Here is a 51097-nt window from a genome sequence, read left to right as displayed (position 1 = left end):
ATATTGAAAGAAGAACTCGATCGGCTGGAAAGGCTTCAGGCGAAGTATTCCGCCATGCTCGAAGCCTTCCCCAAAGGGTCTCTGCGAAAAAAGAAAATCGGACAGAAGATTTACTTCTATCTTGTTTCAAGAAAAGGCGACCAGGTAGTAACGGAATATCTATGCCAAGGCAACAGTCCCGAAGCCAAGTCATTCGAGGAGCAAGACGCCAAGAGAAGGGATATCAAATCCAAGTTCAAAAGCGTAAAAGAGGACATTGCCGAAATAAGGAGGAGTCTTGGAAAACTCGCCCGAAAATAACTTTATAGAAATTCTGACCCAACTTCAAGATGCGGGCGCATTGAGAAGGCTGATTCTTGTTGGAAGCTGGTGTTTGCTCGTTTACAAACACGTCTATGACAACGCTCCCGAAATCCCAGCGCTCCGCACGACCGATTTGGATTTTCTGGTTCGTGAGCCCAATGTGAATATCCCGAAAATCAACATACCCGATGTCCTGGAAAAACTGGGTTTCGAGCCGCTGAACGACCTTGCATCGGGATTGACGAAATACGAACGCGAAGATTTGGAGATTGAATTCCTTGTAACCAAGATGAGAAATGGCGATAGCGTGGTAAAGGTCCCACATCTGACTCTTTCCGCACAAATGCTTGCCTATATGGACATTGCAAGCAAGTATTCGCAACAAGTTTCTTTCAATGAGATTTCTTTGAACGTTCCGGAAATTTCGGCATTCGTCCTACACAAAATTCTTGTCCAACCGTTAAGGAACGATGATGCCAAGAAAGAAAAAGATGCGGCAACAATCCGTTCCCTGAGCGACTTGATTATCGACAGAAACGATTTAACCCTGCGCACCAAGGAGATTTATTTGGAATTTCCGCAGAAATGGAGAAATAAAATCCTTTCAGAAGCAAAGTCAAAATATCCGAACATCGTCAAGATACTTGAAGCGTAGTTTCCACAATTTACCCTACAATTTGCAATTTTTACACATTTGTAGGGTAATTTAAGTAAAAGAGAATGATATTCATAGAGCACTCTGTCGCAAGACAGGGTGCACTGTGTATTAAGCCCGGGCGTTGCGGGTGCGGCGTCTGAGCACCCGCAGTGGGGGTAGCGTAAGACCCGGCCGGGGCGGGTTTTGTTTGGGTTCCCGAAGGGAGCGATTATAGGGGCGGGGGCCGGGGCTAAAGCGAGGGGGACACCTCCCCCTTTATACAACGGCGAATTTTTACACAGGCCATCCAGAGATTCCGGCAGCCGAGGAAAAATACTTCGTCAGAAAAATTCGAGCGAGACCGAGTGCAAGAAGGAACGAGACTTGGTGAATACTGGAGGTCTTTACCAAGTCGAGTGACGAACTTGCACGAAGTGTCGCAGCCGAATTTTTTAGAAGGATTTTTTCGAGGATGCCCCCAGTTCAACCTTGAAAGCTCTCCTTTGATGCAGCGCATCGTGGAGCTCAAGGAAAACGGCTACGCCGACAAGGACAGCTTTGACTACGCGCCGGAAGACTACGCCGACGCGATAGACAGCTACAACCGCGTGCTCGAAGTCGCAGGCGACATCACCGCGAACACCATCTTCCCGAACTCGGAAGACGTGGACGCCGAAGGCCCCCACTGCGAAGACGGCCGCGTGCGCTACGCAAGCAAAACCTACGAGAACCTGGAAGCCACCCGCAAGGCTGGCCTCAACGGTGTGACCATGCCGCGCCGCTTCGGCGGCCTGAACTTCCCGATTACCGCCTACACGGCCATCAACGAAATGATCGCCTCTGCAGACGCCGGTTTCGAGAACATCTGGTCCCTGCAGGACTGCATCGAGACCTTGTATGAATTCGGCGACGAGGACCAGCGTTCCCGCTTTATCCCGCGCGTGTGCGCCGGCGAGACGATGTCCATGGACCTGACCGAACCCGATGCCGGTTCCGACCTGCAGCGCGTGATGCTCAAGGCCACCTACAGCGAAGAAGACAAGTGCTGGTACCTGAACGGCGTGAAGCGCTTCATCACGAACGGTGACTCCGACATTCACCTGGTGCTCGCCCGCTCCGAAGAAGGCACCCACGACGGCCGCGGCCTTTCGATGTTCATCTACGACAAGCGCGACGGTGGCGTGAACGTGCGCCGCATCGAAAACAAGCTCGGTATTCACGGAAGCCCGACTTGCGAACTTGTCTACAAGAACGCTGTGAGCCTAAAGCGGCTCATCTTAATGAGCCGTGTAGGCGAGAGTGAGGCGTAAGCCGAACGGTCGTGTAAGAGCTGAACTCTGTGGCCGCCGCAAGTTCGGTCTTATCAAGTACGTGATGGCCCTCATGAACGGCGCCCGCCTCGGCATTGCAGCACAGTCCGTGGGCATCAGCCAGATGGCCTACAACGAAGCTCTCGCCTACGCTGTGAGCCAAAAGCGACTCGTATCAACGAGTCGTGTTGGCGAGAGTGAAGCGCAAGCGAAACGGTCTCATAACACCGTAAGCAGTTCGGCCAGGCCATCATCAACTTCCCGGCTATCTACGAGATGCTTTCCAACATCAAGGCCCGCCTTGATGCCGGCCGCGCCCTCCTTTACCAGACATCCCGCTACGTGGATATCTACAAGGGACTGGAAGACATCGAACGTGACCGCAAGCTCACCGACGAAGAAAAGGCCGAACTCAAGCTTTACACGAAGCTCGCCTCTGCATGCACTCCGCTTGCCCGTGAGCCTCAAAGCCCCATGCGTTAAGCTGGGGCGGAGGCGAGAGTGAGGCGCAAGCCGAACGGTCGTGCGACTGCATGAACTCCGAATACGCCAACCTGAACGCCTACGACAGCATCCAGGTTCACGGCGGTTCCGGCTACATGCTCGAATACGCCTGCCAGCGCCTCTACCGCGATGCACGCATCACCTCCATTTACGAAGGCACGACGCAGTTGCAGACGGTTGCCGCCCTCCCGCACATCACCACCGGAACCTACAGCCAGATGCTCGAGGAACTGGAAGCGGGCGAAGTGGCCGCCGAATACGAGAGCCTCAAGGCCCGCGCGAAGGCCATGGACGCGAAGTTCAACGAAGCCATCGAAGTTGTGAAGGCCGCGAACAACAACGAGTTCACCGACCTCTGCAGCCGTCACTTGTATGAACTCGCCGCCAACTGCGTGATGAGCCAGCTCATGCTCCGCGACGCCACCAAGGCACCGGAACTGTTCGAAAAGAGCATGAAGGTGTACCTGAACCTTGCTGAAGCTGAAGTCGCCAAGCACTACAACTTCGTGAAGAGCCTCAGCGTGGAAGCGATGGAGAGCTACAGGAAGGCGTAAACCTCGCTAACGCGAAAGCGCATAAAGCTTAAAGACCTCGATGCAAAAGCATCGGGGTCTTTATTTATACCCTGCAAATTTTATCTACATTTACCCCATATTCGCAGGACTCCCCATGACGGCGTTTCAGACAACAATCAGGCGATTCGCCCAGCATTTCCTTGTATGCACGTTCACCGTGTTCGTGACATGCGGATTTACCGCCTGCAGCAACAGCGCAAACTGTTTCGATGATTCCTGCGACGACGTCAAGAACTACCTTCCTCTTGACGACACGGAATTTCCTTATGTAGGCATCCCGAGAATCGTCATCGAGACGGAGGATCGCCAGGAAATCAAGGACCGCGAAACGGAGGTTCCTGCCAAGCTGCAAGTATGGGGCGAGCGAGCGCCCGAAAGCGAAATCATGGAACTCACGATCAGCGGCAGGGGAAATTCAACGTGGCTTAAGCCCAAGAAGCCGTACACCATAAAATTCGAGCAAAAGCAGAATTTCATGGGAATGAAAGAGGCAAAAAAATGGATTCTGCTCGCAAACTATTTTGACCGAACGCTTATCCGTAACGCGGTCGCCTTCGAAATCGCCAAAAAAACAAGACTCGATTGGGTTCCAAGCGGAAAATTCGCGGAAGTCTTTTTAAACGGCAAATTCCTGGGCAACTACTTTGTCTGCGAAAAAGTCCAGATAAACAAGAACCGTCTCAACATCAGCGATGACGCCTACCTTTTGGAATTCGACAAGTACTACGACGAAGAATTCAAGTTCAGGTCCCCTGTCAACGACCTCCCCATCAACATCAAGAGTCCAAGCCAACCAACCGAGGAACAGGTATCGCACATCGCAAGCTATATCGACACCATTGAATGCATTCTCTATGGAGATTGCGATACTCTTTCCATCGAAGACTATCTTGATTTTCCGTCTTTTGCCGACTACCTGATTGTCAACGAACTTGCCGAAAACTGCGAACCCATGCACCCCAAAAGCGTCTTTATGTACAAGGACCATGGTCCCCTGAAAGCAGGACCCGTATGGGATTTCGACTGGGGAACCTTCTTGGCAAAAAACGTGAAAGGGTGGAAAATTACAAGCGGCATATGGTTTGCCGCACTGATGTCAAATGACGTCTTCAAAAAAACGATTCAGGAGCGGTGGGCACAATACAAGACGAACTTCGAACAAATCCCATTTTTCATCGACTCCCTGGTCGAATATACGAAAGAATCAAACGAGCGAAACTACGCCAAGTGGCCCATAAGCAATAAGTCGAGCGAATTTCCCGACAGGGACAAACCCTTCGACGAAGCGATTTCGATGCTTAAAAGCACCTACATCTCAAGAATCAGCGAGATGAACACCCTCATCAACGGACTGTAGCGGGGCTGCAGCCGCAACGGAAATTTTGCAGAGCTTTTCGCGGTCATAATTTCGCCGTGCCACGCTGGCACGTTTTTTTCACTTTTTTATTTACACCAGGCATTTTTTGCATTGTTGGCATCCCCTAAAAAGCCCCCATAATGTCCAACTTGGGTTATCACCCAAGAAGGGAGAGGGATAGGAGAAGGAATCCCCCCCTATATTAAGGGAAGTCACAAGGCATTGATGCCTTAGACATATATTATTTGTAGCAAAGTAGATCTCTTGTAGATCGCTAGACATATAAATAGCCTTTTGATTTAAATCAAAGGGCTCTTTTTTATTGTCAAAAATTTCCAACCCGCCCCGACAGGGGCACACACCCAAGGAGTAGCTTATGGCGCTCAACAACCAAGCAACCACCACCAAAAAAATCCAGGCAACCACCGAAATCAACAAACTCATCACGCGCGCCCAGACCGCCCCGACCCCAGAAGCCTACGAAAGGGAAATTCAGGCCCTTTGGACCATTTTCGGGGAGAACTTTACCGCTCTCGTGGCAAAGAATTCCTACCTGATCGACTCCGACTTCAGTCTCCGGGGTTACAGCCCTGCCGAACGCCAGTCCTACCAGGCGGGCACCGCCTATATGCTTTTCTGTAAGGCGGTTTCGGATTTCGAGCCGAGCCGAAAGGTTCCCTTTGCCGCCTACATCGCCAAAATCGGAGAATGGCGCATGCGCGACGAAAAGCGCAAAAACGCCAAGCGCAGCAAGCGCGAGGAACTCGACCGCTGCACAAGCAACAGCGATTCCGACGAGGAATCGTATTCCCGCATCGACAATTGCGACGTAAACCCCTTTACCGGGGAACGCAACGAACTGGACTGCGATTTTGACAAAAAGGATTTGCTAGTCCGATTCAAAAAGCGCCTTGCCGCACGCGACCCCAAGGCACTCAACAGGTTCAACATCATGTACGAGCTCTGCCGCGAAGGCAATTACTCCGACGCCGAAGCCGCCAGACGCATCGGCTGCGAACGCGCCAACATGAAAAACGTGAAAAGCAACCTCCTTCAAATCATGACCGAATGCGGACTCAAAGAAGAATTCCGCCTACTGATGGCGGCGTAGCCTGCAAGGAAAAAAAATCCTTAGTCAACTCCCTATGTATCTTCGAGTTCCCCATCCAGATTTTCGATGGTCTCATGAATCAGACGGTCATAAAACATCTCGTACATAGGAGCCAGTGCACCGACAACTTCATTAAAGGCATCGTCGTCACTACAGGAGGAATCTCGAACACGGGTAAGCAAATTTCCAGCTTGATTATGCGCCATAATAATAATGGCGGCCTTGCCGATATCAGGATGCTCCTGTACGATTTCACGAAACACGCCATAAGTTCCCTCAGAAAACGTCTTGAAGGTCTTCAGCCAGCCTTCTATGTAGCCGGGCCAATTCTTGATTTGCCGGTAAGATTCATCAATATCATCTGTCAGTTTAGACATCGGAGCTCTCCTTTTCTCTTGTACATTCTCTTATCGTTTTGCAATACTCGATAGTCAATCACCAACACAAAAAAAGCTTGCAGACTGACACGAACTCTGCGGGACTGCCCCAAGAAATTATAAATAGGGCTGAAAATCGCTTTTTTTTGAAAAAAAATGCGATTTCGTTTTACATTTTGAAAATTGAAAACGATATATAAGCACGATTATGAATTGGTTTGCGGGTATGCTGTTAAGTAAAATTTACAAAACTTTTTAAGGTCTAAAATCCGAGTGTCATCTTTTGACAGCTGGTTCTAGCTATATTTGTAAACATGAGAGTTTTTGATATTTTCTCTGTTTGGTCCTCCTGCGCCCCGATGAGCGCTCCCCTGCATTATATATATAATGGTCTCGCCCTCGGCTTGACCAAATAAATCCACATTTTTTTGCATTTACGGTACAGCACCGTCTTTTGATAAAAAACTTATCAAGGGGCTTTTGTCGTCTTTTCTCGCCGTCCGCCAGCCGACGGACACCTTCAAACACCCAAAGGAGTACGCCCATGCGTCACAACAACACCCCGGCCACCGCCACCCCGATCAACAACCTCATCGCGCTCGCCCAGACCGCCCCGACCGAGGAAGCCCGCGCAAGCGCCATCGGGCAGATATGGGAGCAATACGGCGACAAAATCGTAGGAATCGCCGCCAAGCAGTCCTACAACATGGACTCCGATTTTGGCTACCACGGCTACAGCGTCGCTGACCGCCGCGCCGCCGTCATGGGAGAGACCTTCGAAGTATTCCTGAAGACAGCCCAGGAATTCGACGCCACCCTCGGCGTACCCTTCATGGCCCACGCAGCCAACAAGGTCAAATGGCAGCTCCAGACCAACAAGCGCGAGAACGCCAAAAGAGACGACCGCGAAGAGCCTCTCGACTACATAGAGAACTGCAGCGCCCCCAACGACATGGAAAACAACGTCTACCTCAAGGACGCCATCGATGCCATCAAGCGCAGCCTCAAGGGCAATCCGACGCTCCTCCGCTACTTCGACACCCTCATGGACATCTGCTACGACGGCCTGAACCCCACCGACGCCGAGGCCGCCCGCCGCATGGGCTGCACCCGTGCCTCCACAAACAACTACCGCAAGCAGCTTCTCCAGCACCTGAACGACTACAACCTGGTCGAAGACTGCCGCATGGCCCTGGCAGCATAGCCGTGGCCGCCCCTTTTGCGGCCAAATTTTGCCGTGTTACGGTTGCACGGAGAAACTCGGGAATCTCTTTACTTGAGCGCAAGCATCGCAGAAATCACGGACTCCGGAACCTTCTGCGAACGTAGAAACCTGACCCGTTTAGCATCGCGAGCAGCGTTTTGTGCATCATTCTTCTCACGTTCCTGCTTGGCCCCCTGTTCAATGCCTTCCTTTCGGCCTTCTTTTCGGCCTTCTTCCAAGCCGCGTTTCCGACCGCGGCGAACTGCGGCGCGTTCTGCGGCACGGAGACGGTCGCCAGCCGTCTTGATGCCCAGGGCCTGTCCGATACTCATACGCATACGCAATTCCTCAACGACTTCTTCATCTAGGTACTCTCCTAAATATACTACAATTTTCTCCGCAAGGGTAGCCCTTGCGCCATTATCCAGCCGGGAAAGCATTTTTGCCAACTTGTCCACGATTCCTTTCAGTCCATCGGCATCGAAGGCATGCTTCATCACCAAAGCCCCGATTGAAGCCTCGACATTCGGCTCCCTAAGGCAGGCCCCGTCGGGAATGTCGGCGAGATTCACGAGGACGCACTCGAACGGCAATTCGCGACCATTGAACTGCCCCCTGTACTTGGTGCGGAATTCCGCCAGCGGGTTCCAGCCGACACATCCATTGTAGATGATAATCGCCTTGGTCGGGAGCCAGCCGAAATCGGTTGCACCCTTGTTATGCATGACCTCGAAGGTGTAACGGTAAATCTGTGAAAGTACGTCGCTTTCATGGTAGGACTTGTGCTCCAACAAGATGCCCACGAAAATTTCGGGACCGCCCTTGATGCGCGCCTTGAACGCGAGATCAGAGTGCCCCCATTCCTTGACAGAGCTAAAACTGCCCGGAATCAATTCCAGGGAATCCATGTCTACAGAGGCGAGCATCTTGCGGAGTTCGGGGTTCCTGCGCCGCGCAAGCCGAAGGAGAGTGCGCGTGTTGGCGGGAATCGCGTAAATATAGCGGAAGAATGGATCATGCTTGCGGTGTTTTACATTTACAGTCGCTGATTCGGTTCCGGAAACAACCATCCGTTTCTTTTTTTTCTTGTTCATGCACAAGTTCGTCCTTTCCGCAAGCAGTCGCCTGCGGAATCAGGGTTATTCGGCGTGCCGCCCACGCCGGGCGAATAGGAAGGGACCCTATCTTTATATATATACGCTGGTTTTAGAAAAATTAGGAATTTCTCCACCTTTTTGCGTTTTTTTTGCACGGTCCTAATTTTTTTTTCATTTTCACTTTACATTAGAGAAATTCCTTACGATATATATAGTGAACACTTTTTAGGGAGGCCCTTATGGGACACGCAGTTACCAAGAACACGAAATACCAGATCATTAACGCCCGCGTAGAAGTGTACAGCGGCGGCCCGGATCCGGCAATTATCGTTGCCGAAGTGGAACTCATGCCCCAGACCGCAAAAGGCAAGCCTGTTTTCTACACCCTTTCAGAAGTTGATGGCATGCCCGCATTTTACAAGACGAAGGAGTCCGTTTTCGACAAGCTCGTGAACCCGGCCGAATACGAAGACGTCATTTCCGACATTGTAAATAAGCACACCCTGTACGAAGGCGAAAGCTACGCCGATTTCTTCGAAAATCACAAGGGAATCGAATGTTACGAGGGGCTGCGCTACCTGATTTACATCATGCGCGCCGACTGGGACACCACCAAAGCCTTCATCAAGAAGACCAAGGGCAAGCTCCTGAGCGAAATCGAAATCCCGAAATCCGACGCCGAAGAGGAATGGGAAAACGGTGAAGACGAGGATTAGTAAAAGAAAAGTTTACAAAACATCGCCAAAAAAAATGACAAACTGTCAGCTTTTGACATCCGGTTTAAACTATATTTAGAGACATGAGAATGAATGAGATTTTTTCACCACCTTAGCTGACAGCATCACCTAGCAGCCATATATTATTTGTAGTAAAGTAGATCTCTTGTAGATCGTTTGACATAGAAAGACTTTAAAAAGAGCCTTTTGATTTAAATGAATTTTAAATCAAGGGGCTCTTTTTTTGTCTAAAAAAATCCACCCCGCCCCGATAGGGGCACACACCCAAGGAGTAGCTTATGGCGCTCAACAACCAGGCAACCACCACAAAAAAAATCCAGGCAACCACCGCCGAAATCAACAAACTCATCGCGCGCGTCCAGACCGCCCCGAGCGCAGAAGACTACGAAAGGGCTATTCAAACCATTTGGGCCATTTTCGGGGACGACTTTACCACACTCGTGGCAAAGAAGTCGTTCCTGCTCGACTCCGACTTCAGCCTCAGAGGTTGCAGCCCTGCCGAACGCCAATCCTACCAGGCGGGCACCACCTATATGCTTTTCTGCAAGGCAGTCTCGGATTTCGAGCCAAGCCGAAAGGTTCCCTTTGCCGCCTACATCGCCAAAATCGGGGAATGGCGCATGCGCGACGAAAAGCGCAAAAACGCCAAGCGCAGCAAGCGCGAGGAACTCGACCGCTGCACAAGCAACAGCGATTCCGACGAGGAATCGTATTCCCGCATCGACAATTGCGACGTAAACCCCTTTACCGGGGAACGCAACGAACAGGACTGTGAATTCGACAAAAAGGATTTTGTCGCCCGCATCAAAAAATGCCTTGCCGCCAACGACCCCAAGGCACTCAACAGGTTCAACATCATGTACGAACTCTGCCGCGAAGGCAATTACTCCGACGCCGAAGCAGCCAGACGCATCGGCTGCGAACGCGCCAACATGAAAAACGTGAAGAACAACCTCATCCAAATCATGGCCGAATGCGGACTCAAAGAAGAATTCCGCCTGCTGATGGCGGCATAGCCCCGCAATCAACCACCGAATCGCCAGTCTCTGGCTGGCGATTTTTTCTTTTTTCACTTTACATTCGCCAAAATCCTTACGATATATATAATGAAGACTTAAAAAGGAGGCCCTTATGGCACAACCGAAAATCTATATCGCCAAGAACGGCACAAAGTTTGTCCACTACACCAAAGAAAAGATTGTAATCCAGGACAAAAACAACCGAACCTGGGCAACAAAGGGTTGCAAGTAAAAGAATTTCCTTAAGTATCCGTTGTTGGTGAAAGAAAGCCCGGTGACTTCATTGTCATCGGGCAATTTCTATCAATCTTAATATATATTTTCTCAATCAGTTCTTCTATCCAATCAAAAAATTGATTATTTGCCTTTTTTTCAATTTTCAATTGACTTTTTTATATAAAAAAAGATATATATACACAGTAAACCCACAAGGAGCCTTTATGACCGCATACCCCGAGTTCGAAGCCATTATCAAAAATTGCGATATAATCCGCATTGACAATTTTTTGAAGACCCTTTTTAGAGGAGATTCAAAAGGAACCGGAAAATTCGGCGGTACAGAACAACAGGCAACCGATGGTGTTACCATTTTGGGCTCCACAACTCTTTTTACTCAGGACGGACGCCCCAAGCCTATTCTTTGCTGTGCAAAGCAGATGGACGGCATACTTACGGAACGCAGTTCCAGGCGCAAACAGTTCGATATTGCCGTAAAAGTTTTGAAGGACAATTTCGTCAACCCCTACATGGGGAATGGCCCTATACAGGGGTCTTTCACACAAGGGCTCTTTTTCTTCTTCGATGAACCGGGGAACTTTAGACTCTCGTTGGTGACGGCAGAAATTTCTGCCGGTAAGATGGAACTGAACAATTATCGTCGTCAAAGTTTCTTTGTCGAAGCGGGCAAGAACAACAAAACTTTCCGCACTCGCCTTTGCAAAACTATCGCAAATTACGATGAGTTCAAGTCCGCGTTTGATGTGGAAAAATTAAGCGACGAATTCTTCCGCGAATACAAGGTGTTCTATGAAGACATCGTGCAGTACATTACCGGTGCCCGCTACATAGAAGTCAAGAAGAATAAGTACGAACGTAAGGACATGAGTGGCGTAAACCACGAAATCTACGACCAATTTGTTGAGATCTATGGTGATGATGCGGAACGGGCGGTACGCAATTACGTGAAAAAACTCATGGGCCGTCTAGTCTTCATCCAGTTCTTGCAAAAGAAGGGCTGGCTCGGCAATCTTGCGGATTCCGACAATTGGAATACGGGCGATCGAGACTTTATGCAGAGTTTGTTCCTTGAAGTTTCTCCGGAAGACCGAGAAAACTTTATTGACAGTGTTCTTGAAGAAATTTTCTTCGGTGAATTCAATACCAAGGAGAATGAACGGCATATCAAGAATGCAACCTTGAGAAAATACAGATTCCCGTTCTTGAATTGTGGTCTATTTGACCGCGATGCTGATGACAAGCTTGATTTCAAGTTGCCCGCGGCAGTTTTCTGCAATTTGAAATTTTCGGATACCGAGCGCAAGGCCCCAAATATCAAGGATTGGACCCAAAAGCGTAATCCCTATTTTGACGACAGAGCGTGTGGTCTTTTTGACTTTTTCGATCGATTCAATTTCACCATTGACGAGAATGACCCCACCGATGCCGAAGTGAGCGTGGACCCAGAAATGCTCGGCAAGATTTTTGAGAACTTGCTCGAAGACAACAAGGACAAGGGCGCGTTCTATACGCCCAAGGAAATCGTGAACTACATGGTGAACGAGTCCCTAATTGCCTACCTCGAAACAGAATGTTCTAAGGTCATTGAGCCTGCCGAAATGACCGAATCCAGAATTCGAAACTTTGTCTTGACGCTAGACACCTCCGCATTCACGGACAGCGAAAAAACGCAACTGGATGCAAAACTTGCCGAAGTGAAGATTTGTGACCCGGCTATTGGTTCGGGCGCGTTTCCCATGGGACTTTTGAACTTGCTTTGCAAATGCCGCCAGAGCCTGCAACCTGCAGAAAGACAGCATGACAAGAAGATGATAGCCGCGTTGAAGCGCGACATTATCCAGCAGAATATTTACGGTGTGGATATCGAAAAGGGTGCCGTGGATATTGCCCGACTCCGTTTTTGGCTTAGCCTGATTGTCGATGAAGAAACGCCCGAAGTGCTCCCCAATTTGGAATTCAAGATTATGCAGGGGAACAGCCTGCTAGAAAGCTATGAAGGGATTGACTTAAGTGGTCTTGCCGGTGAAAAGGGGTCGCGTACAAGGGCTCAATCTAAGGGCCAATTGTCGCTAGTATTTGATGAAAAGCAGGCGATGGAACAAATTCAAAAAGACTTGAACACGTTCTACAAGACGGATAGCCACGCCAAAAAGGAGTCGCTCACACTTTCTATCAATAACAATGTTAAGGAATACCTCAAGTACATTGCGCCCCAAAAGAGCAAGGAAATCGATGCGATGCCAGTACCTAACGACACGTTCTTCTTGTGGCACACCTATTTTAGGGATGTGTTCAGCCGGAAAGGGAAAGAGGGCTTTGATATTGTTATCGGGAATCCGCCGTATATTCAACTGCAAACGATGGGAGCGATAAGCGATACCTACAAAAATGAGGCGTTTGAAACTTTTAATAAAACAGGTGATATATATTGCCTTTTTGTTGAACAGGGTATGGATCTGCTATGTAAAGATGGTGTTTTAACATACATCATGCCGAATAAGTGGATGCAAGCAGGTTATGGTAAAGAATTACGATTGTATTTGACAAAAAAAAGAATCTTGAATTTTGTTGATTTTGGCGACTACCAAATTTTTGCTAATGCGACGACTTATGTTTGTATTCCACTACTTCAAAATACAAAACCGTTAGCGAAATTTAAGGCGTCTTATATGAAAGATGCTGATATGTCTAAAATTCCTGAACGATCAGATGTTTTTGATACAGCCGATTTTGGAGCGGAATCCTGGGTGTTGTCTTCAAGTGCTGAAAAGAAATTACGAGATCGCGTAGAGAAATCGTTTCCTCGTTTAAAAAACTTTGTCGGTGGCGAAGCTTATCGAGGCGTACTGACAGGATTGACTAAGGCTTTTTTGATTGATGAAGCTACAAAGAATAGTATTATTTCAAAAGATAATAGTGCGAAAAAAATCATTCATTCGGTAATTAGAGGACGTGATGTTCAACCTTATCAAAATGCAGAAATTGGAGCATATCTAATAGGTTCTTTCCCTGCGCGAAATTTGAATATAGACGATTATCCTAGCGTAAAAAGTTGGCTATTGTCTTTTGGAAAAGAAAGGTTGGAACAAACCGGAAAGAAGTATATCATAAATGGTGAGGCCATAAAGGCTAGAAAGAAAACTGGTAACAAATGGTTTGAAACTCAAGATCAAATCGGTTATTTTTCGCAATTTGCAAAACCGAAAATAATGTATCAAGCATTCCAGGTAAAACCGTGCTTCATATATGATGAAAGTGGTCTTTATTGCAACAATTCTATGTGGATTCTGCCTACAGAGAATAAAGCTTTGTTGGGTCTATTGAACTCCAAGATGGGCTGGTGGCTTATTTCTAAATATTGTACACAAATTCAGAATGGTTATCAGCTGATTTGGAAATATTTCGGTGAAGTTCCGATCGCTCTAGCCGAAAACGAAAATACAAAAAAGATTGCGGAAATTGTCGACTCCATCCTGGCCGAAAAAAAGAAAAACCCTTCTGCAAATACATCGAAACTAGAAGAGGAAATCGACAACCTTGTCTATGAACTCTATGATTTAAAGCCAGAAGAAATTGCAATAGTGAAGGCCGGCTCCTCGGCTCAGAATGATGATGGGAGAAATGCTCGCAACGACAAACCGCATGAAACTCACGGCTCTGTAGCCGACGACGACTTCTTACAAGGGGAAGACTTGTAGGACTTGCACGCCTATAGTGAAAAAAAACATTAAGCGCGCCATAAGTACGCTTAAGGAAAAAGGCTTTATTGTTCGCGTCGGCAGCAACAAAACCGGCTTCTGGAGCGTAAAGAAAAACTAGAGGAAATTATGCCACAATTTTTGCTCACCACACAAAAAGACTCTGACCAAAAAACCTCCTTCAAAGAAAGATTGCAATCGCTCATTTCCAAATCCAAGGAATTGCGGGCGCTTGTCGGTTACTTCTATTTTTCGGGTATAGGCCCTCTTCACGATGCGATAAAAGAGAATCCCGATATCAAGCTCAAGGTGCTTGTGGGGATGGAAGCCGAAGAGCACATGGGTAAAATTATCGAAATTGCAAAGACCCATAGCGGCATGGTCTCGCAGGAATACAAGGACGCATTCCTCGATTCACTGCACAATGTATTTGCTAGCAAAGGTGTCGATGACGAAACATTTTTTGAACGCAACAAGTTGTTTGTTGATTTGCTCCGCGAAGGTCGCCTCGAAATCCGCAAGACCCGCGAACCCAACCACGCCAAAATGTACCTGTTCACCATGAAAAATGACGAGGTGGATTGGCTCACCGGTTCTGCAAACCTCACCTGGAGCGCCCTTGAAAAGCAAAATGAAGTCAATGTAGATATCAACAGCTTTGATTACGACCGTGCAAGCATCCTTTTTGACAAGTGGTGGGATGACGCCATTCCTTTGACGGACGACGATACCAAGGAACGCATTATCAAGATTCTGGTAAACGAGTCGGTCATTGCTCTAGTAACACCATTTGAGGCCTACGCCAAAGTGGTCAAAACCATTGCCGAAAAAGAAAACATTACCGACAAGAATCTCGAAGAACGCATTGACCGCATACTGAAGGATGCGGGATTTAATAATTTTAAATACCAGAGCGACGCCGTACTTGCCGCATTAAACATTCTTAACAGGAATGAAAATAAGCAGAATGGCGTTATCATCGCCGATGTGGTTGGCCTTGGCAAGTCCATTATTGCAAGCCTGTTAGGCAATTTACTTACAGGGAACGGCCTTGTCATTTGTCCTCCGAACTTAAGAGGAGATTCTAAATCCGGTTGGGAGATGTATCTCAACAAATTCAAACTTTCACAACGCGGATGGTACACAGAATCATTAGGAAGAATTGAATCCGACTTTGAAGGATTCTGGGACGAGGTCAAAGAACGCGATTACGGAACCATCATTATTGACGAAGCTCACCGTTTTCGCAACCAAGAAACCGACAGTTACTCCAAGCTCTGGCGTATTTGCAACGGTCGAAATGTTATCCTACTAACAGCAACTCCGTTTAACAATAGTCCTGCAGATTTTGCCGCTCTGTTGCAGTTGTTTACCGACTTAAGGAATTCAGACTTAATTGCAGGCGGAGATTTACAACAAAAATTCCAGGATCTTACAGTCGCATTCGTAGCGGCAAGCTACCTTCTCGCCCATCTTTTTGATAAAGAAGGAAAATACTTTGACGAATGCATGCGAAAATGGAAAATTCTTTTTGGCGATGAACCTTTAGACATTGTTGATATTAAAGATCCCAATAAAGTTGCAAAAATCCGTAGAAGACTATTATACATCATTCAAAAAATTTCTAACGAGGTCCGCGAGATTATCGCTCCCGTCACGATCCGCCGTAACAGACTCGATATCAAAGCGAACCCGGATTACGCAAAAGATGTAAAGGAGATGTCAAAGGTCGTTCCACCCAAGGAGCAATTCTTTGAACTCACCCCAGAACAAAACAACTTCTATGACCGTGTCATTAATGAATACTTAAGCGACACAACATTTACGGGTGCCGCCTACAGGCCATACGCATACAATACAGCAAGTTCCAACGACGAACAAAGCGATAACGTACAGCAGGAAGGCATGTACAAGTTTATGCGGCGTTTGTTAGTTCGCCGTTTTGAAAGTTCTTTCGGAGCATTCGCAAAAACTGTCGCCAACGCCATCCAGTATTATCGACATGTAAAACAAATTGCCATCACCAAGGGAATTGTTTTTCAAAGCCGCAAATTCTTAGATCGTTTCACGACTCTTTGCGAAAATGATGCTACCCCTGCGGAATTTGACAATTTCTTTGAAGAAATTGCCCGTACCGAACAAGCCCGCACTAGCCGCGACAAAGATGAAATTTACGATGTCGCGAACAAGTGTTTCGACAAGAAAAAGTTCTTTGCCGATCTCGACAAGGATATCGGAACATTCGAAAACATCCTTAAGGAAATCGATTACCTGAACCTATTGAAGGAAGACCCAAAGGCGTTACAGCTCATAAATATCGTCAGGAGCGTCCTCAATTGCAAACACAAGGACTTGGACAATGTAACCGGTCGTAAAGTCATCATATTCTCGGAATACCGCGACACCATAGACCACGTCAAGAGATACTTCGACAAATCAGATTACGCCGAACGAGTTTTAGCACCAGAATCCGCAAGCGATGAAGTTCTTGACAACTTTGACGCATCGCGAGAAAAGCAAAAAAATAATTTTGATGTTTTGCTAGTTTCGGACCGTTTTAGCGAAGGATTGAACCTTAGCCGTGCAGGACTCGTCATTAACTACGACATTCCCTGGAATCCGACGAGAGTTATCCAGCGAATTGGACGAATTAATCGTATCGGTCAAAAAGTATTTGACAAACTGTACATCTTCAACTATTTCCCGACAGAGCAAGGTAGTGATGTTATTCATTCTAGGGAAATCGCTGCAAACAAGATGGCCATGATTCACAAGATTCTTGGAGAAGACGCCCAGGTACTAGCCGCTGACGAAGACAATCCTAAGCCATCTCGCCTATACGAAATGGTGAACGCCGACCCTGAAGACGCTGATGAAATGTCCCCGCTCACCCAAATTAAACTTGAATGGGCAAACATTCAAAAAGACCACCCAGAAATCGCCGAAAGGGTGAATTCTCTCCCTAACCGAATCAAGAGTGCTTCGGCAGCAAAAGAAGATGCTGACGTCGGCTTTTATGTTCTCAAGAAAAAGGGATCTCTCCTTTGGAGTGTTTTCCAGAACGAAGCTGGCGAGCGCAAGTTAATTCACGCAATCGATTTGGCGATGCGCCTAAAATGCAAAGTCAACGAGGATGCTCTACCAATCAACCAGGATTTCTGGGACGCCTATAAAGAACTTTCTGAACTTGACCCCAAGAGCATTGAGCAAGGGAACACCAGTACCATGCCCAAAAACGACGCCTACGCCAAGGCAAAGAAAGTCATTGTAGAAGCACTGAGCGTCGCATCTCCTGGATCCGACATTTACGAATTCCTACAGATTATCCAAGACGATTTGGATAATTGGCGCACTATACCGCGCTATGACCTCAAGATTATAGCCAACTGCGAAGGAAGAGACCTTGACGGATTGTACGAGAGATTAGGCTACTTACGTGAAATGCTACAAAAATCTAAAGACAATCGCAGAGCCCAACGTGAAGAATCCAAAAAAGAAGACGAAGTTGTGATTGGCGTGCAGAAGGTCTAGGCCCTGGGGGAAAATCAAATTTCCCCGGCCAATTCCTTCGCCAAGGTCACATTTTCGGGATGTCTATCAGCATTACCAATCCATGCGGCCTTTGCCTTAGACCAACCGAATTTATGTTCTTTTAAACGATTTCGAACGGCAACAGAGGGGATCCGTTCAAATCGTATTTCAACTTTTCCATCAATCAGTTTATACGAGCAACCTTCAACCTTGTTATCTGATGTTTTCGGAGTCACAACAGCCGGTTTGGTGACTACAGAAGATGGTGCTTGCACCTTTCCTATTTCACTCATTTTTTGATCTATTTTTTCAAGAGCGGCCTTGCATTTTTCATCCACCAGTTCTTCGCGTTCATCCAGCTTCTTGAATACCTCTTCCGCATTCGCTCCAATTGCGTTCAGCAATTGCTGTGATTTTGAATGGACATTCTTGATTTCTGGAGAAATCTGGTCTTGGATTTCGTCCATCTGCGCTTTGACCTGCTGAACCAGCTTTACCGATTCAGAAAAGGACTTAATCAAATTTTCAATTTCAATATTAGGCATAACAGCTTTCCTTTTTGTTAAACGTTAATCAATGAACCCATATACGAATTCATTTTTCTGACAAACTCATTTAGAGCCGTCATAAATTCCTGAGAATCAGAATCTCCGTAAACACTCTTCAGAGCAACATTCAAGTCCAATCCTGATTTGTAGAAGATTCCCGGTTGCAAATAGACTTCCCCAATTTTTCTCAATTCAGAGGATTCTTCTACTTCTTCCATATACTTCTTAAGATTATCAATCTGATTAACTTTCTTATCATCTGGATCCAAAATCAACAAGTACTTTACGCACTTGTCATAATCTCTTTCCTGTTCCGCCAACTTGGCCATACAACGCCATATATCCTCATTATCCGCATTCGCTTTCCGATAGCTTTCCAATGCACGGAGATAGTTCCCTGCATCTTCATTATCCTCAGCATCAGCATACCAGTCCGTATCTTCATTCCTCAACTGATCTAGGAATAGTTTACGGACATCAAAGGACTGTTCGCAACATAATAAACCTTCAGTCGATTTCAAATCCGAGTAAAGCAGGCTCTTTTCATTCTGTTCCATGACACACAGAAATTCCTGAGCCCTTGTTACCGAGACATAGAACAAATTGAAATAATAACGATACCTTGTCTTTTTCGCTGTTCTTTGGCCCATAATTTCGTTCCACATGGAATCATAAGCACTCAAGACATTACAGCAGACAACATACCTATACTCCATACCCTTGATTTCTGCAATTGTATAAATCAACGAGTTCTGAGCATTGCGATATTTTTCTTCACCATAAAGATTTATTATCTGATTTCTAACATTGTCGTTCGGAACAAGCAAAGCGACACTGGGGTATTTAAGCAACTCCCCAAGCATTTTTTTTACATTATTTTCATTCCACGCCAAGCACAAAGGCTTTTCGCCATCTCGACAGCCATCTTCATCCACATCATGTTTTTGCGCACCAATTTTTTCTCTACGCTTGGTCACAATCCTATTAGCAACAGCAACAACTTCTTTCTGACACCTAAAATTCTGTGTCAGGAATTCAGTTTTCAATTCAATTCTTTGATTTTCATCATGGAACAATCGGCACAACTTGCGCTCATTAAACACGGTCGGATTAACGATTTGCTTACTATCGCCCGCCAAAATAAGGCGCCTACTGTCGACAAGCCGACTAATCAAATAAATCTGCAACTCCGTATAATCCTGAATTTCATCTACCACGACAAAATCAAACATCTTTTCCACAGGTTCGTTTTGCGGGCCTGTAAAATCCTCATGCAGCTTTGCAATAGCATTTAAAGCCAAATCATTATCATCATAAAACCCACGAACTCTCAGCCATTGTTTGTATTTTTCGTAGCACTTGCAATAAATATCTTTACGAGCATACTGCTCAACCATGGAGACTTCTTCATTCAATGTCTCGTAGTCATCAAAGGACATTTCCGTTTTGCTTGTGTCAAAACTAGCGAAGTATTCAATCAAATAGTTTAAAAATTCTGTAGCTTCATCAGGCAAATCATATTGTTCATAATCAATAGATTTCCACTTCGGATCTAGCTCAAACAATCTTTTGTCAGCATCGTTCCTTTTAATCAAGCCTTTGCTATTCAGCACTCTAAAAGGCTCTATGTATTCAGGGGCTAATTTCGTGGAATCCAGTAATTTCGTTCTAGTCCAATCGGACTTTGTACCACCCTTTATGACCCCTCGAATTTCAGTCCACAAGTCAATCGGAGTAAGGCTATACTTTTCCAATACGTGCTGAACATTTTTATCGTTTGCAACGAAGTCATTTAAAAATTGCGAGGTTTCAACAAAATTCTTACGGCTCCATTTTCCTTCATCTAAAACTGAGCGACAAAATTCGTTGATGTCCCAAAATTCTGGATCTGCACCTTCCGGATGAGCACAAATAGACTTGTATTTATTTTCTACAGAATTCAGCAATTCCTTCGACTGTGTAAAATAAGCGCATTTCTTTTCTGAGGCGAAATCATTCAATAAATGCACAGCAAGAACGGTCTTACCCGTTCCCGCACCGCCCAAAATCAAAGTAGGCTGCTGTTTTTTCTGATAATTTTCAATTATTTCGCTCTGTTTCTTCGACAACTTAAAATCAAGGTTTCTCAAATCAAGCGTTGCAAGATTTTCGTCACTCACAACATAAATTACATGATTAGCCTGATACGGAACATCAAATACAATATCGCAGAAAGCATTATAATCTTCCTGAGACTTGATGTCAGCCTCTGTAAATTCAGAACGTTTTTTCAATATTTCGCGAGCATCTTCATAATGTTGCTCTGCCGGGAGCTTTTGTCCAGCCAATCCTTGCTTATCATGAACCGCATAAGCAAGTAATACAAGAGAATCTTTATCTTCATCTTGTAAATATGACAGGTATTTCCCCCAAGTATAAAGAATCCTATCCCCATCATTAAGCTGATATTTCCAAACGTGTTCTCCGCCGCCCTTCATCGATTTACCATTATTCATATTGAGGTAATCTTTCAAGCTTTGGATGCCGCCATTTCGTTCTAAGTTCACAAGATTTTGAAGTTCCGCAAATATTTGTGCCAAAACTTCCTTAGATACGGCATGCTTACCATACTCACCAAAAAGATTCGTACAGCGAATAACGTTTTCAAGTACAAGGATTTTCATAATTTATGATTTCCAGACACCCTTTATGAGTTAATCATTTCCTAGCCCGCAAATTCAAAGCTACATATTAAATATATAACATTTTCTCAAACAACGCACTCTAATTTGGAAAAAAAATAAAAAACGGACTTTGAAGTCCGCTTTTTTAAGTTTTAACGAGGGCAATACATAATACTGTCCATGGATTGCGGCAAACACAGCACCGGCCAATAGAACGGCTCTCCCAACCAACCTTGCACCTTTTTGCCTTCATTCAATTGCATCGCCAGAACGGGTACATTTGTTGCTTGCGCTTTCAAATAAGGGCTTTCCTTTTGACCATCTAACGGAGCATCAATAAAGCCATTGCCATCGGATCTCACACGACTAGTATTGCAACCAGTTCTTGTATAAACAAGAATCTTTCCATTGGAATCTTTAAGGCGGTCAATTAACGTAATCATATCCAAGCCGTCCCACTCACAATCCTTATTTTCATATTTTGAACTATAAACAAACTGTTCTTTAGCCAAATTTACCATAGCTATAGCATCCTTCGCATCAATTTCAAAGCACACGCGCTCAGTCTTCCCCGCAAAATAGTGTCCAATTTGTCTAACAAGTTCTCTCAACCTCGCCACTGAATTGATCGTCTGTTGCCCAGAGGGTAATACAAATTTTCCAGCCTTCCAAACAACCCCCTTCGAAAGAGCAACACTATTCATATTACAGGGAATAATTCCATTACTCTTATCGCAAATAACAAATTCAATACTCGGATCAGCTTTGGGATCGTTTATTGTCGCCGCAAAGCGTTCCCTCATCATATCGTCCATTTCATTGACTTTTTTTAGGACATTGTACAGAGTTCTTTGCGAATACAAACGGGTGACTGCCATGTCATTCAGAGAACGATTTCCGTACATTCGGCAATGTTGCAAAACAGTAGCCTGTTGTTTGGTTTGAGGTTCTCTTCCATAAAAAAAAACCAATAAATGGTTAATGGTAATGCCACGATCAAGAACAAAGGCTCCAATAAACAAGTTTAGTTTATGAGTTAATTCAAGTTGTCCATTATCATCTAGCAAACTTTGTACATTCTGGTCAGAATTGACTAATTGGACATTGTATTCTTCGTTTTGAATCAACTCCAGGACTCTTGTATACACGACATCTTTGTCAGGAATGGTTAAAATTTTTTCGTCAGAAGCAGTCGATGCATGTGCACGTCCCAAAGAAATAGATTTTTCAAGGTTCTCATATATTTCATCAAACAATGTATTAAATCCAGCTATGTCAGCACCGGGTGTTGCCAAGGAATCAGCCCAAGAATTCAGCAACGTTTCTATCAGATCAGCTTCCCAAGCATGGTCCAGCTTATCTGTACCAACATGCATGACATAGCTTGTATGATAAGAATCATGCCCAAGATTTTCTTCCTGTATTTCACGTATGGCCGATGCAACAAAGTAATGCATAACAGACCAGCGCAAATCCTTTATTTTGGGAGAATTCTCTACATTTTTGACCAATATGCCTCTTTTAATGAAATGTCCGTGAACTTTCTTATCAGTAGTTAGGCAAGCAATGCAGTCAGGTGCAACCTCATGGTACAGGCTACTATACATTGATTGGTCGTCTTGGGATTCAACAAAATACTGCTTTGATCCAACATATTTGTCATGTATCGGCACAAGGGCAGTAAATCTCGGGCGAAACGGAACGACCCTACCATTGGAAACATCTACGTAATTATCCGGCTGCAGATATAATGAATACGGCGTTGCCGTTACCTGCAAATAACGACAATTCGGAAGTCCTTCTATCAGTTTGTCAATCTGTGAAGCGATAACCCCTTCTTTGACATCGCTTTTCTTCTTCATAAAAGCTCTTGACACAAAGTCGGCTTCATCGTCAATAATAAGGATATTCTTTTCTCTAAGTTCGGAGTTTAAGAAAACATCCAAAAGAATCTGCATGTTTTCATCTTGCTTCTTTGCAATATAAACATTCTTTTCGCCATTGATCAGGGACTTCCTTAACGGGACACGTTTTTTCATTATATCATAGATTGATACCGTCGGGAAAATTTTAGGAAGGGCATCCCTTTTACACTCTCTGAAATCGTATTTCATACGTTTCACGGTCTGATCAACAAGAGCGTTTGTTCCTTTTGTCAATATAATACAGGCATCCACTCCATTGTCAAAAGCACGCGCCATACATCCGACAAACGCACGAGTCTTTCCCGACTGGATTTTTCCTAGCAGCAATCCAGGTTTCTTTGCTTCGGAAGGGGACAATCCTGATTCATAAAGTTTTGCAATTGTACCTTCAATACATTCTTGTAATTCTTTGCTATACGGAATGGTTTCGCAAAAATGGGGGTATATTTTTGCGAAACCATCCGAATCTTTAACAGGTGGCGGAACAATTTTCCGAATTTCAACACAGTAATTGGACCCAACAAGTTGCTTTAGCTTTTCGTTGAATTCCGCTTTAAGTATTTCAGCTTTCTCTTTTTGTTCGTCAGATGTAAAGATGGACTTCATTTTTTCTCCAATATTATTTCACACAAACAGATATCTTGGTAAAGCCTATAGCAATATCAACGACTGGGGTAGGTTCCTGTTGTAAGCAAATACTCATTTTTTCAAAGTTATCGAAAGAAACCAAAGAGCCCTTGTCAGGTAATTCTTCAATTACCAACTTGGGATGTTTCCCAAAAACGACGCCGAAAGAATTGACATTGGCAATAAAAACACCACCAGACGAAATTCGTATTTCGTAACCGCCGTCTCTAACCTTTTCGCCCTTGACGTCATAGCCGCTACAAGACAAGGACAAAGCGTCAGGATATGCGATTCTCGGTTGTGGCAAGACAACATTTTGTACTGAATCTTCGGGAGTTTTTTCCGGTGGTATATCCTTGGGCAGGTCGTCTCCCTTCGGTTTTTCAACCACACTGGGCTTTTGATCCGGTTCTGACTCACCATGTTCATCAGAATCTGGTGCGGGAGGTATGGGGGCGGGCTCCGGAGCAGGTTGAGCAACATCAACAGTGGGTTCAGGACCCAAATCTACCATTACAGGAGCTTCATAAAGTCCATGACAAACATCCCAATCAACGCCACATCGTACTCGATTTGCCTCATCTGCCGCATAAGGGCATCTACAAACCAATTTTCGATTTTTACCTACAAGTCCATATGTAGTAATCCCCTGGGCAAAAGCACATGTTACAGGAGAATGCATTATTGAAATTTGGCTTTCAGAAAAAAAAGCCTTTATATTTTCGCCTGATTTATCCTTTTTAAAGACATCTTCAATTTTTTGCAACAATCTGGCATCATTTATCTTGCTCAAAAAAAGCTGATCACGCCAAATACTTTTCTGTTCTCGAGGGAACACATTGCTTCTACGACAAACATTTGACATATTACCCTCCCTTAGTCATTCGGAAGTTCGTAACAGCAAGACAAATTTGCATAAGACCAACACCGAGCGCCATCGGGCAAGCCTTGACATGAAGCAACAATATTTACAATCATATTTTCATCTATCGAAACTTCAAGCTGAATCAACTCATCCCATATATTCGCAGTCTGAATTCCAAGATACTTCTCCGGACTTTTGTCAATATCTTCTGATCCGGTAAATGTAAAAACAGCCTTTGCGGAATCATCTACTTTTCCAAAGTAAAAAGGCTGAGGATTTTTTTGATATTTTGAAATTCGTTCTTCCTTCTTTATAAGCGGGTAAACATCGCCATCGTTTAGGCGAAGCGAAACATCCTGATTCACAATAAAATCGCCAGGTGCAGAAGAAAGCAAGGCGGCGCCAATAGAAACACCCCAATCGGAATCGCCTGATGATATCAGCAGTTTGTCGCCAAACTCAGCCTTCATTTTTTTCTGCAGAAGGAGGAGTTTACTACTCCCCCCCACTAGGAGAATCTTATCAATGCCACCAATACCCAATTTTGATTCATTAATAGTTTTTCTTAATGTTTCTATAGCGGCATCGATAATGTATTCTATACATTTATTGAATGATTCTTTTGTGATTTCCTGCTCAACTTCACCATAATCATCGTAATCACCATGAGAGACCATCACTGATTCAACATTCTGTTGACCGTTGAGCTTAATTTTAGCTCCTTCTACAAATATTTTCATTCGGTTCTGAGTCTTTAAGGTCATATCTTCAAACGATTTATTTTTCCCTGTTTTCTCAGAAATCCATTGATGAACACACCGAGCAACACGCTCATCAATTGCATTACCGGCACAATCCATGCGTTTTTTAGCCAGTTCTTTCACAATTCTACCTGAACGTTGCATCACGGTCACATCCAGGGTACCACCACCCCAGTCAAAAATCGCGACATTTTCATAATTTCTTAAAATTGCAGACTCGTTATAACCTGTCAAATGCGAATAGCTCGCAAAGAATGCCGCAATTGGCTCAGTTATAAAAGTTTTTATTTTAAATCCAGCAGCCTCTGCCGCAGAACGCAAGATACACCTGCGAACCATCGGGAAATCATTGGGAACCGCCATGACTATTTCTAACTCGCCAGGTCGCTCAACGATAGTTTTTATGTGTTCAAAATAGCCTTTGAGAATCGAATCCCTAGTAACAGCAACGCCGCCATAATTACGGTCATACTTGTACTTGTCGGACAATAAATCTTTTAGGGAGGGTATATAGTCATATTCCTCACTAATTTTACTTTTGGCATCTATTCCATAATAGCACTTGCCATTAGTCTTATTTACGGCGGCAATAGAAAGAATGGGATTTCCCAATTGTGTTATTCCGTCTCTAATGCCCCTAGTATCTTGGGAGTCCTTGTAAATGACGATCGTGCTTCGGGTTGTCCCAAAATCAATTCCTATGTATTCAGACATTTTTTCTCCTTATTGTTGATTCAAATCCATTTTATTGTCCATAATTATTTCAAAAACATTTTCCAAATAGTTACGCATTACACGCCCCAAGACATCACTCATTTGTTTATCACGACAATCTTGGAATGCGCTATAATACACAGCAAGCCTATCTTGAATAGACTTCATTTTTTTTTCATACCTATCATCCCGTGAGTCCTTAAGGATCCGGATACTCTCATTCTTATCCTGAATGACGGCTTCCTTTTGTTCAAGTTCCGCAGACATTTGCTCTGTTTGAATTCTTAAAGCCTGGATTTCAGCTTTCTTTTCTTCCACCTCTAGCCTACGATTATTTAGAGAATTCTGAAGAGCTACTTTTTGTTTTTCATAATCCTCTCTTTCTTTTTTCCATTCAGCTCTACTTTGCTGAAAGAAATCACGACAACCAGCCAATTCCCTTTCTAGCCGCTTTTTTGCATCGATTAAAAGACTATATTTATTTTTAATTTCTTGAAGTTCTTTAGTTAGATCCTGATCTTTCGCACTAGCATCAGGATTATTTTTTTCCACAGTTTTTTCTTCCTGTAAGGATTCTTTTTTCTTTTTTTCCTTCGATCCAGACATCAGCGAAATCACGAAATCAAGCTTTGCTCGATTTACCACCGCATCTCCTTTCAAATTTTCATCTGAATAGCGTTTCCTTACTTCTTTGAAAAAAGCCAGCACTTTTTTATTTTTAGCCTTGACCTTTAAATTCAGTTCATCAACAGGCCGTACTTCGACTCTTTTTAAAAATCGTTCTTCAAATTCATCCAAATTTAATTCAGACCTTTCAGGAAGAACGTTGCTCAATAGTTGCAAAACCTGACTAATAAATTTACCCGCCGTATCAATTTCGTTAATACAAATAGAAAGTGTTCCCAGCAGAACAACCAAAGTCCCATGTTCTTTACTTTGTATTCTTTTACCAGACAGAAGTTTCTCGAAAAAAATATCTCCCTGTTTCTGCTTCTTCCAGACATCTTTCCAGTAATTAATGCTATTGCATAAATACCCGTCAATCAAAGTTTTTTCAGCAAATTCATCATACCCAACTTCAAAGACATATTTTTTCCAGAGACTCGAAAAAGGCCTCTGTTTATCTACGGCATTTGCCGATGTAATTTCGGTGCAAATTTTCTCTAGATCAGACTTCAAATCAATATTATCGGACATTGCCAAAATCCTCGCATGAATAATCAATCATTTATAGACTAAATATAGCCACAAAATGTCACAAAGCTTCAAAAAATAACAAAAAAGGCGTGCCGACTCACCTTTTTCTAAAACAGCACATATATTTCCTCCCCCTTTCACCCCTCATCCCCCCCCCTCAAATACCCCTTCCATTCCCTCAATCGTCTCTCAAGTCAGGCGGTCATAAAACATTTCATACATCGGGGCAATGACTTCCGCGATTTCATGAATTCGACGGTCTTTGGGGATTCTCTCGTCATTAGCAAGCTTCAGCATATGCGAGGCCTGGTTCCTTGCCATAATCACAATGGACGCCTTACCGATATCAGAGTGATCCTCAATAATTTCACGGAACGCCGCGTATCTTTTCTCGGTTATCCTGTTGAAATTGCCGAGGGCACATTTCATGGAGCCCGGCTTTTTCTCAAAAGCTTTGTAGCGTTCGTTGATGTTATCGTTAGGATTCATACTCTTCCTCCTCCCCTTCTTCCCCACATTCCGCCACTTTCCCTGCATCGTACAGGGCGAGTTGATCGAGCGTGGTGCATATCTGTTCGGCGTTCATGTTGTCGAGAACAAAATTCAGCTGCACATACACGGCGTCGCTGTCCAGGTTGCAGATGACATCGCAAACGCATCGTTTTTCTTCGGGCGAGAGCTCCGAGAATGCAAACGTGATCGAGGGCGAATTGTCGTATTTATTGCGAAGTATATTCAGGTTCATGCTATTGCAGATGGCCAAGCGCAATTCTTCGCGCATGGCATCTAGCTGTTTCAGGCTCGTATTCCAGTTGGTCTTTAGAAATCGAGACACATACTGGTCGAGGCGTTCCCGAATATAGGGGACGCGCCAACGGTCAAGTCCATCCTTGCCGACATAGAATGTTTCTACCGAAAAGCCTTGGCGCATGTAGTCCACATCCAGACCAACGACCCCCCGTTCGTAAGGGTCCACAATCATGTTGCCATGTTCATCGCGGAACGAGAAAAACACGGGATTCCCGCTCACCATCACTTTTACGCTTATGTGGAAAACAGGGTGGAGCGCAAGCAGCATGTCCTCCACCTCCTTGCAAAGCCAGCGTTTCTTGCGGAAAAACATTTCAACCTCCTCACCTGTACAGATACGGCAGTTGCCGCATATTGTTGTAGTACAAAATCAAGTCTGATTCAGGATTATCCATAATATGTTTCGGGTCATCTATGCGGATGCAGCGCACGGGGTAAAGGTACTCGGGTTTCAGCCTTTCCTCTTCCACGATAGACTTCAGGAGTTCCCAATGCCGCAAGGCCGTGTCATTCGGCACAATCACCGAGGCAATGGCATCACTCGTCCATACGATACTCAGGGTATCCACATATTCAAAGACGCCTTTCTCGCCATTGTAATAACCGGACAGGTTCAGGTCCACGGTATCGACTAGACCCCAGGTGTCATGCGAACGGGAGCGCAGACGTTTAAGACCGCTCGGGTCCTCCGGGTCAATCACCTTGATCGGAGAAAATGTCGGCCAGTATTGGATTCGAGCATTCCCGGCAAAGAACAGCGCCGCGTTCTGATGAGCACTTGCGATATTCCAGCCTGCAGGGCAAACTCGGCCGCGTTCGTATAACGGGTAGTAGCGCCCGCGTTCGCAAGTAGAATCTAGGCATTTGCTGCACCTGGTCTTGTAGCGCAGATTTTCGAGCATCAGGTGGAAGGTCACGGTGTCGCCCGCCAAAAAGCCGGAGTCATGTTCCGACATGGTGCACCCCTTGTAATCGGCGAATTTGAGCACCGTATATTCGTTGCTGTCGCGCGGATCCACGAAAGTCTCGAGCTTCTGGAAATAATAGTTGTCAACCTGATTGGCAGGGCAATTCGTATAGTAAAAGCTCAACGAAGGCTTCCACTTGATTTCTACACTGTCAAGTAGTAGCCTGATTGCACACGCGCCTACGGTACCTATGACAGCGCCTACGACAAATGCCAAAAGAGTCAGGACACATTCCTTGAGGAACGCTTTTGTCAGAAACTTTTTCATTTGAGCCTCCCCGCTCCCCTAACCAAAATACCCAAAACAAAAGAACAGCAGGAACAGCGGCAGAATAAAGATCCACACGCCCTGAAAATAGTGTTCTAGGTCGGAGTCGCTCATGGTCGAATGGTCTATCAACGAAATTACCAAGTACCAGAGCCCAATGTATTCCAACACGGAATGGCCCCCTTCAAAGATATACTGGAGCAAGAAGTAGCCGAGCGTAAAGCCCACCACCGTGGGCGCCACCGCCGAAAGCGTATGCTGCACCGCCACCATGAACCACGGGCCGCGCGTACAGTAGCTGATGTGTCCTATGCGCCCTCCGTCATCTTCGAACATGCAGATTTCGTCGACCTCGGCCCCCGTAATCACGGCAAAGCACAGGTGCGACATTTCATGCACGAACGTACCGGGGAATGTCAAAAAATTCACGAAGAAATAGGCAAAGTCGCGGTTCACCGACCCGATTGTCTCTATTTGCGCGCGCTCCAGCCCATACAAGAGAAGCCCCGCAATCACAGGTGCCACGATTACGACCAAAGTCAGAATAATGCTGATGACCGCAACGGCACCAATACCGTCACCCCAGCCGAACCATGCGATTACCTGGGACATCGAGGGGAGTGAGAACATGGCGAACCTCCTTGTTTGCGCGCCGGACATTCATATATCGCATTTTATTCTTCACAAGTAAAACGATTAATGAAAAAAAATTATTTTTCTAAATTTGTACGCATGGCAGATAAAAAGAAAATCCTCATCATGGTCGCAAGCCCCAAGAACGAACGCAGCGGAACGCTGATTCCAACCAAGGCCTTCGTGGAAGGGCTTGAAGAAAACGGAGACTTCGAGAGCGAATACCTTTTTATCGACCGTCTGAACATTAAGCCCTGCCGCGGCTGCCTCAGTTGCTGGGGACGCGAAGACGGCAGCTGCTTCATGAAGGATGACGACGTGCCCTGGGTGCGCGAAAAGCTCACGAACGCCGACATTGTCATCTGGAGCTTTCCCCTGTACCTGTTCGGTGTGCCGGGACAGATGAAGGTCCTGATGGACCGCATCGTGGGAATGGTGCACCCCTACATGGGCCAGAAGCTGAAAGACGGCGTGAACGCGCTGAATTCGAACCTGCACGGGCTCCAGTTCCAGAAAGAAGGGCAGAAAATCATCCTGCTTTCGAGCTGCGCCTGGATGGACATCGACGTAGTCTACGAACCGATCCGCAAGCAGTTCGACATTATTCTCGGGCACGAGGGCTACACGCTCATCGCCTGCCCGCAGATGCGCGCCCTCGACCACCGCGGAGGCCCGCGCCGCCTGAAAATGCTCCGCAACAAGTACAAGGCCGGCGGCGCGGAACTTGCAAGGACAGGCTCCCTCACCCAAGAAACCATCGACCTGCTGCAAAAGCCGCTTTTCAGCGACGATGCCTACGTGACGCTCGTGACCGAGTTCGTGACGCACATGTTCGACCGTCCGGACAATTTCTAACGACTTCGGCGAATTTCTAGTTCATCATTACTAGAGATTCGAAGACAAGCATATAAATTTCGACACAAAAAGCCCGGATTCTAAACGAATCCGGGCTTTTCATATCACATTCCAGGAATCAAGCGACGTTTTCAGCTACTTCTTCATTTTCTTGCGACGAACGCCCCACTTGTCCTTGATTTCCTCTTCAATCTTCTTGTTCTTGTAGCGGACAATCATCTTGAACTGAACGCTATAGATACCCGTTCCCACAAAACGACCCTTGTGATCCTTGAAGTTCCAGTTCACAAAGACCTTCTTGTCGGTTTCAAGGCAGTTTTCGCCAAATTTCGGGCTATTACACGGCACCGTAATGGTCGTGTCGTTCACGTACTGTCCCAGGTGATCGAAGTAGTTCACGATAAACGAGATGTACACATCTTCGGGCTTCAGGGAATCGAGCACCGACGGGTCGAAAGAACCGTCCGCAGAAACCTGGGCGCCATCCAGGAGCTGCGGGACAAAGCGTTCGCCCAGCTGCACCAGTTGCCCGAGCTTACCGTCTCGTTCCAGGTCTTCCTTCGTCGTAGAACTCTTGACGTAGCGCAAATTCACCGAGCTTACCGTCTGGAGCGTATAGCCTTCTTCGTCCTTTGTGCCGTCATCGATATCGAAACTACCCATATTGGTCGATTCCACCAGATGGTTCAGGAGGCCGCCAATAATGACCGCCTGCGGATTTTCGCCGGCGACATTGCCGTAGTTATCCTTGATGGCATCGACCGCGCCGCGATGGATCAACAGGGAATCTCCCGGCATGATCGTTCCCTTGCTTCCGTCGAACACCAGCTTTGCAGTAAGACCGTCATTCGACCAGTCGATACGGGTCGGTTTTAGCTCGATGGTATCCTTTCCGTGGATATAGGAGAAATAGTCAGACCCGTTGAGATCCTTGGTGAGAATCGGTTCGGAGAAGGTCACCAGCAACGTGTCGGCCTTCTTGCCGTAATCGAGCGTCGCACTCGTCACAATCGGCGGCATACGGTCAACCAGCGGAACGGGCTCTTCGCTCACGAAGGTTTCGTTAAAGATCGAATAATACGTGTAAACGGTCGCCTGCGGCAACTTTTCGCTGATGCTCGTAACTCCCGTGGCCAAACGTGTCGGGTAAGTCACATTCCAGATGACTCGGGTCGAATCCGCCGGATCAATCGTCAAGCTAGAAGGTTGAGCCTGCAACTGAACCATCATACCGCGGAAACTGTACCACGGATAAGACATGTACAGGGTTTCATCGATATCGGCACTGGTGAGTTTTCGATCGAATACCGTCACGATCCTATCCAGAACACCGTCGCCGTCGTCATCCCAGTATTCCACGTTCTTGGCCGAAGGCAGACGATCCATCACCTTGACCCTGATTTCGCGGTCGTATTCGTCGGAGGTAATATACTGGAGGTTTTCGAAAGAGACGTTCGGATAAAGCGAAACGCTATCCCTGTCGTTTCCCCTGAGCTTGAAATCCTTACCCACCAGAATCACGATGTCCTTTGCCGGCATATAGACCTTGGAAACATCGTTGATACCGTAGCGTTTGGCTTCTTGCTTGAGCATCACCAACATGTCGGGAGAGGTCACATCCACCGGCATCAGGTCGATATTAAACAGCAGGAACAGGGAATCCAGGCCCTTCGTGTTACGAATGGCAAAGGCATCCTTGATAACGTTGCTCCCCATTTCAATCAGCGAGGATTCGCGGACGTAAGAGGCTCCCGAGCCGGTCTTGTCGCTATAGTAGATGAGCGCCTTGGCGTCTTTCGGGAACTCGCCCACACCGGGGAGTACAAGGTCACGTACATCGACCAAGATTCGGTCACGGGCCGTGTTGAGCTTGGGGTTCACGCAGGTGAGCGTCTTTTCACCCACCACCAGCTTAACATCATCGAGATAGTAGTTGCTCGACAAGGTATCGGTCAAGAGGATTTCCACGTAGTCGAATTCCATGTCACCGTCGGTATCCTTGATGTAGCCGACGCGGCTATTGGGAATCGGGTCGTAGAAGTTGATATTGTCGATAACCACCATCTGGTTTCCGCCGTAGACCTTGATAGAGCCGCCGTCCACCACGCGGTCAGACGTCACAAAGATCGTCACGCTACCATCGGGGTTGATGACAAGCTGATCCGTCTTTTCACCGGTCGACGGGTCTACCAGCTGCACCGCCGTTTTCGAAACAACCGTCAGGGAATCCGGCGAACCGAAATATTCCTTCACCTTTTTCTTGTTGAGGGTGATCGCGACAACATCGCCCACCTTTGCAGAATCCAGTCCGGAGTTGAAACGCAAATCCATCGGGATTCCACTCGGATCATTGACCAACAGGTACTTGTTGCCGTTGATAACTACCACATTCGGGTTGCTCGAATCAAGATCCGTCGGTTCCAGGACCACCGTCTTTGCAACAATGGAGTCACCCTTTTCAAAGCTTTCTACCGTCGGGTAATCGTCATAACCGGAGCCGTCGTCTATGTCAAAGTCGTCGGCACCATAGTAACGCCTCGAAGAACTGGACTTATCCTCGATATCTTCACCGGAACCGCCGTACCTGCTCGAAGAGGAATTGTCTTCGATATCCTCGCCGCTGCCGCTACCCCTCGACGAGCTGGAGCCGGAATCGTCACCTTCGCCGCTGGAGCTAGAACCAGGATTGTCACCGCCCTCGCCACTGGAGCTGGAGCCAGGATTGTCACCGCCCTCGCCACTGGAGCTGGAGCCAGGATTGTCGCCACCCTCGCCGCTAGAGCTGGAACCGGGATTGTCGCCACCCTCGCCGCTAGAGCTGGAACCTGGATTGTCGCCATTGCCACTGGAGCTAGAACCGGGATTGTCGCCATTGCCACTGGAGCTGGAACCTGGATTATCGCCGTTACCACTGGAGCTAGAGCCTGGATTATCGCCGTTACCACTGGAGCTAGAGCCGAGTTCAGTATTGCCGCTGGAACTGCTCTTTCCATTGCCACTGCTACTAGATGTCAAGCTGCTGCTCGACTTCGCACTGCTCGAAGACTCGACATATTCGACCATCGACGAGCTGTAAGAGTCACTCGAAATTTCGGTATCGTGTCCCGTATGTCCGCCTTCGCGAATTACGCCCACGCCCGAAAGCGGAGCCAAGTCATCTAGATACTTGTCGATATACTGGACATGAACCAATACGTTATCGTTAATCAACTTGTCCGGGTTTGCCGCAAAGTCCACAAACACCATGTGTCCCGTATTGGCCGCAACAAAGATATGACCGTACCCATCGGTCGTTCCCTGGTCAAGGCGCCAGCCCACCTGCGGGGTTCTGGGTTCAGGCATATTCTCGACCGTTTCCAAGAAGAAATACTTACGAAGGTCTATCGAGGCGACTTCCTCGGCCGTCACCTCGCCTCCCTTGATGCGGGGCTTAATCTGGACAATGCGGGCGCCACCGAAAACAAAGATGGACTTGGAATACGGGTCATACGCACCACCATGCGCACCTTCCAGGGAGTCGATCAGGATTTTCATTTTTAGAGTGTCAATCACGCGGTCGCCAATGGAACCGCCAAGTCTACCGATGTTGCTGCTATTCACGGTTGCCCACGACGTATCGGTAAATACGCCAAAATAAGCCTTTGACCTAGCCTTATCCTTTTCGGCCTGATTACAGGACTCATAGTTTCTGGTGTTGTAGTTATACTTTTCGCAACCACCACCAGCCGCTTCGGAATACGTGAAAAACGCCCTGCCTTCACCATCCCAAATAATGGTCGAAAGCTTATTGGTCTTGTCGCGATCTGAGTTATCATGTCTCAGGTGAACCACGTAGCCCGTATCCGCGAAGTTACTCTTTTTCGGATCATCCTTCGTCGAAAAACGGTACAATGCACCGGGAATGTCGGCACCCCACAGCCAGTCGCCCGTCGGGTCCATCATCAAATGCCATATACCACGAGCATTGGGCTTAATGCCTGCTGTCTTTTCCATACAGCCCTTACCGGTTTCCTTACCGTCTTTCCTCACCTTATGAACATACGGGCCCTGCCCTGCCACCAAGAGGCTTCCATCGGGGTGATGCACAATGCCATCGGCACCCTTGAGGTAATACCTTTGGCCATCGGCCTCATAGAAATCCTCCTTGGTGCAAAGCGTCTTACGGTCCGAGGGTTTCATGAGCAGGTAGCCCGCCCCGTTGTACTGGTAGCTAATGCTCTTGACACGGTCGTTCTGTTCGTACTTGGTATAGTACAAGGTCGCCTTGGTCGAGGCGTGGGGTACGATATCGCCCACCTGCTGGATCCAGATACCCGTCGCCGGGTTTTCCGGCGTGGGCATAGTCGTCTGTGCCATGGCAAGGGAGGCCATAGCCAAAAGCATTGTCGATATGTATTTTACAGTCTTCATCATAATCGTATCCTCGGAAAGTCTCTTCAGCTAGCGCTTCTTTGCTGTGATGCCCCATCTAAAGATTCTTTCAACCGTAAAGTCTTCCTTGGCTCCATACACCTTAATCTTGAACTTCGCCAAATAAATTCCCACACCCACGCGGCGGCCATTGTCGGCGCGCATTTTCCAGCGGACATAAAGCTTGTCGGGATTTTCGAGGCAGTTCCCGTCGAAGAAGGAATCGTCACAGGCGATAGACTCCGAGGCGCCACCCACATAGCCACCCAGGTTCGTGTACACATAAAGTTCCCAGTGCAGCCCGATATCTTTCATATCCGGCACAGAGGCACCGAGAGAATCTTCTTTCATAATCGTCGAAAAACCGATATCCATCAACACGCCAAGCGAAGACTGGTCCGTAGCGGCTTCGGCATCCTTGACTCGCATAATTCCAAAGCTCTTGCTACTGCACTTTCCGTCCATCTTGCATCTTTCTTCGTCCCTTTCCCAGAATTCCTCGGCCTTGTTCAAGTCGGCAAACGACGTCGTCTTCATAATCACGCGCGGGTCGCCTTCGACCATGACCGCCGGGGAAATTTCAGAAACGTTGTTCCCTTCAAGATCCACCAAGCCATTGGTAAAGTTATCGAAGCGAACGGAATCCGCCGGGTTCATGCGGTTCGAAAGGTCTTCGCCCGCTTCCATATACAACGTAACCGACTTGCCGTCATCTTCCCATTCCGCCGAGGAAAGGCTGAAATGCACCCACGCCCCGTCGACATAGAACGCGAGGCAGTCATCGGACAAATTCACCTTCGTGTAGTCGATCGCCTCGGAGAAGGTCACCTTGAACTTATCCGGCTCCATCATCTGGAACGATTCCGGATTCAGGAAAGTCGAAGAAATGACCGGCGGCATGTAGTCGTGCATTCCGTACTTCGTCTCTTCTACGGTATCCTTTCCGTCGACCGTTACCTTGTTTCCAATCGTGGCATACCCGTACTCTACACTTCCATCCTTGGAATACGACGAATCGATCGCCGTGAGCATTTTCTTGATATCGTACTTTTCAGGGTCAAGGGCAAAGCCGAGCAAATGTCCGTTGTCCGAAATCGTAAGGTCCTTCAGGTTCGGCTTGATCGCCACCAGTTCACCATCGCTATCGAGCCAGTAGAAGGTCAGATCCATTTCTTTGAGATCGCTTTCGGTAATGGGAGTTTCAAAGCCCACCGAGGCGCTATCCATGCGGCCGTCGCCATTGCGATCGTAGAAACCGTTCTTGTCGCTGTCCACGTAGACGCGTCCGGCATTCTGCACCGGGACTTCCTGGTTGTTCCTACTCGTCGGAACACCGTCGGCTGCGGTCAGGATTCCGCTAGGACAATCCTTGTCGCTGCAGACAGTCTCGATTTTCAGCATGTCGCCCACCTGGACCACACCCTTCTCGACCGTAAACGTCCACTGAGTCCCGTCCTTGGAAATTGCGGAAACATCGATCGACTTTCCGTTCAGCTTGAGTCCCCGACCACTCTTCCAAGTCGGATCCATCACCTTGTTGAAACGAACGATCAAGGTATCGGTCGCACCGCTCCCCTTCAGGAGTGTTGCCGACTGAATCGCAGCCCCGATGCTATCGACCAGGGCAGTCTTCAGGGTATCGCAGCGGTCGCCCACCGAGGAACAGACGTATGCCTTCAGGCCACCTTCCGCCGATTCCGTCTGGAGTTTCACGTCCACGTCGGGAAGTCCATAAACATTCTTTTTCTGCTTGACCTTTCCGCTGTATTCCTTGTAGGATTTTTCACTCGGCCAGCTGTACAGGAAATCCTTCACGTCCACCGAGTCGAGATTTCCGCCGAACCACGCCGCGATGCTATCGCCAATGCCATCACCGTCGGTGTCGTAGATTGCCGCAAGGTCGAGCGTCGGCATATCGGGATTGGTAAACTGGTATTCGCCGGGGAACTCTTCGTTCAAGATAAACTGCTTCGGTTGGAGCGGATCATCGAAGGAACTCAAGCTAAACTTCGAACCATCGTCAATCGCCTTAGTGGCCACCACCAAAAATTCGCCCTTGCCCCCCTTGAGTCGAATCACCACCGAACCGTTCGCCTGTTTCAGATTTTCTCCGCCCGCGCTCAAGAAAACAAGATCCTTGCTTGCACCTTCGGTAGAAAAGTAGAAGTCCCTATCGAGCGCAGAATCAAGCCGATCTTTGTTCGGGCCAAAGGGAATCAGCGCCTCGACATTGACGTGCATCGTATCGCCCACTTCGTAAGAGAGGATAGACTTTTTGGTAACTTCCTTGCCTTCCACATAGTACTTGAGGTACGGCACATAAAAATTGTAGACAATGCTTACGACCGGGTCGCTTGCAACAGCATCGTCAGAAGTTCCGAGCACAAAGTTTTGCAATTCATAGTCGCTACCGATACGGATGGTCACAAACCCCACCGAGTCTGCCTGCACGGCACTCAGGTTATGAATTTCCGTGGAATTCGACATCAGCTCAAACCTAAAAGCCTCGCGATTCAACTGTTCTTCTTGCGGGGCGTACACATAAAATTTGGCGTACGGAACCGCAATGCTCCTGTCACGGGGATCTTCTCCCGGCGGAACAACCCACAGTCGAGCACCGCGATTGTCCATAATGCGGTAATACTGGCAACGTCCATCGGGTTCGCCACTATAGTCGATGCAGTCGATATTTTCCAAAGCGCTGACAGCTGTCGAAAGACCTAGCACCGACAGCACCAAAGCTGAAAGAAAATGTTTCTTGATACACTGCATTACGACCTCGATAAATGAAAAAACACGCAAAAAAAATTTGCATACCACACATTCCAAAGATATGATTTTTTTTTAGAAAACGGACAATAAAAATTTCTGCTGTGACACGTATCTCACCCGCATTCCAACACGGATTATTCCAAGTTGGAATATACGTTCGAAAGGTCTGTCACGATGTCGTCCATAAATATCCAGCCACGTCCCGAAAGCCGTATGGAACCGTCCGATTTTACTACAAAATTCTTACCAAGCCATTTATCGATACAGTGCCCCGCAAGTTTTTCCGCATCACGGACGCCCATGGCCTCTAAATCAGCGAACGAAAGCCCCCTCGACTGCCGAAGCGAAAGCCAAAGAAGTTCCATGATTTTACTTTCGCGGTTCAGGACATCGACCTCCAGCATTTCGGAAGGACACCCCGCCGAAACGTAATCGCGCCAGCGCGGATAAATTTCGGGCGCATAGTAGCGAACTCCACCGACAAAGCTGTGCGCCCCCGGCCCAAACCCCGCATACTCACCGCAATTCCAGTAATTCTGGTTATGGACGCTTTCGAACCCTTCGCGTGCAAAATTCGAGACTTCGTAACGCTTAAGGCCTTTCCGCTCCAAAATTTCTACGCCGCCCAGGTACATCGGTTCGTAGATATCCTCGTCTATGGCAAGCTCGCCCCGCGAAACCCTATGTCCAAGCCGCGAGCGGGGCGACACGTTCAACCCGTAAAAGCTCACATGATTCAACGGAAAATCCGAAAGGCGGTCCACATCGTCCAGGAAACCCTGCACCTTCTGAGTCGGCAAGTCAAACATCAGGTCCGCATTCACCTGTAACCCGCGCCTAGATGTCAAAAGGTTCAACGCCCGGATTCCCGCCTCGACCGAATGGGAACGCCCCACCAACTTGAGCAGCTCCGCATCGAACGTCTGCAAGCCGAGACTGATACGGTTTACGCCAAGTTCTAGCGCCGCCTCCACCGAAGCCTCGTTTGTCGATTCCGGATTGAACTCCATCGAAATTTCGGTTAGTTTATGCACATTCACACCAACTGAGGCGAGGCATCCAAAAATTTCGCGCAAGTATTCCGCAGGCAAAACGGAAGGGGTGCCGCCCCCCAGGTAAAGTGTCTGAGCAGTCGCCAGGAGTCCGGGATTTTTCCGTTCTAAACATACAATTTGCTTACATAAAAAACTTACAAATTCCTTATAAATACGGGGCTGCACGGGCATTACCCGAAAATCGCAATAATCGCAAATTTTTTGACAGAACGGAATGTGAAGATAGACACAAAACATTTTTTTAACAACAAAAAATTTTAGGTTCCTTGAAACATTTTGCAAAATTTAGATTATATAGAGAATATGAACAACGAAGAAAAATTAAACTGGAAGCAAAAACTGAAGAAGCGGCTCCCGCTCCTGATTTTTCTTACGTTATCCACCTCGATTTTCTTTCTTGCCTCGGCCCTGCTTCTTGACGAATCGTACAAGGACATCATCATCATCGCCATGATCTGGGCACTCCCCCTGTTTATCCACTGATACGCGCTATGGCCATTACACGACTGACGCAACGCAAATGCAAGGCAATCTGCTTTTATATCAGTAGCTGGGTTCTGGTAACCCTGTGCACGACCCTTTTGTTCATGTACGGCTCCGGCAACGGCATCAATCCGGGCAGGATCCTGTTCATGCTGCAACTATCCCTTTTCACCGGGCTTTCGCATTCCATTTACGACGTCATGATCTTGCAAGACGAAATGGACCAGAGGCCGGTCGTTACGGCCCTGCTCATCCGCTCCTGTTTTTTCCTCGCAAGCATCTGCGCAAACCTCACCTTATGCATTCTCATTTGGGAAATCGACAAGAGCGAAGGACTCATTAACGAAAACTCGCTAAAACAGGTGCTCCACTTTTTCAAGCAGCCGAGCAACCACATCCTGATATTTGCGCTATTCCTTCTCGGGCACCTGATTACCTTCGTGCGCTCCGTCCACAAGAAATTCGGCACGCGAGTTTTTATCAACACGCTACTCGGCAAGTACCAGGACCCCAAGGAAGAAGACCTGATTTTCATGTTTATCGACATGAAACATTCTACGGCCATCGCCGAAGAACTGGGCCACGTGAAATACAGCAACTTTATCCGCGACTACTACAGGCTCCTTTCCAACTGCTGCGAAGAAAACCACGGCGAGATTTACCAGATTGCAGGCGACGGAGTGTTCCTGACCTGGAAAACGAAGGACTGCCGTCGCAGGGCACGCCCCCTGGAATGTTTCCACGACTTCGCCGAATGCATGCAGCGCACCAGGAGCAAGTTCCTGAAACGCTACGGGGTAAGCCCCTCGTTCAAGGCGGCCGCCCACTGCGGCAAGGTAATTTCGACCGAGGTCGGCAACTTCGGGAGCGAAATGGCTTACCACGGCGATGTCCTGAACACGACCTCCCGCATTCAGACGCTCTGCTCCAAGCTCGGGCAGGATTTCCTTATCTCGGAAGACCTTTTCGCAAAACTTCCGCTGCCGCTCCCACACGGATTCCTGTGCATTAAAGCCGGGTTTTTCGAGCTGAGAGGAAAAAAGAACGGAATTTTGATTTTTTCTTTGCACCAACCCTTGACATAGTCAAAATATTATTCTATAATTGGGTCACCTCGCGGGAATAGCTCAGTTGGTAGAGCACGACCTTGCCAAGGTCGGGGTCGAGGGTCCGAGTCCCTTTTCCCGCTCGAATACAAAAGAAGCCTAGCATAAAGCTAGGCCTTTTTTGTATTCGAATGATTATGGGTCGGACCCGAGACCCCTTGGGGGAGAGGGTGCGGCATAATTTGGCTCATGCACGAAGTGCGAAGAGGCAAATTATGAGCTTGAGGCAAGCGCAGCTTGCATCGAGCCCATAGGGTTAGACCGCAACCTTGCGCAAGCAAGGAATATTGCGGGCTAACAATCCCTTTTCCCGCCAATCCCTTTTCCAGCCCAATACCCCTGCCTTGTACAGGCTAAAACAAAAAAAAGTCCTCGGTTAACCTGTACCGAGGACACGATTTCAACAATTTCAGGACTGCGGTACAGGCCACACGGCCCCGAACCACCACTCCAGCCTGTACCAGACTATCGATTATTCAGACTATCGATTGTTCAGGTAATCCAGGACCTTCTGGGTGAGGTCATTTTCCTTTTTCCAAAACACGACGGCACCGGTTGCACGGTCCACCACCATGTCGTAGCCTTCCTGCAGGGCGATTTCGTTGATCGCCTTTCGAATCAGCTGGATAATCGGGGCGCTCACCTTCTCGTTTTCAGAAATCAGCTCACCCTTACGGCCATACACACGGTCGATAAAATTCTTGAGTTCAATATCCTTCTTGTTGTACTCCGCCTCAAGTTCGCGTTTCTTTTCGTCGGAAAGCATCAGCACCTGCTTGTCGAGCTTTTCCTTGATCGCAGAAAGTTCCTTCTGCAGCAAGTTGCCCTGCTGTTCCCACTTGGCCACCTGGCGGTCGTATTCTTCCTGCGCCTTTTTGGTCCCCTTGTAGCCGTCAAAGATCAGCTTGGAATCCACATGCGCAATGCGCAGGCCGTCTTCGGCAAACGACACGGTCGCAAAAACCAGAGAAAGGAGTATAATCAGTTTTCGAAACATCATAAATACAATTTACAAAAATATAGGGCGCCCTTGATAAGGAATCATCGCAAAACGCCCTAAAATCATTTTAATCACTGACGCAAATCGTAAATAAATGATCGCCCTTCCTGCATGTATCAAAGGAATACGACGATTCCTTCACTTTAACACACCTTGCATTACTTGCGTCCACCTCGTCAGACGCCCAATACGCATCGACCCGATAAAGTTCAAGGCCGAAATTTCTAGGAATACCCGGCTTATTCGCAAAGTACCAAAGAGCATCGCCTCCAGGGACATTTGCATTCATCGTGTTGAAAAGTTTTTTCCAGTCCGCAACCGAGGGTATATGGAATCCTTCTGCGCACGTAGGTTCTACAGGGGGTACATAATGCGAGACATCCGTCCCCGTTGCAATATACCAAGTGAACTTATCCCTCGTATAGCAGTACCAGGTTTGCGTCCCTAAAGTAATTGTTTCCACCCAATAGCCCTTTTGGTTCAGGACAGAATCTTCCGAATATAGTCTCCAGTAGTAATTTTCATTACTGACCATGCATTTATACTCCGTCAGTCCGGTGAAGAAAACGGAATCACGCGTATAGTAATTACACTCCGGTATATCAGCTATCGGATACTTACGAACCGTATCCTTTTTCACGGTATCCTTCACAACCGTGTCCTTGGAGACCGTATCCCTAGGAACATATTTCCCGTAGTACTTCCAGTTTCCGTTGTAACAGTAATACACGGAATCGCCGCTTACGACATGAGAGGTGTCCGCCTGCGGGCAATAGCCGAATTTTAATTCCAGGCTCGTGGCATAGTCAAATACGTACTCGTTGCTGCTATTCTTTTTGCAAATAAAGTTGTCGCCTTCTATATCCTTTATCTTGCCCAGATTTTTCGAGGTACACAGGTAATACTTTCCGTTCTTCGCAGAAGTCTTCTGCCAGCGGTTATAGTCGTTGCACAGGTAAATGACATCTCCGACCACGACCGTATCGAAATAGCGGGTACTGTCGCATTTTCCTATATGCAAAAGTGCGTCATCGATTCGCCAGGCAAGCCTAGACGTATCACACACATAAAAGTTGCCTTCGTATATGAAAGCCTCACCGGCATGTTCAGCAGTGCATATACCGAGTTTTTCCTCGACATCCGAGAACCGGTCCCAAGAACCGAAACGGCATACAAACTTTTCTCCTCGACTGCTCTTGCTACGACCATACCTCGTAGAATCGCACGTTCCCAGAATTTCATTGAGACTCGCTATACGCCAACCCGTGGAATCGCAATGGTAATAAATACTGTCGTGCAGGGCCATGGCGGTCTTTCCCAAAGTCGACTCCGAACAGTAGCCCAATTCCGAGCCAGGGAATTTCAGGAGCATCCAGCCGGTATCGGTACAGGCATACCGCTTGCCATTCAGCAGGATTTCACGTTCCAAGTTTTTCGAAGTGCATTTTTCATCCACGTCCTGAATCGAGGCCAAGGTCCAGTCACCATCAATACAGGCATACAGCAACGAGTCGTGAATGGCTACCAGGGTTTTAGCCTCTTCGGGAAGGCAAGACCTGGAAAGCGACTGTTTCCATTCCCCGTCACGACATGCATAACCAACGTCCTCGGCACCCACAAACAACGTACCATAATCGCTATTCTTATCGCATTTCGGAAGGTCCGATAAATCGGACACAATCGACTTGCGCTTTACGCAACGGATATGGTAAAATTCCCTGGGAGAGGCCGCCGAATAGCTCACCGAGCCATCCGCCTCAATGGTAACGGCAGAATCGTAGCGGGCTAGGTATCTCGCCGAGGAATCGAGGCCGAAACATTCCAAAGTATCCCTCTTGGTGCATTGTCCGCCAAGGACCTTGATTTTCTTTTCGGCAAGGAACTGTTTCCATTCGTATATGGACGGCAAGCGGAACCCCTCGGGGCACACGCTCTCCGCGTTTTCTGCCATATAAAATCTCTTGTACTTGGGGCACAGACTTTCATCGTATTCGTAACAGGTGTTCTTTACGTCGGTCGTCACCTTGTTAACATCCTCGCCAAGCCACATGTATATTCCAAGCTTAACGATGGAGTATTTCGTGTCGGATGTGGGATCCGTCACCGAAGTCTCATCGCTGTTGTCATAATCGTTCACATCCAGGACATCGGCATCCGTAACGGGGCCTTCCGCCAATCGTGAACTAGAAGACTTCCCAGATTCCGAAGATGATTCCGACGAGGTTTCGTCATACACATCGGAAGACGAACTGGAACCGGAACTACAGGAGACAAGGAGTGCCGCCAAGAGAGAGAGGCCGCCCAGTAAGGCTCTGTTCTTCAAATTTAATTTATCAAAAATTTTCATACCTTACCCCACTAGTCTTTCTTGCAACGGACGGAAAGTCCAAGAATTTTAAAACTCGTTTCCTGGGGAACATAGTTGCCTATCGGTTCTTCCTCGAACGTATAATACAGCCTATCCGTAAACGAGTAATATTCCATCGTGTCCGCAGACGTCCAATAAGATTTTACCTTGTGGTCAATATACCTAGCTCTCGGTTCTATCCCATTCATCCGATAGAACTGTATAAAAGCGTTAGAGAGCATCGACAATCCATAAACGTAACTATAGTCACCATTGTTATAGACAGAACTTACATCCCTCATAATCTGATGCAGGTACATAAATTCGTCTTTCGACGGAATATGCCAACCCGCAGGGCACGCCTTTCTCGATGCCGCATAGGTATAGTGCATTCCGCTTTCACACGGAACATTCAGTTCGCCCATGCACCAGGCAGAATCCACGCCATTGTAGCGCATATCCTCGCTCATCCAAACTTCACCGCTTTTCAATTCGACATACTTGTACACCTGACCGTCGCGGGAATCCGTCATCATTTTCTGATCGAGACACTGAATTTCACCATTGACACACTTGGATTTGTTGAACCCGTTAAAGAAGGTCTCCCCGTCACGATTTTCGTCGCAGACGGTCAAGAATTCCTTTTCGGTTGCCGGAGTCCACGACTTAGGATTCCATTTTCCCGTACAGATAAACAGGGAATCCTTGTAGGTCATGCTTTTGCCTAGGAGCGATGTCCTGCAATACCCCTGTACGCTATCCTTCGCCGTCAACTTGAACCAGTTCGCAGAAGCCGTCGTATCGCAATAATATACGATGCTTCCATAAAGTTTCTGTTGCGGCGTAGCACTATTGCATTCACCCAGATAGTTTGCCGGGGAAAGATAGATCCAGTTACCCTTGCTACAGAAATAAACCGAATCCGGCCTGATGTAGGTAGACGTATCCGTCAGCGAACAACTTCCCATTTTTCCGAACGCGGTACTCACCTGTTTCCACTTGGCACCATAGCAATAGTAATAGCGGCTATCCTCCTGTATGATGGTTCCGTAAACGGATGGAGCGCACACCCCGTTTCTCGATTCAAATTCATTCAGCTCACGCCAAGTACGCGTATCGGAGCAAACAAAATCCTTCTTAGCGTAGGACTTGACCTCGCCCTCATTGCTGCTGGTACAAGCCCCCAGGTATTCCGACACGCTCACCATAGACCAGTACCCATTCTTGCAAACAAAGGCGGAGTCGTTTTTCACCTTCACGGAGTCCTGGTTTTTCGCGGTGCAGGTTCCTATGACCGTTTCGCGGGACCGAGGCGAACGCCAGCCCGAACTGTCACACACATAGCTTATTCCATCCAGTTTCTTTAAAGTTCCCATCCGGGAAATCAGGCACTGCCCCAGTTCCGTAAGGCCACCTTCGAGCAACCACTTCGCGCCATTGCAGTAGTACTTGATTCCGCCGTAAGTACCGAGTTTACCCTCGTTCTTGGCATTGCACTCGCCCATGACTTCGGAGAGGCTCGCAGTTTTCCAGCCGCTTTCCGTGCAGATGTAATCGATTCCCGTATCCGTCAGTTTCAACTTTCCGAGGTTACTCGATTCGCAAAGTCCAAGTTCCGACTCCAGCTTGGAAAGCTGTCTCCAAACAGAATCCCTGCAGATGTAGCCGTAACCATCATAGCGACGCATTTCGCCGTCACGCTTTGCGGTACATGTCCCGAGGTAATCGTCCTTTTTCGTCCTGCGCCAATTTTCCAGGTCGCAAATGTAGTCGTATCCGTCAGGAACCGTATCAATTACGCCCTGCCGTTTGGGAGTGCATATTCCAAGAGCGTTTTCAAGGGAAGTAAAATCATCCCAGTCGCTGTCGCGGCAAACATAGTTCCTTCCCCCGAAAGAGGCTATCTTGTAAGTCCCCGCACTATCGCATACGCCATAAACATCTTCGATGACGGCATAGCGCCAGCCACTAGAATCGCAGGCGTATACCAGGGTGTCATTTTCAAGTTTCAACGACGCGACCTTTCCATAGTTTTTCGCATTGCATTCTCTCAGATAATCCGTATTTTCAGCAAGGCGCCATCCCGTACTGTCGCAGAAATAGACCGACGTATCTTTTTCCATCTTGAGCGTGTCGATTTTTCGGTACTGTTCCTCGCCACAATAGCCCAGGTAATCGAACTTCTTGGCACTGCGCCAGCCCAAGGCATCGCAGACATACACCGCGTAGGAATCCCCCTTGACAAGGGAATCCAACTTGAAGAAACGCTTTCCACTGCAATACCCCAGGGAATCTTCGACCTCGCTGAACTTACGCCAAAGGCGGTCTTCACAGGCGTAATGGATTCCGTTAAATACAATCAAGCTGCTGTCGATATCTTCGGTGCAGGGGGTTCTGGAATCGTTGATACTCGCCAGTTGCCAGTAACCATTCTTGCAAACGTATGCGGAGTCGTTGAACGTCACGTAGACATTCTTCTGCGACTTGTCGCAATCATCCGTAAAATCGTCAACCCACCGGCTCCCCGTGCAATAGTAGTTGCTTTTCTTCTTTACCACATAGAACCTGTCCAGCCATTGAGCGCTACTCTCATTACACGTCGGCAGATCCTTGAGATTTTCGACGATATCCACATAGCCAACACAGCGAAGACTGTAGTAATCGTTCATGCTGAATTTAGAGAACGAAACGCCCTTGCTTCCCTTCTTAACGTGCGCCACCAGGCTATCCGCCGTCAGGTAGTAGGCGTCGGTATCTATCCCGGAACAGGTGGTAGATCCAAAAACGTTCGAACAGAAACCACCGTAAGAAAGATTGAGCATGGTATCCAGATCGGGATACTTCAAGCGCAAGCTCATCAGATTAAACCAGTCTTCCTTAGTGGGAACATGGTAGGAATTGGGGCAAGCATCCCCGGCATAAACATACTTGAACAGGCGACCATACAAATCGCAATTGGAGGCGCTATCCCCATAGCACATATTGGTCGTCACCATTTCATTCTTGGAAACGTTCGATGTCATCCAGCGGTACCTGCCCACCTGAACGGCTTCAAAATTATCCCTGAAGGAGCTACCCTCTTCCTGGATCAGTTCAAAATCCACAGCCACATCCTTGATATAGCTATCAGGAATCGAATCTACCGGATCGTCGTCTTCAACATTCTGGAGGCTGTCGAGAGAATCGGAAGAGCTTTCGGGAATTTCCTCTTGATTGACATTGTCACTTCCCGACCCCGAACTTCCACAAGCCCCCAAAAAAAGACACAGAACCGCACCATAAAAGTACTTCATCATATCGTACTCCGAAAAGAGTTTGTTCTTAGTCAGGCATAATATAAAAAAATAGGAACGGGCCTCGAAAAGCCCGTTCATACGTACAACTGAATTCCGGTAAGGTTTAGAAGCCCTGGCCTATGACAAAGTTGAACTGCATGTCGCCCACTTCGGTACGCTGCGTTCCACTATAGGTTTCACCCACATCCAAAGGCCATGCAAAGTCGAAGCCGATAATACCGAGCATCGGCACAATCACGCGGAAACCGAAACCGATATCCTTCTTGAGGCTCGTCGGATCCCATTCGCTGAGCGGGCTACGGCTCGGCTTCGGGACCTTGGTGCGCGGATTGTAGCGTTCACCGAACACGTTACCAGCATCAAAGAAGAACGGCAACAGGTAGAAGGTCTGCGGCACAAGGCCGAGCTGGAGTTCGGCACCCGTGTACTGGTAGCTACGACCCAGGCGACGATATCCGATAGAGCCCGAGCTATATCCACGCATCATGCCTTCGTAACCCATCACGCCACCCATGTTGTAGAGCGTACGGTACTGCAGCTGATCGCCGAAGATAACGCCGTACTGGTTGGTGAGCGCAATTGTCAGGCGGTCGCGGAACAGCGGGAACCACCACTTGATCGTCAGTTCGGTCTTCACGAAACTAAAGTCGCTGAACAGCACATCGTCGGCCCACTGCACGTCAAGCACATAGCGAGAACCTTCGGTCGGGAACTGCGGCAGGTTCTTGTCGTCGCGGAGCAAGCGGAAGTTCAAGGCAGATTCCACACCGGTATAGACAACGTAGCTGTCGTCAATGTTGGGGCCCTGCTTGTTCATGAGCCAGCTGTAACCGATCTGTCCGTAGAAGTAGTCATCGGGCCACTTGAGGCGCTTACCCAGGTAGACCGAGCCACCGTAACGGGTAATGTCGGGGTCGTCGTACTTGGACATGTTCCACCAGGAATAACTGAGGCTTGTACCCAAGGTAATCGGCTTGTCGAGGAACCAGGGTTCCTGGAAGCTCACCGAGGCGCTCTTCTTGTCCATACCGTATTCCACGCTGAACGAGGCGGCCTGGCCGTTACCCATACAGCAGTTCGGAATCGACACGCTTGCCGTACCCACGACACCATCGCTTTCACTATAGGAAACACCCAGGCTAAACTGACCTGTTCCCGCTTCCTTTTCCTGCACGGTAAAGTCGAGGTCCACGTCCTGCTCGCCCACCACCTTGATGTCGGGCACGACCATGTCGAAGTAGTTGAGCTGCATGATTTCGCGGAAGCTACGTTCCAACAGGGACTGGCGATACGTGTCGCCCGGATACAGGCGGACTTCGCGGCGGATCACCTTTTCGTTCGTCTTGGTATTGCCGTGGATATGCACCTTGTGAATCTGAGCCGGGAGACCTTCGGTCATCTTGTAGGACAGGTTCACAATCGAGTCATTTTCGAAAGTACGGGTTTCTTCGTACTGCGCGAACAGGTAGCCATCTTCGCGATAGGCATCCAGAAGCGCCTTGCGGGAAGCGTCGTACTTGTACTGGTCAAAGACTTCGCCACTGTCGAGGCGGAAGGCATAGGCAAGCATCTTGTCGTTCAGCACTTCGTTCCCCGAGAAATGGAGACCTCCCATATAGTACTTGCGGCCTTCGATCATGTGGATATGAACCAGGATAGCGCTCGAAGTCTTGATGTTGTCATACTTGTTCAGCGCCGGGAACATATCTTCGATCATGTAGCGCACCAGAAGCTTTTCCTGGTAAGTCGAGCGTTTCTTGATCTTGCGGAGAGAATCGATTTTCGCGTTTTTCCACTTGCGACCATCTACGATTTCGAGCAATTCCTTGCGGGCACTTTCGTAGCGGATAATGTCGTTCAACATTTTCCAGGCATCCTCTTCGGTCTTGACCGTGACCTTCGGTCTAGTCACCCAGGGCATTTCGCCCACCTCGCGGTGCTTGCGGAAAATATGCGTCACCTGCATTGTCGGCTTGCCCGCCATCTTGTAAAGCGGCGTCGCGGAATCGCCCAAAGCAAGGTTCAGCTGCTTGTAGAGGGCATCCAGGTTTTCACCCATCGGGACCATTCGGCCCATATAGAACAGGCACGTGGAGTCCGGCAGGTATTCGGCACTGTATTCGGTAAGTTCGGCGTCCAGGTAGCCAAAATGGCGTATAGCGTTCAACACGGTGTCGCGGTCCGCCTCGAAGATATTTTCCTTGAATTCGCCGCCGCCCCACCACTGGTCGAGCTTTGTCACCATGTGTTCCATGATGTCTTCGGCAGGCACGTGATCGTTGCCCTGAATATCGAACTGACGAACCTTGACCTTTTCACCCTCGCGGACAATGAAGGTCACCATGTTCTTGTTTTCGTCGACCGGCGTTTCGCGATAGCCCACCTCGGCAAGCAGATAGCCTTCGGTACGGTAATAATCCAGGATAGCCTGACGGTCGCGTTCCAACTGGCTCCTGCTGTAGACCTGGCCCGGAATCAGGCGAACCTTCAGTTTCAGGTCTTCTTCGGAAATTTCGTCGGGGCCTTCGAATACGGCGGTATCCAAGGCGGGAAGCTCCTTGATCTTGAAAATGAGGTCCACATCGGTGCCATCGCCCACATAGTCAATCCAGGCTGTCACATCGTCAAAAAGACCGGACTTGTAGAGGGAAGTCACCGAAGACTGCACCTTTTCGGTGAGGGCCGTCGGGGAATAGCTCTGTCCATCGCGAATACCGATTCGGCTAAGGACAGCACGGTCGTCCATGTGGACAGTTCCTTCGACCTTGACCTTATGGATCTTATTTTCGACCATGTAGCTTTCGGACATTTCGGACATATCCAAAAGCTGGGCCTCGGCAAGCCCAACGAATACAACAAGTAAAAACAGCCAACGAAAGCGCAGAATAAACCTACCTATAAACAAAATTCGGCACAAAAATACAAAAGTTGAAGCTCATAGACCTCACCCATATTCTAAAACCGCACAAAACTAGCAACTCCCCTAACGGGAAATTCGGTAAATTTTTACAAACAAATCGACAGGAATACGAATTAGCGAGATTCGCCTACTTATCCCACCGACGGTAAACGTTTGCGAGAATCGCTCCGGAAATGTTGTGCCACACCGAGAAGATGGCGCCGGGAACAGTCGCCATGGCAAGTGACGCAAATGCAGTCGCCGCAAGGCTTGTCGCAAGCCCCGAATTCTGCATACCGATTTCAACGGAAAGAGCCTTCGTCTTGGGCGTCGAGAACTTCAGCAACTTTCCAAGGCCAAAACCGCAGCCGTAACCGAGCAAGTTATGGAGAATCACCACGGCGAATACGATTGCGCCCGTAGAAAGAATCTTTGCCGCATTGTGCGAGACGACAGCCCCCACAATCATCGCGATGGCAATCACGGAAACGAGCGGAAGGACTTTCACGGCGCGGGTCGTAAACTTACCCAGAAACTTGTTGATAACAAACCCGAGTGCAATCGGCACGATGACGACCTTCACGATGGAAAGGAACATCGCCATCACATCCACGTTTACGGTGGTGCGCAAAAGCAAGTAGGTAATCGCCGGCGTTAAAATCGGAGCGAGTAAAGTGTTCACGCTCGTCATGCCCACAGAAAGCGCCACGTCACCCTTCGAGAGGTAGGTAATGACGTTGCTCGCGGTTCCACCCGGGCAGGTACCCACGAGAACCACACCCGCCATCAGGGCCGCATCAAGCCCGAAAGCCTTGGAAAGCAGGAATGCAAGCGCGGGCATCACGATGAACTGCGCCGCACACCCGATAATAATTTCCTTCGGGCGCGTAAACACGAGCTTAAAATCGCCCAGCCGAAGCGTAAGCCCCATGCCGAACATCACAATCATCAACAGATAATTCACCCACGAAAGTTCAATCCACAAGGTCGACTTGGGAAGAAACAACGAGAACGCCGCCGTGGCCAAAATGACAAGCGCCATCCACTTGCCCACAAATTCACTAATTTTTTCTAGGATATGCATAGTCTTGAGCGAGAGTTTTACAAATTTTCAAAAAAATAACATTTTCACGCAAAAAAGCACCTCTCCCCCATACAAAAAAGGCCGCAGCATTTTATTGCTACGGTCTTTAATGTTT

32 protein-coding genes, 1 tRNA gene and 1 pseudogene are annotated in these 51097 nt (G+C 47.7%); 14 read left to right on the top strand and 20 right to left on the bottom strand.

Features of this window, described 5'->3' with window-relative positions; genetic code table 11:
• From Q0W37_RS10830 to Q0W37_RS10800, 5 genes and pseudogenes are all read left to right on the top strand, one after another.
• Window positions 1-300: hypothetical protein (locus Q0W37_RS10830; protein ID WP_297701492.1), on the top strand; the 300-nt coding region annotated here is incomplete at its 5' end.
• The gene (locus Q0W37_RS10825) at window positions 278-958 is read left to right on the top strand and encodes a GSU2403 family nucleotidyltransferase fold protein (RefSeq protein WP_297701490.1); all 681 of its coding nucleotides are present in this window, start codon (window positions 278-280) and stop codon (window positions 956-958) included. The genes Q0W37_RS10830 and Q0W37_RS10825, both read left to right, overlap by 23 nt.
• A gap of 488 nt (window positions 959-1446) precedes the next feature.
• A pseudogene (locus Q0W37_RS15430) lies at window positions 1447-3308 on the top strand (acyl-CoA dehydrogenase family protein).
• A gap of 115 nt (window positions 3309-3423) precedes the next feature.
• A complete protein-coding gene (locus Q0W37_RS10805) occupies window positions 3424-4686 on the top strand; it encodes a CotH kinase family protein (RefSeq protein WP_297701482.1) in 1263 nt (420 codons plus the stop codon).
• A gap of 376 nt (window positions 4687-5062) precedes the next feature.
• A complete protein-coding gene (locus Q0W37_RS10800) occupies window positions 5063-5797 on the top strand; it encodes a hypothetical protein (protein ID WP_297701481.1) in 735 nt (244 codons plus the stop codon).
• Window positions 5798-5829: 32 nt separating this feature from the next.
• Here Q0W37_RS10800 and Q0W37_RS10795 read toward each other — a convergent pair whose 3' ends face one another.
• A complete protein-coding gene (locus tag Q0W37_RS10795; RefSeq protein ID WP_297701479.1) occupies window positions 5830-6174 on the bottom strand; it encodes a hypothetical protein in 345 nt (114 codons plus the stop codon).
• Window positions 6175-6880: 706 nt separating this feature from the next.
• Between Q0W37_RS10795 and Q0W37_RS10790 the strand changes: the two genes are divergently transcribed.
• Window positions 6881-7378, top strand: a complete 498-nt coding sequence (locus Q0W37_RS10790) for a hypothetical protein (protein WP_297701478.1) — start codon at window positions 6881-6883, stop codon at window positions 7376-7378.
• A gap of 68 nt (window positions 7379-7446) precedes the next feature.
• Here the strand turns inward: Q0W37_RS10790 and Q0W37_RS10785 are convergent, their stop codons facing one another.
• Window positions 7447-8472, bottom strand: coding sequence for an Rpn family recombination-promoting nuclease/putative transposase (locus tag Q0W37_RS10785; RefSeq protein ID WP_297701476.1), 1026 nt, complete (start codon window positions 8470-8472; stop codon window positions 7447-7449).
• A 242-nt stretch (window positions 8473-8714) separates the two neighbouring features.
• Here Q0W37_RS10785 and Q0W37_RS10780 point away from each other — a divergent pair, with 242 nt between their 5' ends.
• The 4 genes from Q0W37_RS10780 to Q0W37_RS10765 all read left to right on the top strand — a co-directional run bounded on the left by Q0W37_RS10780 (window position 8715) and on the right by Q0W37_RS10765 (window position 17697).
• Window positions 8715-9191: a hypothetical protein gene (locus tag Q0W37_RS10780; RefSeq protein ID WP_297701474.1), complete on the top strand. Its 477-nt coding sequence runs from the start codon at window positions 8715-8717 to the stop codon at window positions 9189-9191.
• 299 nt (window positions 9192-9490) lie between these two features.
• Entirely contained in the window at window positions 9491-10228 is a 738-nt protein-coding gene (locus Q0W37_RS10775; protein ID WP_297701472.1) for a hypothetical protein, read from the top strand.
• 443 nt (window positions 10229-10671) lie between these two features.
• The gene (locus tag Q0W37_RS10770) at window positions 10672-14166 is read left to right on the top strand and encodes an Eco57I restriction-modification methylase domain-containing protein (RefSeq protein WP_297701470.1); all 3495 of its coding nucleotides are present in this window, start codon (window positions 10672-10674) and stop codon (window positions 14164-14166) included.
• Window positions 14167-14358: 192 nt separating this feature from the next.
• Window positions 14359-17697 carry a helicase-related protein gene (locus Q0W37_RS10765; RefSeq protein ID WP_297701468.1) on the top strand — a complete coding sequence of 1113 codons (3339 nt, stop codon included), beginning with the start codon at window positions 14359-14361 and terminating at the stop codon, window positions 17695-17697.
• Between the two features lie 14 nt (window positions 17698-17711).
• On the opposite strand, the gene Q0W37_RS10760 is transcribed toward Q0W37_RS10765, so the two are convergent.
• The 10 genes from Q0W37_RS10760 to Q0W37_RS10715 form a co-directional block, all read right to left on the bottom strand.
• The gene (locus Q0W37_RS10760; protein WP_297701466.1) at window positions 17712-18242 is read right to left on the bottom strand and encodes a hypothetical protein; all 531 of its coding nucleotides are present in this window, start codon (window positions 18240-18242) and stop codon (window positions 17712-17714) included.
• Window positions 18243-18259: 17 nt separating this feature from the next.
• Entirely contained in the window at window positions 18260-20908 is a 2649-nt protein-coding gene (locus Q0W37_RS10755) for a UvrD-helicase domain-containing protein (RefSeq protein ID WP_297701464.1), read from the bottom strand.
• A gap of 152 nt (window positions 20909-21060) precedes the next feature.
• Window positions 21061-23439: a Z1 domain-containing protein gene (locus tag Q0W37_RS10750; RefSeq protein WP_297701462.1), complete on the bottom strand. Its 2379-nt coding sequence runs from the start codon at window positions 23437-23439 to the stop codon at window positions 21061-21063.
• 13 nt (window positions 23440-23452) lie between these two features.
• The gene (locus Q0W37_RS10745; protein ID WP_297701460.1) at window positions 23453-24325 is read right to left on the bottom strand and encodes a hypothetical protein; all 873 of its coding nucleotides are present in this window, start codon (window positions 24323-24325) and stop codon (window positions 23453-23455) included.
• Window positions 24326-24336: 11 nt separating this feature from the next.
• Window positions 24337-25800 carry an Hsp70 family protein gene (locus tag Q0W37_RS10740; RefSeq protein ID WP_297701458.1) on the bottom strand — a complete coding sequence of 488 codons (1464 nt, stop codon included), beginning with the start codon at window positions 25798-25800 and terminating at the stop codon, window positions 24337-24339.
• A 9-nt stretch (window positions 25801-25809) separates the two neighbouring features.
• A complete protein-coding gene (locus Q0W37_RS10735) occupies window positions 25810-26997 on the bottom strand; it encodes a hypothetical protein (RefSeq protein ID WP_297701456.1) in 1188 nt (395 codons plus the stop codon).
• Window positions 26998-27186: 189 nt separating this feature from the next.
• On the bottom strand, window positions 27187-27486 hold the full coding sequence (locus Q0W37_RS10730; RefSeq protein ID WP_297701454.1) for a hypothetical protein: 300 nt from the start codon (window positions 27484-27486) through the stop codon (window positions 27187-27189).
• A complete protein-coding gene (locus Q0W37_RS10725; RefSeq protein WP_297701452.1) occupies window positions 27476-28120 on the bottom strand; it encodes a hypothetical protein in 645 nt (214 codons plus the stop codon). Before Q0W37_RS10725 ends, Q0W37_RS10730 begins: the two co-directional genes overlap by 11 nt.
• A gap of 10 nt (window positions 28121-28130) precedes the next feature.
• Window positions 28131-29042: a hypothetical protein gene (locus Q0W37_RS10720; protein ID WP_297701450.1), complete on the bottom strand. Its 912-nt coding sequence runs from the start codon at window positions 29040-29042 to the stop codon at window positions 28131-28133.
• 18 nt (window positions 29043-29060) lie between these two features.
• Window positions 29061-29672, bottom strand: a complete 612-nt coding sequence (locus tag Q0W37_RS10715; RefSeq protein ID WP_297701448.1) for a hypothetical protein — start codon at window positions 29670-29672, stop codon at window positions 29061-29063.
• Between the two features lie 102 nt (window positions 29673-29774).
• Between Q0W37_RS10715 and Q0W37_RS10710 the strand changes: the two genes are divergently transcribed.
• Window positions 29775-30530, top strand: coding sequence for a flavodoxin family protein (locus tag Q0W37_RS10710; RefSeq protein WP_297701447.1), 756 nt, complete (start codon window positions 29775-29777; stop codon window positions 30528-30530).
• Window positions 30531-30665: 135 nt separating this feature from the next.
• Here Q0W37_RS10710 and Q0W37_RS10705 read toward each other — a convergent pair whose 3' ends face one another.
• The 3 genes from Q0W37_RS10705 to hemW all read right to left on the bottom strand — a co-directional run bounded on the left by Q0W37_RS10705 (window position 30666) and on the right by hemW (window position 39004).
• On the bottom strand, window positions 30666-34943 hold the full coding sequence (locus Q0W37_RS10705) for a hypothetical protein (protein ID WP_297701445.1): 4278 nt from the start codon (window positions 34941-34943) through the stop codon (window positions 30666-30668).
• Window positions 34944-34970: 27 nt separating this feature from the next.
• Window positions 34971-37712, bottom strand: a complete 2742-nt coding sequence (locus Q0W37_RS10700) for an Ig-like domain-containing protein (RefSeq protein ID WP_297701443.1) — start codon at window positions 37710-37712, stop codon at window positions 34971-34973.
• A gap of 134 nt (window positions 37713-37846) precedes the next feature.
• A complete protein-coding gene (gene hemW, locus Q0W37_RS10695; RefSeq protein ID WP_297701441.1) occupies window positions 37847-39004 on the bottom strand; it encodes a radical SAM family heme chaperone HemW in 1158 nt (385 codons plus the stop codon).
• Between the two features lie 66 nt (window positions 39005-39070).
• Here hemW and Q0W37_RS10690 point away from each other — a divergent pair, with 66 nt between their 5' ends.
• The 3 genes from Q0W37_RS10690 to Q0W37_RS10680 all read left to right on the top strand — a co-directional run bounded on the left by Q0W37_RS10690 (window position 39071) and on the right by Q0W37_RS10680 (window position 40439).
• Window positions 39071-39250 carry a hypothetical protein gene (locus Q0W37_RS10690; RefSeq protein ID WP_297701439.1) on the top strand — a complete coding sequence of 60 codons (180 nt, stop codon included), beginning with the start codon at window positions 39071-39073 and terminating at the stop codon, window positions 39248-39250.
• Between the two features lie 8 nt (window positions 39251-39258).
• Entirely contained in the window at window positions 39259-40335 is a 1077-nt protein-coding gene (locus Q0W37_RS10685; protein ID WP_297701438.1) for an adenylate/guanylate cyclase domain-containing protein, read from the top strand.
• Window positions 40336-40366: 31 nt separating this feature from the next.
• Window positions 40367-40439 (top strand) — tRNA-Gly (locus Q0W37_RS10680).
• Between the two features lie 398 nt (window positions 40440-40837).
• Here Q0W37_RS10680 and Q0W37_RS10675 read toward each other — a convergent pair.
• The 5 genes from Q0W37_RS10675 to Q0W37_RS10655 all read right to left on the bottom strand — a co-directional run bounded on the left by Q0W37_RS10675 (window position 40838) and on the right by Q0W37_RS10655 (window position 50982).
• Window positions 40838-41356 carry an OmpH family outer membrane protein gene (locus Q0W37_RS10675; protein WP_297701437.1) on the bottom strand — a complete coding sequence of 173 codons (519 nt, stop codon included), beginning with the start codon at window positions 41354-41356 and terminating at the stop codon, window positions 40838-40840.
• Window positions 41357-41423: 67 nt separating this feature from the next.
• Entirely contained in the window at window positions 41424-43703 is a 2280-nt protein-coding gene (locus Q0W37_RS10670; RefSeq protein ID WP_297701436.1) for an FISUMP domain-containing protein, read from the bottom strand.
• A gap of 11 nt (window positions 43704-43714) precedes the next feature.
• Window positions 43715-46999, bottom strand: coding sequence for an FISUMP domain-containing protein (locus Q0W37_RS10665; protein WP_297701435.1), 3285 nt, complete (start codon window positions 46997-46999; stop codon window positions 43715-43717).
• A gap of 103 nt (window positions 47000-47102) precedes the next feature.
• Window positions 47103-49817, bottom strand: a complete 2715-nt coding sequence (locus tag Q0W37_RS10660) for a POTRA domain-containing protein (protein WP_297701434.1) — start codon at window positions 49815-49817, stop codon at window positions 47103-47105.
• A 229-nt stretch (window positions 49818-50046) separates the two neighbouring features.
• Window positions 50047-50982, bottom strand: a complete 936-nt coding sequence (locus Q0W37_RS10655; protein ID WP_297701433.1) for a bile acid:sodium symporter family protein — start codon at window positions 50980-50982, stop codon at window positions 50047-50049.
• Window positions 50983-51097: the final 115 nt, after the last annotated feature.

The organism is uncultured Fibrobacter sp., assembly GCF_947166265.1.
Taxonomy (GTDB): Bacteria; Fibrobacterota; Fibrobacteria; order Fibrobacterales; family Fibrobacteraceae; genus Fibrobacter.
The sequence above is the reverse complement of the archived record's forward strand: the minus strand, read 5'-3'. Positions and strand labels throughout refer to the sequence as shown.

Bases quoted from the DNA above. Each gene is read 5' to 3' on its own strand.
- Q0W37_RS10805 (WP_297701482.1), top strand. From the start codon at position 3,424: ATGACGGCGTTTCAGACAACAATCAGGCGATTCGCCCAGCATTTCCTT.
- Q0W37_RS10800 (WP_297701481.1), top strand. From the start codon at position 5,063: ATGGCGCTCAACAACCAAGCAACCACCACCAAAAAAATCCAGGCAACC.
- Q0W37_RS10795 (WP_297701479.1), bottom strand. From the start codon at position 6,174: ATGTCTAAACTGACAGATGATATTGATGAATCTTACCGGCAAATCAAG.
- Q0W37_RS10790 (WP_297701478.1), top strand. From the start codon at position 6,881: ATGGACTCCGATTTTGGCTACCACGGCTACAGCGTCGCTGACCGCCGC.
- Q0W37_RS10785 (WP_297701476.1), bottom strand. From the start codon at position 8,472: ATGAACAAGAAAAAAAAGAAACGGATGGTTGTTTCCGGAACCGAATCA.
- Q0W37_RS10780 (WP_297701474.1), top strand. From the start codon at position 8,715: ATGGGACACGCAGTTACCAAGAACACGAAATACCAGATCATTAACGCC.
- Q0W37_RS10775 (WP_297701472.1), top strand. From the start codon at position 9,491: ATGGCGCTCAACAACCAGGCAACCACCACAAAAAAAATCCAGGCAACC.
- Q0W37_RS10770 (WP_297701470.1), top strand. From the start codon at position 10,672: ATGACCGCATACCCCGAGTTCGAAGCCATTATCAAAAATTGCGATATA.
- Q0W37_RS10760 (WP_297701466.1), bottom strand. From the start codon at position 18,242: ATGCCTAATATTGAAATTGAAAATTTGATTAAGTCCTTTTCTGAATCG.
- Q0W37_RS10755 (WP_297701464.1), bottom strand. From the start codon at position 20,908: ATGAAAATCCTTGTACTTGAAAACGTTATTCGCTGTACGAATCTTTTT.
- Q0W37_RS10750 (WP_297701462.1), bottom strand. From the start codon at position 23,439: ATGAAGTCCATCTTTACATCTGACGAACAAAAAGAGAAAGCTGAAATA.
- Q0W37_RS10745 (WP_297701460.1), bottom strand. From the start codon at position 24,325: ATGTCAAATGTTTGTCGTAGAAGCAATGTGTTCCCTCGAGAACAGAAA.
- Q0W37_RS10740 (WP_297701458.1), bottom strand. From the start codon at position 25,800: ATGTCTGAATACATAGGAATTGATTTTGGGACAACCCGAAGCACGATC.
- Q0W37_RS10735 (WP_297701456.1), bottom strand. From the start codon at position 26,997: ATGTCCGATAATATTGATTTGAAGTCTGATCTAGAGAAAATTTGCACC.
- Q0W37_RS10730 (WP_297701454.1), bottom strand. From the start codon at position 27,486: ATGAATCCTAACGATAACATCAACGAACGCTACAAAGCTTTTGAGAAA.
- Q0W37_RS10725 (WP_297701452.1), bottom strand. From the start codon at position 28,120: ATGTTTTTCCGCAAGAAACGCTGGCTTTGCAAGGAGGTGGAGGACATG.
- Q0W37_RS10720 (WP_297701450.1), bottom strand. From the start codon at position 29,042: ATGAAAAAGTTTCTGACAAAAGCGTTCCTCAAGGAATGTGTCCTGACT.
- Q0W37_RS10715 (WP_297701448.1), bottom strand. From the start codon at position 29,672: ATGTTCTCACTCCCCTCGATGTCCCAGGTAATCGCATGGTTCGGCTGG.
- Q0W37_RS10710 (WP_297701447.1), top strand. From the start codon at position 29,775: ATGGCAGATAAAAAGAAAATCCTCATCATGGTCGCAAGCCCCAAGAAC.
- Q0W37_RS10705 (WP_297701445.1), bottom strand. From the start codon at position 34,943: ATGATGAAGACTGTAAAATACATATCGACAATGCTTTTGGCTATGGCC.
- Q0W37_RS10700 (WP_297701443.1), bottom strand. From the start codon at position 37,712: ATGCAGTGTATCAAGAAACATTTTCTTTCAGCTTTGGTGCTGTCGGTG.
- hemW (WP_297701441.1), bottom strand. From the start codon at position 39,004: ATGTTTTGTGTCTATCTTCACATTCCGTTCTGTCAAAAAATTTGCGAT.
- Q0W37_RS10690 (WP_297701439.1), top strand. From the start codon at position 39,071: ATGAACAACGAAGAAAAATTAAACTGGAAGCAAAAACTGAAGAAGCGG.
- Q0W37_RS10685 (WP_297701438.1), top strand. From the start codon at position 39,259: ATGGCCATTACACGACTGACGCAACGCAAATGCAAGGCAATCTGCTTT.
- Q0W37_RS10675 (WP_297701437.1), bottom strand. From the start codon at position 41,356: ATGATGTTTCGAAAACTGATTATACTCCTTTCTCTGGTTTTTGCGACC.
- Q0W37_RS10670 (WP_297701436.1), bottom strand. From the start codon at position 43,703: ATGAAAATTTTTGATAAATTAAATTTGAAGAACAGAGCCTTACTGGGC.
- Q0W37_RS10665 (WP_297701435.1), bottom strand. From the start codon at position 46,999: ATGATGAAGTACTTTTATGGTGCGGTTCTGTGTCTTTTTTTGGGGGCT.
- Q0W37_RS10660 (WP_297701434.1), bottom strand. From the start codon at position 49,817: ATGTCCGAAATGTCCGAAAGCTACATGGTCGAAAATAAGATCCATAAG.
- Q0W37_RS10655 (WP_297701433.1), bottom strand. From the start codon at position 50,982: ATGCATATCCTAGAAAAAATTAGTGAATTTGTGGGCAAGTGGATGGCG.